Source organism: Sphingobium sp. CCH11-B1 (assembly GCF_001556865.1).
Taxonomy (GTDB): Bacteria; Pseudomonadota; Alphaproteobacteria; order Sphingomonadales; family Sphingomonadaceae; genus Sphingobium.
This window is the reverse complement of sequence record NZ_LSJY01000133.1, coordinates 1-54747: the sequence shown is the minus strand read 5'-3', so window position 1 is coordinate 54747 and position 54747 is coordinate 1. Positions and strand designations below refer to the sequence as shown.

The 54747-nt window shown below is 63.2% G+C and carries 60 protein-coding genes (1 of these 60 only partly in view); 38 read left to right on the top strand and 22 right to left on the bottom strand.

The annotated features are described in order from the left end of the window. A protein-coding gene (locus AX724_RS13865; RefSeq protein WP_066767436.1) for a 3-hydroxyacyl-CoA dehydrogenase NAD-binding domain-containing protein crosses the window boundary here: on the bottom strand, positions 1-1624 show its 5' portion. It extends 545 nt beyond the left edge of the window; the window shows 1624 of its 2169 coding nt (coding positions 1-1624); its start codon is at positions 1622-1624; the stop codon falls past the left edge of the window. 33 nt (positions 1625-1657) lie between these two features. Continuing rightward, positions 1658-2860 carry an acetyl-CoA C-acetyltransferase gene (locus AX724_RS13860; protein ID WP_062731390.1) on the bottom strand — a complete coding sequence of 401 codons (1203 nt, stop codon included), beginning with the start codon at positions 2858-2860 and terminating at the stop codon, positions 1658-1660. A 152-nt stretch (positions 2861-3012) separates the two neighbouring features. On the opposite strand from AX724_RS13860, the gene AX724_RS13855 reads away from it, so the two are divergent. Beyond that, on the top strand, positions 3013-4683 hold the full coding sequence (locus AX724_RS13855; RefSeq protein WP_066767434.1) for a class I adenylate-forming enzyme family protein: 1671 nt from the start codon (positions 3013-3015) through the stop codon (positions 4681-4683). 41 nt (positions 4684-4724) lie between these two features. Then, positions 4725-5507, top strand: coding sequence for an SDR family NAD(P)-dependent oxidoreductase (locus AX724_RS13850; RefSeq protein WP_062731392.1), 783 nt, complete (start codon positions 4725-4727; stop codon positions 5505-5507). 7 nt (positions 5508-5514) lie between these two features. On the opposite strand, the gene AX724_RS13845 is transcribed toward AX724_RS13850, so the two are convergent. After that, the gene (locus tag AX724_RS13845; RefSeq protein ID WP_228227160.1) at positions 5515-6225 is read right to left on the bottom strand and encodes a GntR family transcriptional regulator; all 711 of its coding nucleotides are present in this window, start codon (positions 6223-6225) and stop codon (positions 5515-5517) included. Positions 6226-6353: 128 nt separating this feature from the next. On the opposite strand from AX724_RS13845, the gene AX724_RS13840 reads away from it, so the two are divergent. From AX724_RS13840 to AX724_RS13790, 11 genes are all read left to right on the top strand, one after another. Continuing rightward, on the top strand, positions 6354-7205 hold the full coding sequence (locus AX724_RS13840) for a fumarylacetoacetate hydrolase family protein (RefSeq protein ID WP_009823750.1): 852 nt from the start codon (positions 6354-6356) through the stop codon (positions 7203-7205). 52 nt (positions 7206-7257) lie between these two features. After that, positions 7258-8214: a VOC family protein gene (locus tag AX724_RS13835; RefSeq protein ID WP_062731394.1), complete on the top strand. Its 957-nt coding sequence runs from the start codon at positions 7258-7260 to the stop codon at positions 8212-8214. Positions 8215-8219: 5 nt separating this feature from the next. Further along, positions 8220-8960, top strand: coding sequence for an alpha/beta fold hydrolase (locus tag AX724_RS13830; RefSeq protein ID WP_009823752.1), 741 nt, complete (start codon positions 8220-8222; stop codon positions 8958-8960). Then, on the top strand, positions 8957-9733 hold the full coding sequence (locus tag AX724_RS13825) for an SDR family oxidoreductase (RefSeq protein ID WP_062731395.1): 777 nt from the start codon (positions 8957-8959) through the stop codon (positions 9731-9733). The genes AX724_RS13830 and AX724_RS13825 overlap by 4 nt, the downstream gene beginning before the upstream one ends. A 1-nt stretch (position 9734) precedes the next feature. Continuing rightward, entirely contained in the window at positions 9735-10289 is a 555-nt protein-coding gene (locus AX724_RS13820) for an NADPH-dependent FMN reductase (RefSeq protein ID WP_066767433.1), read from the top strand. Between the two features lie 62 nt (positions 10290-10351). Next, the gene (locus AX724_RS13815) at positions 10352-11515 is read left to right on the top strand and encodes an acyl-CoA dehydrogenase family protein (RefSeq protein WP_066767431.1); all 1164 of its coding nucleotides are present in this window, start codon (positions 10352-10354) and stop codon (positions 11513-11515) included. Between the two features lie 9 nt (positions 11516-11524). Further along, complete coding sequence (locus tag AX724_RS13810; protein WP_062731397.1) at positions 11525-11983, top strand: hypothetical protein; 459 nt, start codon at positions 11525-11527, stop codon at positions 11981-11983. Beyond that, the gene (locus tag AX724_RS13805; RefSeq protein WP_062731398.1) at positions 11980-12369 is read left to right on the top strand and encodes a MaoC family dehydratase; all 390 of its coding nucleotides are present in this window, start codon (positions 11980-11982) and stop codon (positions 12367-12369) included. Before AX724_RS13810 ends, AX724_RS13805 begins: the two co-directional genes overlap by 4 nt. Before the next feature lie 20 nt (positions 12370-12389). Beyond that, positions 12390-12944 (top strand): VOC family protein, encoded by a 555-nt coding sequence (locus AX724_RS13800; protein ID WP_228227159.1) that lies wholly within the window; start codon positions 12390-12392, stop codon positions 12942-12944. Positions 12945-12958: 14 nt separating this feature from the next. Further along, positions 12959-13798, top strand: a complete 840-nt coding sequence (locus tag AX724_RS13795; protein ID WP_231736690.1) for an alpha/beta fold hydrolase — start codon at positions 12959-12961, stop codon at positions 13796-13798. Beyond that, complete coding sequence (locus AX724_RS13790; RefSeq protein ID WP_062731400.1) at positions 13795-14550, top strand: SDR family NAD(P)-dependent oxidoreductase; 756 nt, start codon at positions 13795-13797, stop codon at positions 14548-14550. Before AX724_RS13795 ends, AX724_RS13790 begins: the two co-directional genes overlap by 4 nt. A 15-nt stretch (positions 14551-14565) precedes the next feature. Here the strand turns inward: AX724_RS13790 and AX724_RS13785 are convergent, their stop codons facing one another. Continuing rightward, positions 14566-15624 (bottom strand): hypothetical protein, encoded by a 1059-nt coding sequence (locus tag AX724_RS13785; RefSeq protein WP_231736689.1) that lies wholly within the window; start codon positions 15622-15624, stop codon positions 14566-14568. An 85-nt stretch (positions 15625-15709) separates the two neighbouring features. Continuing rightward, the gene (locus tag AX724_RS13780; RefSeq protein WP_009823762.1) at positions 15710-16234 is read right to left on the bottom strand and encodes an ester cyclase; all 525 of its coding nucleotides are present in this window, start codon (positions 16232-16234) and stop codon (positions 15710-15712) included. A gap of 161 nt (positions 16235-16395) precedes the next feature. Between AX724_RS13780 and AX724_RS13775 the strand changes: the two genes are divergently transcribed. From AX724_RS13775 to AX724_RS13755, 5 genes are all read left to right on the top strand, one after another. After that, on the top strand, positions 16396-16851 hold the full coding sequence (locus AX724_RS13775; protein WP_066767427.1) for a nuclear transport factor 2 family protein: 456 nt from the start codon (positions 16396-16398) through the stop codon (positions 16849-16851). Between the two features lie 39 nt (positions 16852-16890). Continuing rightward, the gene (locus tag AX724_RS13770; RefSeq protein WP_066767424.1) at positions 16891-19263 is read left to right on the top strand and encodes a membrane-bound PQQ-dependent dehydrogenase, glucose/quinate/shikimate family; all 2373 of its coding nucleotides are present in this window, start codon (positions 16891-16893) and stop codon (positions 19261-19263) included. A 162-nt stretch (positions 19264-19425) separates the two neighbouring features. Continuing rightward, positions 19426-19848 (top strand): nuclear transport factor 2 family protein, encoded by a 423-nt coding sequence (locus AX724_RS13765; protein WP_231736688.1) that lies wholly within the window; start codon positions 19426-19428, stop codon positions 19846-19848. Beyond that, positions 19841-20842: an NADP-dependent oxidoreductase gene (locus AX724_RS13760; protein ID WP_009823766.1), complete on the top strand. Its 1002-nt coding sequence runs from the start codon at positions 19841-19843 to the stop codon at positions 20840-20842. The genes AX724_RS13765 and AX724_RS13760 overlap by 8 nt, the downstream gene beginning before the upstream one ends. Before the next feature lie 22 nt (positions 20843-20864). Beyond that, a complete protein-coding gene (locus AX724_RS13755) occupies positions 20865-21590 on the top strand; it encodes an SDR family oxidoreductase (protein ID WP_017180903.1) in 726 nt (241 codons plus the stop codon). 30 nt (positions 21591-21620) lie between these two features. Here the strand turns inward: AX724_RS13755 and AX724_RS13750 are convergent, their stop codons facing one another. Next, a complete protein-coding gene (locus AX724_RS13750) occupies positions 21621-22769 on the bottom strand; it encodes an NADH:flavin oxidoreductase (RefSeq protein ID WP_082733537.1) in 1149 nt (382 codons plus the stop codon). Positions 22770-22882: 113 nt separating this feature from the next. Then, positions 22883-23089, bottom strand: a complete 207-nt coding sequence (locus AX724_RS13745; protein WP_009823769.1) for a ferredoxin — start codon at positions 23087-23089, stop codon at positions 22883-22885. Between the two features lie 99 nt (positions 23090-23188). Here AX724_RS13745 and AX724_RS13740 point away from each other — a divergent pair, with 99 nt between their 5' ends. From AX724_RS13740 to AX724_RS13700, 9 genes are all read left to right on the top strand, one after another. Continuing rightward, on the top strand, positions 23189-24574 hold the full coding sequence (locus AX724_RS13740) for an aromatic ring-hydroxylating dioxygenase subunit alpha (RefSeq protein WP_066767423.1): 1386 nt from the start codon (positions 23189-23191) through the stop codon (positions 24572-24574). 28 nt (positions 24575-24602) lie between these two features. Further along, positions 24603-25178, top strand: a complete 576-nt coding sequence (locus AX724_RS13735; RefSeq protein ID WP_066767422.1) for an aromatic-ring-hydroxylating dioxygenase subunit beta — start codon at positions 24603-24605, stop codon at positions 25176-25178. A gap of 14 nt (positions 25179-25192) precedes the next feature. Beyond that, on the top strand, positions 25193-26347 hold the full coding sequence (locus tag AX724_RS13730) for an NAD(P)/FAD-dependent oxidoreductase (RefSeq protein WP_066767421.1): 1155 nt from the start codon (positions 25193-25195) through the stop codon (positions 26345-26347). Further along, positions 26344-27156, top strand: a complete 813-nt coding sequence (locus AX724_RS13725) for an SDR family NAD(P)-dependent oxidoreductase (RefSeq protein WP_009823773.1) — start codon at positions 26344-26346, stop codon at positions 27154-27156. The genes AX724_RS13730 and AX724_RS13725 overlap by 4 nt, the downstream gene beginning before the upstream one ends. Further along, positions 27153-27785, top strand: a complete 633-nt coding sequence (locus AX724_RS13720; RefSeq protein ID WP_009823774.1) for a TetR/AcrR family transcriptional regulator — start codon at positions 27153-27155, stop codon at positions 27783-27785. Before AX724_RS13725 ends, AX724_RS13720 begins: the two co-directional genes overlap by 4 nt. Before the next feature lie 4 nt (positions 27786-27789). Beyond that, positions 27790-29016 (top strand): acyl-CoA dehydrogenase family protein, encoded by a 1227-nt coding sequence (locus tag AX724_RS13715; RefSeq protein WP_228227156.1) that lies wholly within the window; start codon positions 27790-27792, stop codon positions 29014-29016. An 88-nt stretch (positions 29017-29104) separates the two neighbouring features. Further along, positions 29105-30025, top strand: coding sequence for a quinone oxidoreductase family protein (locus AX724_RS13710; protein WP_066767420.1), 921 nt, complete (start codon positions 29105-29107; stop codon positions 30023-30025). 4 nt (positions 30026-30029) lie between these two features. Continuing rightward, positions 30030-30614: a gamma carbonic anhydrase family protein gene (locus AX724_RS13705; protein ID WP_066767418.1), complete on the top strand. Its 585-nt coding sequence runs from the start codon at positions 30030-30032 to the stop codon at positions 30612-30614. 10 nt (positions 30615-30624) lie between these two features. Then, complete coding sequence (locus AX724_RS13700) at positions 30625-31224, top strand: malonic semialdehyde reductase (protein WP_062731409.1); 600 nt, start codon at positions 30625-30627, stop codon at positions 31222-31224. A 43-nt stretch (positions 31225-31267) separates the two neighbouring features. Here the strand turns inward: AX724_RS13700 and AX724_RS13695 are convergent, their stop codons facing one another. From AX724_RS13695 to AX724_RS13685, 3 genes are all read right to left on the bottom strand, one after another. Beyond that, entirely contained in the window at positions 31268-32491 is a 1224-nt protein-coding gene (locus AX724_RS13695; RefSeq protein ID WP_062731410.1) for a cytochrome P450, read from the bottom strand. Between the two features lie 80 nt (positions 32492-32571). Further along, positions 32572-33735, bottom strand: a complete 1164-nt coding sequence (locus AX724_RS13690) for an acyl-CoA dehydrogenase family protein (protein WP_066767416.1) — start codon at positions 33733-33735, stop codon at positions 32572-32574. A 2-nt stretch (positions 33736-33737) separates the two neighbouring features. Beyond that, on the bottom strand, positions 33738-34457 hold the full coding sequence (locus AX724_RS13685; RefSeq protein WP_231736687.1) for a GntR family transcriptional regulator: 720 nt from the start codon (positions 34455-34457) through the stop codon (positions 33738-33740). Positions 34458-34563: 106 nt separating this feature from the next. Here AX724_RS13685 and AX724_RS13680 point away from each other — a divergent pair, with 106 nt between their 5' ends. Next, entirely contained in the window at positions 34564-35010 is a 447-nt protein-coding gene (locus tag AX724_RS13680) for a hypothetical protein (RefSeq protein ID WP_231736686.1), read from the top strand. 53 nt (positions 35011-35063) lie between these two features. Here AX724_RS13680 and AX724_RS13675 read toward each other — a convergent pair whose 3' ends face one another. Genes AX724_RS13675 through AX724_RS13665 form a run of 3 tightly spaced genes read right to left on the bottom strand, consistent with a single transcriptional unit; the run spans position 35064 to position 37412 of the window. Next, positions 35064-35771 carry a TetR/AcrR family transcriptional regulator gene (locus tag AX724_RS13675; RefSeq protein ID WP_066767412.1) on the bottom strand — a complete coding sequence of 236 codons (708 nt, stop codon included), beginning with the start codon at positions 35769-35771 and terminating at the stop codon, positions 35064-35066. 7 nt (positions 35772-35778) lie between these two features. Continuing rightward, positions 35779-36144, bottom strand: coding sequence for a hypothetical protein (locus AX724_RS13670; RefSeq protein ID WP_009823784.1), 366 nt, complete (start codon positions 36142-36144; stop codon positions 35779-35781). Between the two features lie 17 nt (positions 36145-36161). Next, the gene (locus tag AX724_RS13665; protein WP_231736685.1) at positions 36162-37412 is read right to left on the bottom strand and encodes an acyl-CoA dehydrogenase family protein; all 1251 of its coding nucleotides are present in this window, start codon (positions 37410-37412) and stop codon (positions 36162-36164) included. A gap of 222 nt (positions 37413-37634) precedes the next feature. Between AX724_RS13665 and AX724_RS13660 the strand changes: the two genes are divergently transcribed. From AX724_RS13660 to AX724_RS13640, 5 genes are all read left to right on the top strand, one after another. Then, entirely contained in the window at positions 37635-38471 is an 837-nt protein-coding gene (locus tag AX724_RS13660; protein WP_062731414.1) for an SDR family NAD(P)-dependent oxidoreductase, read from the top strand. A 23-nt stretch (positions 38472-38494) separates the two neighbouring features. Then, entirely contained in the window at positions 38495-40072 is a 1578-nt protein-coding gene (locus AX724_RS13655; RefSeq protein WP_062731415.1) for a phytoene desaturase family protein, read from the top strand. Between the two features lie 3 nt (positions 40073-40075). Beyond that, on the top strand, positions 40076-41170 hold the full coding sequence (locus AX724_RS13650) for a phosphotransferase (RefSeq protein WP_062731416.1): 1095 nt from the start codon (positions 40076-40078) through the stop codon (positions 41168-41170). Positions 41171-41185: 15 nt separating this feature from the next. After that, on the top strand, positions 41186-42328 hold the full coding sequence (locus AX724_RS13645) for an epoxide hydrolase family protein (protein WP_066767406.1): 1143 nt from the start codon (positions 41186-41188) through the stop codon (positions 42326-42328). Positions 42329-42468: 140 nt separating this feature from the next. Continuing rightward, the gene (locus AX724_RS13640; RefSeq protein WP_066767404.1) at positions 42469-43617 is read left to right on the top strand and encodes a phosphotransferase; all 1149 of its coding nucleotides are present in this window, start codon (positions 42469-42471) and stop codon (positions 43615-43617) included. A gap of 69 nt (positions 43618-43686) precedes the next feature. Here AX724_RS13640 and AX724_RS13635 read toward each other — a convergent pair whose 3' ends face one another. Then, complete coding sequence (locus tag AX724_RS13635; protein ID WP_066767402.1) at positions 43687-44901, bottom strand: aromatic ring-hydroxylating oxygenase subunit alpha; 1215 nt, start codon at positions 44899-44901, stop codon at positions 43687-43689. 127 nt (positions 44902-45028) lie between these two features. Here AX724_RS13635 and AX724_RS13630 point away from each other — a divergent pair, with 127 nt between their 5' ends. Beyond that, positions 45029-46135, top strand: coding sequence for an ecdysteroid 22-kinase family protein (locus AX724_RS13630; protein WP_231736684.1), 1107 nt, complete (start codon positions 45029-45031; stop codon positions 46133-46135). 13 nt (positions 46136-46148) lie between these two features. On the opposite strand, the gene AX724_RS13625 is transcribed toward AX724_RS13630, so the two are convergent. From AX724_RS13625 to AX724_RS13615, 3 genes are read right to left on the bottom strand one after another with little or no spacing between them, the layout of a single operon-like run. Beyond that, positions 46149-46976: an SDR family NAD(P)-dependent oxidoreductase gene (locus AX724_RS13625; RefSeq protein WP_066767399.1), complete on the bottom strand. Its 828-nt coding sequence runs from the start codon at positions 46974-46976 to the stop codon at positions 46149-46151. A 58-nt stretch (positions 46977-47034) separates the two neighbouring features. After that, the gene (locus AX724_RS13620) at positions 47035-47415 is read right to left on the bottom strand and encodes a VOC family protein (RefSeq protein ID WP_062731422.1); all 381 of its coding nucleotides are present in this window, start codon (positions 47413-47415) and stop codon (positions 47035-47037) included. A gap of 16 nt (positions 47416-47431) precedes the next feature. Continuing rightward, positions 47432-48244 carry an SDR family NAD(P)-dependent oxidoreductase gene (locus AX724_RS13615; RefSeq protein ID WP_228227152.1) on the bottom strand — a complete coding sequence of 271 codons (813 nt, stop codon included), beginning with the start codon at positions 48242-48244 and terminating at the stop codon, positions 47432-47434. Between the two features lie 159 nt (positions 48245-48403). On the opposite strand from AX724_RS13615, the gene AX724_RS13610 reads away from it, so the two are divergent. Next, positions 48404-49036 (top strand): glutathione S-transferase family protein, encoded by a 633-nt coding sequence (locus tag AX724_RS13610; RefSeq protein WP_066767397.1) that lies wholly within the window; start codon positions 48404-48406, stop codon positions 49034-49036. A gap of 4 nt (positions 49037-49040) precedes the next feature. Here the strand turns inward: AX724_RS13610 and AX724_RS13605 are convergent, their stop codons facing one another. The 4 genes from AX724_RS13605 to AX724_RS13590 all read right to left on the bottom strand — a co-directional run bounded on the left by AX724_RS13605 (position 49041) and on the right by AX724_RS13590 (position 52543). Further along, positions 49041-49823: a hypothetical protein gene (locus tag AX724_RS13605; RefSeq protein ID WP_062731424.1), complete on the bottom strand. Its 783-nt coding sequence runs from the start codon at positions 49821-49823 to the stop codon at positions 49041-49043. A 34-nt stretch (positions 49824-49857) separates the two neighbouring features. Beyond that, positions 49858-50700 carry a dehydrogenase/reductase SDR family member 1 gene (locus AX724_RS13600; protein ID WP_066767396.1) on the bottom strand — a complete coding sequence of 281 codons (843 nt, stop codon included), beginning with the start codon at positions 50698-50700 and terminating at the stop codon, positions 49858-49860. 80 nt (positions 50701-50780) lie between these two features. Continuing rightward, entirely contained in the window at positions 50781-52154 is a 1374-nt protein-coding gene (locus AX724_RS13595) for a phosphotransferase (RefSeq protein WP_066767395.1), read from the bottom strand. Next, positions 52151-52543: a nuclear transport factor 2 family protein gene (locus AX724_RS13590; RefSeq protein ID WP_066767447.1), complete on the bottom strand. Its 393-nt coding sequence runs from the start codon at positions 52541-52543 to the stop codon at positions 52151-52153. The genes AX724_RS13595 and AX724_RS13590 overlap by 4 nt, the downstream gene beginning before the upstream one ends. Before the next feature lie 147 nt (positions 52544-52690). Between AX724_RS13590 and AX724_RS13585 the strand changes: the two genes are divergently transcribed. From AX724_RS13585 to AX724_RS13575, 3 genes are read left to right on the top strand one after another with little or no spacing between them, the layout of a single operon-like run. Continuing rightward, complete coding sequence (locus tag AX724_RS13585; RefSeq protein WP_066767394.1) at positions 52691-53392, top strand: hypothetical protein; 702 nt, start codon at positions 52691-52693, stop codon at positions 53390-53392. After that, complete coding sequence (locus AX724_RS13580; RefSeq protein WP_066767393.1) at positions 53392-53973, top strand: cytochrome c oxidase subunit 3; 582 nt, start codon at positions 53392-53394, stop codon at positions 53971-53973. The genes AX724_RS13585 and AX724_RS13580 overlap by 1 nt, the downstream gene beginning before the upstream one ends. 12 nt (positions 53974-53985) lie before the next feature. After that, complete coding sequence (locus AX724_RS13575; protein WP_066767390.1) at positions 53986-54243, top strand: cytochrome C oxidase subunit IV family protein; 258 nt, start codon at positions 53986-53988, stop codon at positions 54241-54243. 5 nt (positions 54244-54248) lie between these two features. On the opposite strand, the gene AX724_RS13570 is transcribed toward AX724_RS13575, so the two are convergent. Next, positions 54249-54686 (bottom strand): nuclear transport factor 2 family protein, encoded by a 438-nt coding sequence (locus AX724_RS13570; protein ID WP_066767442.1) that lies wholly within the window; start codon positions 54684-54686, stop codon positions 54249-54251. Positions 54687-54747 lie beyond the last annotated feature (61 nt).

Sequence of the window (54747 nt, the reverse complement as noted above, 5' to 3'; positions counted from 1 at the left end):
CGTCCAGCAGCGCCAGCGGCCCGACCGGCATGCCGACGGCCTTGGCCGCGTTTTCGATCACCGCGGGGGGAACGCCCTCCGCCAGCATCGCCGCGCCTTCGTGGATCAGCATCTGGAACACGCGGCTGGTGTAGAAGCCACGGCTGTCGTTGACGACGATCGGCGTCTTGCGCAACTGCGCGATGAAGTCGAGGCCCTTGGCCAGCGTCTCCTTGCTGGTCTGCTTGCCCATGATGACCTCGACCAGCCCCATGCGGTCGACCGGCGAGAAGAAGTGCAGGCCGATGAACTGATCCGGGCTCCGCGACGCCTGGGCGAGCTGCGAGATCGGCAGGGTCGAGGTGTTGGACGCGAAAATGGCCTGTGCCGGCAGCACCGCTTCGGCCTTCTTCGTGGTTTCGGCCTTGATCGCCGTATCCTCGAACACCGCTTCGACCACCATGTCGCAGCCATCGAGCAGCGCGAAGTCGTCGGTCGGGGTGATGCGGGCGAGCACGGCGTCCGCCTTGTCCTGCGTCAGCTTGCCCTTTTCGACCAGCTTGCCCAGCACCTTGGCCGAATAGTCCTTGCCCTTCTGCGCGGTCGCGGTGTCGCGGTCGATGAGAACGACGTCGATACCCGCATTGGCGGACACGAACGCAATGCCCGCGCCCATCATGCCCGCGCCCAGCACACCCACTTTCTTCGCTTCAAACTTCGGGAAGCCTTCGGGACGACGCGCGCCCTTTTCGGCCGCCTGCTTCGAAATGAAGGTGGTGCGGATGATGTTGCGCGCGACCGGATCGGTCAGCAGCTTGGCGAAATATTTCCCCTCCACCGCCAGCGCCTTGTCAAAGGGCAACTGCAAGCCGTGGAACACCGAGTTTAGAATCGCGGCCGGCGCGGGTTGATTATAACCCACCTTGGCGAGACCGCCCGTATACATCATGTAGGCGGCCGAATCCTCAGGAACGGTTAGGCCCTTCTTCTGCGGCGGCGTCCAACCCTTGACGTCCCAGGGCTTGACCGGGTCAGGCACGGTCGCAAGCCACGCCTTGGCCGCGTCGATCAGCTTGTCCGCCGGGACGACCTCGTCCACGATCTTGAGCTTGAGCGCTTCCTGCGGCCCCACCGAGCGGCCCGACAGCAGCAGGTCTAGCGCGATCTTCATTCCCGCGATGATGCCCAACCGCACCGTGCCGCCCGATCCGGGCAGCAGACCGACATTGACTTCGGGCAAACCGACCTGCGCCTTGGCATCATCCACCAGGATGCGCCGGTGGCAAGCCAGCGCCAACTCGAAACCGCCGCCCAGCGCCAGGCCGTTAATCGCCGCCACCCAGGGCTTGCCGGATTGTTCGATGGCGCGGTGCATGTCGGTGGCGCGCTTCGAAAAAGCATAGGCTTCCTGCGGCGTCAGCGTGCCGAACCCATTCACCAACTGCTTGAGGTCCGCACCGGCCATGAACGTCTTCTTGGCCGACGTCAGGATGACGCCCTTGATGCTTTCGTCCGCGACAATCTGCTTCGTCGCCGCTTCCATGTCGGCGATGAAAGCATCGTTGACGACGTTCATCGAGCCTTCGGCATCGAGGGTCAGGATCGCGAAGCCGTCCTCGGCTTTTTCCAGTCGCATAGTCTTCATGGGATGTCCCGCTCTATAGTTCGGTAGGCGCGTTCAAACGCGCTCGATGATGGCAGCCGTGCCCAGGCCGTTGGCCGCGCACAAGGTGATGAGGCCGGTTTCCGCGTTGCGCCGCTCCAGTTCGTCCAGCACGGTGCCCAGGATCATCGCGCCGGTCGCGCCAAGCGGATGACCCATCGCGATCGCCCCGCCATTGACGTTGATCTTGTCGTCGGGAACGTTCAGCTCCCGCTGGAAGCGCATCACCACGCTGGCGAAGGCTTCGTTCAGTTCCCAGAGATCAATGTCCTTCTCGGTCATGCCGGCCGCCTTGAGCGCCTTGCGCGACACCGCCGCCGGCGCCGTCAGCATGATCGTCGGCTCAGACCCGATATTGGCATAGGACCGGATGCGACCGCGCGGCTTGAGGCCGGCCTTTTCCCCAAATTCCTTCGACCCGACAAGAACCAGGCCGGCGCCATCGACGATACCGGAGCTATTGCCGCCATGATGGACATAGTTCAGCTCTTCGATTTCTGGATATTTGGCCTTCGCGACCGCTTCGAACCCGGCCTTGCCGAACCCTTCGAAGGCGGGCTTGAGCTTGGCGAGGCTTTCCAGCGTGGTGCCGGGTCGCATATGCTCATCATGATCTAGCACCACGTCGCCCAGCACATCCTTGATCGGCACGATCGCCTTTTTGAAATAGCCGTTTTCCCAGGCATGGGCGGCCTTGCGCTGGCTCTCGACGGCGAAATTGTCGACATCCTCGCGCGTGTAGCCGTCCAGGGTAGCGATCAGGTCGGCGCCGATGCCCTGCGGGGCGTAATAATTGCTGAAGGCGACCGACGGATCGGACGTCCAGGCGCCCGAGTCATAACCCATTACCGTGCGGCTCATCGACTCGACGCCACCGCCGATGCCGGCCTGGATCATGCCCGAATGGACCTGCGCCGCGATCAGGCTGACAGCGTCCAGCCCGGTGGCGCAGAAGCGATGGATCTGCTGGCCCGCGACCGTCTGGGCATAGCCGGCCTGCAACACCGCCGCGCGCGCCAGCACGCCGCCCTGTTCACCGACGGGCTGGGCCATGCCGATGATCACATCGTCGAGCAGTCCAGTGTCGAGATCATTGCGGCTCTGGAGCGCCTTCAAAAGCTGCGTCGCCATTTCGACAGAGGTGATCTCGTGCAGCGCGCCATCGGGGCGGCCCTTCCCGCGCGGCGTCCGGACATGATCGTAGACATAGGCTTCCATCGTGAATTCCCGCACAGTGATACAAAATCTCTGCCCTTGCTCTTGGACCAGGAAGGCAAAGCTGCACCTATCCAACGAAAGGCGCAGGCAGACGCGATGGCTGCAATCTGATCATCATCGATAGCTGACCGGCATTTTAGGAGCGGACATCCGTGGTCACACAAGGCGAAGATTGCGCCCCATTCCGTATTTCTGCAACCACTCTGGGCGATCTGCTTCTCAAAGGGTGGGACAAGGCATCCGACAAGGAAGCATTGGTATTCCCGGGAGAACGCAAGACATATGACGATGTCGTACAGAGCGTCCTGAAGCGCGCGCGCGGCCTGAAGGCGCTGGGCATCGCGCGCGGCGACCATGTCGGCATCCTGTTGCCGTCCAGCATCGAATTTGTCGAGACCCTGTTCGCCAATGCGATGTGCGGCGCTGTCTCCGTGCTGATGAACGCACGGTACAAGGCGCCTGAAATGGCCTATGTCGCGCAAAATGCCGATCTGGCGGCGATCATCACCAATGATATGATCAGTGAGCATATCGATTTCGGTCAACGGCTGGTTGAGGCTTTCCCCGACCTGCCCGATGCCGCGGACTCCTCCTCACTCACGCTTGCGGGCGCGCCTCTGCTCGAGCGGATCGTGATGCTGGGTGGCCGTTCGGTCCCCGGTTTCGTAGATCAGGCAACCTTCGATGCGGCGGTGCAGGAAGTGGAGGAAGTAGAGGTACATGCATCCCGTCTGACCGTCAGGGTCCGCGACACCGCGATGATCCTGTATACGTCAGGGACATCGGCCAACCCCAAAGGGTGCCTGCTCAGCCATGAGGCCGTCACTCGGGAGGCATCGAATCTCGCTCGCTATCGCTGGTCCTTCCAGCCCGACGAGCGCGCCTGGTCGCCGCTGCCTTTATTCCATATCGCTGCGATGCTCTGCATGCTGGGCGCGATCGACGTGGGCGGCACCTTCATCGGCCAGCCGCATTTCGATGCCGGGGAGAGTCTGCGGCAGATCGAGGATGAACGGGTGACGATGATGTTCCTGCCCTTCGTCACTTTCCATCAGGCCATGATCACCCATCCCGACTGGGCCAAGACCGACATGTCGTCGGTGCGCCTGCAAAATAGCTGCTTCGCCTTCATGCCTGATCGCGTAGGCCAGGCCTATCGGGAGAAAGCCCCAAACATGCTCCAAGTGGGCACCATGGGCATGACCGAGGCGACCGGCATCGTCACCACCGGCGGCTATGCGATGGAACCGGAAATGGGCTTCAAGAAACTTGGTTTCCCCCTTGCGGGCATAGAGATGAAGATCGTCGATCCCGAAACCGGCGCGGAAAAGGGCGTGGACGAACGCGGCGAAATCCTCATTCGCGGCTACAATCTGTTCGACGGCTATTACAAGGACCCGCAGAAGACCGCAGAGGCGCTCGATGCCGATGGCTGGTATCATAGCGCCGATATCGGCTCGATCGACGAACATGGCCACGTCATGTTCCACGGCCGGTTCAAGGATATGCTGAAAGTGGGTGGGGAAAATGTCGCCGCGGCCGAGGTCGAGGCGGTGCTGGCCACCCATCCGGCGGTTCGTCTCGCGCAGGTCGTCGGGCTGCCGGACGAGCGGCTGGCGGAAATCCCCGCCGCCTACATCGAACGCGAAGGCGATGTGGAGGTCGAGGCGGAGGAACTCATCGCCTATACCCGGCAGCGCCTCGCTTCCTTCAAGGTTCCGCGGCATATCCGTTTCATCGACGAATGGCCGATGTCGGCATCGAAAATCCAGAAGTTCAAGCTGCGCGGCGCGTTGATGGACGAACTGGGCCTGAAGGACTGAAACACGGCGCATCGACGCCATGAAAGTGTAGGGAGAGTGACATGCGGGTGATCATCACGGGTGCTGCAAGCGGCATCGGCAGAGCCTGCGCCGAACTGCTGGCGGCCGGGTCGATGATTCCGGGTGAACACCGGATGCTGCTCGCGGATCGGGATGCCGCCAATCTGCAGGTGGTGGCCGATGCGGTCGGCCCCGCCGCCGCGACCTGCGTGGTCGATCTGGCCGAACCGGATTGCGGCGACCGGATTGTCGCGGCGGCGCTCGCGCATATGGATGGGATCGACGCCGTCATCAGCAATGCCGGCATCATCATGGGCGGTGCATTGGCCGAACTGCCGATCGGCGATTTCGATCGCATCTTCGCCATCAACACCCGCTCGTCCTGGCTGCTCGGCAAGGCCGCCCATCCGCACCTGAAGGAGAGCAAGGGCGCCTTCGTCGCGACCGCGTCCATGTCGGCCACCCAGCCTACGCCCGCGCTTGGCTTTTATTCCTCCAGCAAGGCCGCCTTGTTGATGATGATACGCCAGCTCAGCATCGAATGGGGGCCGGACGGTATCCGATGCAATACGGTGTCGCCCGGCCCCACCTACACGCCGATGACCGCTGCGGGATATGAAGATCCGTCGCGGCGCGACCAGCGGGAAGCCAATATTCCCCTGCGCAAACTTGGCGTGGCCGAGGATGTCGCGCAGGCGATCCTGTTTCTGATCGGCCCTCATGCAAGCCACATCAGCGGTGTCGACCTGCTGGTCGATGGCGGTATGAGCAACATGCTGATGCCCGCCAGCGGCGGTGGCACCGGTCAGAACCGGCAGAGCTGATATGGGATCAGAGGGCCCGATCCGCGCCAGCCGCCCATTCGATATCGGTCCCGCCCCGCGCATTCTGCGGGTCGATCAGCAGCCGCGCCGTCGCCATCAAATGGTCCGTCAGCAGCGCCTCGGCGCGGTCGGCGTCCCGCGCGAGCGCCGCGTCGACGATCTGCGCATGTTCATGAACCAGATCCCGATCGCCATGGGCCAAAGGCACGGTGAGATAGCGATAGCGTTCCGACTGGGCATAGAGCCAGTCGCGCATCTTGAGCAACCATGGACTGTCGCACGCGGCGACCAGGGCGTGATGGAAGGCCGCATGGGCGTCGGCATAATCCTCGTTCAGACGGGCCGCCTCTCGCGGGTCGCGGGTCGGGGTCTTGCCCAACTTATGGGCCGCGCTGACGATAGAGGCTTCCCAGTCCAGGCCTCCCTTCTCGATCGCGCGGCGGAGGCATTGCCCCTCAATATCGCTGCGGACCCTGACCAGATCGGTCAAATCGCCGATCGATATCGGCGTCACCCGAAATCCCCGCGCATCGTCCTGCGTCACGAAGCCCTCGGACGTAAGCCGCGACAGGGCTTCGCGCACCGCCCCGAGACTGAAGCCCTGCGTTTCCGTAATATCCTTGATGTTGATTTTCGCGCCCGGCACCAGCCGACAGGTCAGGAGATCGTCGCGCAATTGCCGGTAGGCGCGTTCGGTCAGGCTCAGCTTTTTGGTCATCGCAACAACTATATCAGCTTCGCCACCCATGGCAATTGGACAAGATGTATTTTATAGCTTGAAATATATTTAATTCAATCCCATGCCTTCGGTTCAGTGGGTGGGACAGATTCTCAGGAGGTTTGCATATGCGGTTGGCCAAGGTAACGAAGAACGGCGCGGTCGGTCTGGCAGTGGACACGGGCGCGGGCGTCAAGGCGCTGTTCGGCGACGCTGCCCTCTATGATCTGGATGTGTTGATCGCCAGCGGCGGCAGCGCCCTGACGGATGCCGGCGCGAAAGTCAGCGCAGAGGGCGAGGAAGTGCAGGTTGAAGACCTCACTTTCCTGCCGCCCCTCGTCAAGGCGCCCAAGATCCTCTGCCTAGGTCTCAACTACAAGGATCACGCGGCTGAAGGCGGATTCACCGTGCCCGAATTCCCGACGATATTCGGCCGTTTCAATTCGAGCCTCATCGGCCATGGCGCACCGATCATCAAACCGCCCTGTTCCGATCAACTCGATTATGAGGCGGAAATGGTCGCGGTCGTCGGCAAGGGCGGCAAGGATATCAGCAAGGACGACGCGCTCTCGCATATCGTCGCCTATTCGGTGTTCAACGACGGTTCGATCCGCGACTATCAGCTCAAGACGCCGCAGTGGACGGTCGGCAAGAATTTCGACGATACCGGCGCCTTCGGTCCCTGGCTGGTAACCGCCGACGAACTGCCTGCGGGCGGTGCCGGCCTCAAGATCGAAACCCGCCTCAACGGCCAGGTGGTGCAGAGCGCGAACACCTCCGACATGGTGTTCGATGTCGTCGACACGGTCGCCCTCCTCTCCACCTGCTTCACGCTGGAAGCGGGCGACGTCCTGGTCATGGGAACCCCGTCGGGCATCGGCCTGGCCCGCAAGCCTCCGCTGTTCATGAAGGATGGCGATGTGTGCGAAGTGGAAATCGAGAAGATCGGCCTGTTGGTGAACCCCATCAAGGCAGCATGATCGAAAGGCCGGGCGCCGTTCTGTCGGTGCCTGGCCAGCCAAGGAGGGAAGGATGAACCAAAACAGCCCGTCGGGACGCCGCGCCAATAGTTTGGGCGTCCATTCCATCGATCATTTCGCGGTCGAAGTGCCCGATCTGGAAGCCGCGCGGAAATTCTACACGCTCTTCGGGCTCGACGTCCGCGAGCGGGATGACACGCTGGAATTATATGCGGTCGGCAATCCGCATCGCTGGGCCGTGCTGAGCCAGGGCGGCGACGCCAAGCGGCTGCGCTATCTGAGCTTCGGCATCTATCCGGACGAAGCGGATGCCTTTGCCGCCCATCTCGACGGCTGCGGCGTCACCCGGATCAAGGCGCCCGAAGGCGCGGAAGCCGACGGCATCTGGTTCGCAGGCTTCGATGGCCTGCCGATCAACGTTCGTGTCGCAGACAAGGCAACGCCATCGGAAAAGAGCCATTTCACCTTCGTCAGCGCGGCGCCGGGCCAATCCGGCGCGATCCCTAACAGCAAAGCGCCCAAGGTTCATCCGCGCCGCCTTTCGCATTTCGCGATCTTCGCGACCGACGTGAATGCCGCGATCGACTTCTATGAGAAGACGCTCGGCCTGCGCCTGTCCGACAAGAGCGAGCCGGCCGTCGCCTTCCTGCACGGCCCCCATGGCAGCGATCATCACCTGCTGGCCCTCGTCCTGTCCGATCGGCGAGGCATGCATCACAATAGCTGGGACGTCGGGTCGGTGATGGAAGTGGGCCTGGGCGGCGCGACCATGGCCCGGGCGGGCTATGGCCCCAACTGGGGCGTGGGCCAGCATGTGCTGGGCGCCAATTATTTCTATTATGTGCGTGATCCCTGGGGCAGTTTCAGCGAATATTCAGCCGATATCGACTTCATTCCGCATGATGTCGACTGGCCGGCCGCCAACCATGCGCCAGAGGACAGCATGTTCCTGTGGGGACCCGATCCATTCCCCGAATTCATCCAGAACACTGAACCGGCGGAGGCCTGATCGTCATGACCACATTCCTACTTCTTCACGGCGGCGGCATGGGCGGCTGGACATGGAAATATGTCCGCGAAATTCTGGAGGCCGGGGGCCACAAGGTCTACACGCCGACCTTCACCGGCTTTGGCGAGCGCGAGCATCTGATCGGCCGCGATGTGGGCAATGCGACTCATGTGCGCGACATCGTCAATGTCTTCAAATATGAGGATCTGCGCGACGTCGTGCTGGTCGCGCACAGCTATGCGGGCACGGTCGCGCCCGGCGTGATCGCGGAGGTGGGCGACCGCATCGCATCCATCATCTATCTCGACGCCATCGTGCCCCGGTCGGGGGAACGGATCGGATCCCTCATGGGCTATGTCCCGGAAGACCAGCTCGCCGCGCTGGATGCGATGCTCGAAGCAGGCGAAGGCCCGGTAGGGTCGGGCGTGCATGAAATGCAGCGGGCGGCGGCCAAGGAGCATCCCCATCTCATGGACCCGGCGCGGGAGAAATGGCTGCTAGACAATTTGTCGGACCAGCCGATGAAGGCGACCGCCTGCGTCATCCCCGTAGGTGCCGAGGCTATCGACCGGCCCGTCGACTATATCGCGGCGGCCGTCACGGTGATGACGGCGATGCACGACCGGGCGCGCGAGCTGGGCTGGACCATCCATGACCATCCGGGCGATCACGCCCTGCTGGTGGGCGATCCAGAGGGAACGACCGACCTCATTCTGAAGATTTCCGGCGCGGGAGCTCCGGCATGAATGCCGCCGAGCTGTTCTCGCTACAGGACCGCGTCGCCGTTGTTACCGGCGGGTCGACCGGCATCGGCCGTCATATCGCGACCGGCCTGGCTGCGGCGGACGCCACAGTCTATATCTGTGCCCGCACGCAGGCCAAGGTGACCGCGGCCGCGGCGGAGATTTCCGCTACCACTGGCGGCCGCTGTACCGGCCTGGTCGCAGATCTTTCGACACTTGCTGGGATCGAGGCTCTGGTCGCGGCGGTGTCCACCCAAGAACAGGCCGTGCATGTCCTGGTGAACAACGCCGGGACCATGGCCGACGCGCCCATCGACGATTATGGCGAGGACGAATGGGATCCGGTCATCGACCTGAACCTGAAGGCCCCTTTCTTCACGCTTCGGAAATTTCTGCCCCTGCTCCGCGCGGGCGGCACGGCGGAGCGTCCCGCATCGATCATCAACATCGGGTCTGTCGGCGCGCTCAAGGTTGGCCCCAAGGAAAATTATGCCTATCAGGCGTCGAAGAGCGCCATCCACTGGATGGCGAAAGGCCTCGCCAAGCGGCTGGGCCGCGACAACATCACCGTCAACGTCATCGCACCCGGATTCTTCGAATCCGAGATGACCGTCATCACCTCCAGCGAGATGCGCACGATGGTGGAATCGATGGTGCCCCGCGGCCGCGTCGGTACGCCGGAAGATCTGGCGGGCGCAGCCATCTATCTCGCCTCGCGGGCGGGCGCCTATGTCACCGGATCGGTGATCCCTGTCGAGGGAGGATTGTCGATCTGATATGACCCAACTTCATTTCGTCGCCATTGGCGGCACAATGCGCGCCTATTCCTCCACCGAGCGAGCGCTTCGCAAGGCGCTTGCCATCGCAGAGGAACGCGGCGCACGCACGACGCTGCTTGCCGGCGCGGACATCGACTTCCCGTCTTACGCGCCCGAAAATCCGGATCGTCCAGATGCGGCAAAACGCTATGTCGACATCCTGCGGTCGGCGGATGCCGTCATCATCGGCTCACCGGGTTACCACGGAGCGATCTCCGGCTTTGTGAAAAATGCGCTCGATTATGTCGAGGATATGAGCCGGGACGAGCGTTGCTATTTCGATGGTCTTCCCGTGGGCTGCGTGGCAACAGCGGCCGGCTGGCAGGCCGCGGTCGCCACGCTCCAGCAACTGCGGGTCATTACCCACGCGCTGCGGGGCTGGCCGACACCGCTGGGCATCGCCATCAACACCATCGGCGGCGAAGGCGATCCAATCGAAAACGCACCTATTCCCGGCCAGTTGGCTATGATGGTGGACCAGTTGTTCAGTTTCTGCCGACGGCCTGCCCTATAGTTGGATAGGTTCGCAATGCATCCGCAGGGCGCTTAGTCGCAGTGCCACTAACGGGAATGACGATGGATTTTTCACTCACCGAGGAACAGCAGGCGTTCAGGGACATTGTCCGCCGCTGGGTCGATGCCCAAGCCCCCAAGGACTGGATGCGCGCGCTGGAAGCCGACGAAGAAAATTATCCCTACGCGCTTTGGGACAAGATCGCCGAGCAGGGATTTTTCGGGATCGGCATTCCAGAGGAATATGACGGCCTGGGCGGCGACGTCATGATGCAGATGATCTTCGCTCGCGAATTCGCACGGACGGCCGGCGGCCTGCTGTGGGTTTGGGGCCTCACCTCCTTCGGCGGGGCGAAGACGATCGGCGCGGTCGGCACGGAGGAGCAGAAGAATCGCTGGCTGCGCCCCATGGCGCAGGGCAAGCTGCGCGTCTCGCTGTCGATGACCGAACCCGACGGCGGCACCGACGTTCTGGGCGCGATGAAGACCCATGCCGAAAAGGTCGACGGCGGCTGGACGCTGAACGGCGCCAAGATGTGGACCACGGGGGCAAAGGCGGCCGACAGGCTGCTCGTCCTCGCCCGCACCGATAAAAATGCCGAGAAGAAGCATCATGGCCTCACCATGTTCTTCGTCGACGCCAAATCGCCCGGCATCACCGCCTCGCTCCTGCCCAAGCTGGGCATGCGCGCCATGGGATCGTGCGAGGTTCATTATGAGGATGTCTTCGTTCCCGACGAGGACGTACTGGGTGAGCCTGGACAGGCTTGGTATGCGATGTTGCCCACACTCAATAATGAGCGGATCATGGTGGGCGCGCAATGTCTGGGCGCGATCGACGGGGTGCTGGAAGACGCGCTGGAATATATGCTGCAACGCAAGGCGTTCGGCGGCATTATCGGCCGCTTCCAGATTTTGCAGCATTATGTCGCAGATATCGCGACATGGCAGAAGCTGACCGAGCTGTTGCTTTACAACGTCGCCTGGATGCAGAGCAACGGCATGCCGTGCGGAACCGAGGCCAATATGCTCAAGATGGTCGCCACGGAGAATGCCGTGAAGGCCGCGGACCTTGGCATCCAGATATTGGGCGGCATGGGCTATTCGGCGGAAACCGACATGCAGCGTTACTGGCGCGACCATCGCATCCTGCGGATGACGCCGATCAGCAACGAAATGGTGCGCAACACAATTGCCGAGAGCCTCGGCCTGCCGCGTTCTTTCTAAGGACAGACCATGAGCGATCTTGACGATCTCCCCCCTGCTCCCGACGCCGCCGGCACATCGCTCGATGGCGACAAGGTCTTCACCATCACGGCGGAAGAGAATGCCGCCCTGTGCCGGTCGACCGGCGTCGAACCAGCCACCGACGGTAGCGCTCATCCCATCTACTATTATATCGCCACCCAGGTCGCCATGGGCAAGACGGTGGCAGGCGTCTGCGAAGCGTGTGAATTCGATGTCGAGGATGGCCCGATGATGGGCAGCAGCGGCGTACGGTTCGATGCGCCGCTGAAGGTGGGCGAAAGCTACAAGGTAACAGGGGAGATACTCAGCCTGGTCCGCAAACGCAGCCGCAAGCTGGGCGTCATGGACGTGCTGACCTATCGCCTCCGCCTGCACCTGCTTGATGGAACGCAGGTGCTGGAAACCGATAATGTGTGGGTATTGCCCCGCAAGGAGTTCGCCGCATGAGCCATGCCGTCGGAGACACGCTGCCGCCCTTCACGATCGAGAGCGTTAGCCCGCAAGCCATGAAGCAGTGGGCGGGGTTCCTCGCCGATCCCAATCCCATCCATCTCGATGTCGAGGTGGTGAAGGCCAAGGGTCTGGGTGACCGGGTCATCAACCAGGGTCCGATCAACGTCGCCTATATGATGAACATGCTGATGCGCGCCTTCCCGGGCGGGCGGATCAAATCGATGGATTCGCGCTTTCTGGACAATGTCTATGGCGGCGACCGAGCGGTGGTGACGGGCAGGATCGCGGCGATCGAAGGCGATACGGTGACCTGCGAATTCTCGCTGGATGTCGATGGCCGCGGCACGGTCAATTCGGGCACGGCGACGGTGGAAATTTAAAAGATCAGAGGAGAATATCAATGCCTAGCGGACCTTTTGCCCATGTGTGCATGGTCGTGCGCGATCTGGACAAGGCTATCGAGGATTGGACCAAGATCCTGCGCGTGCTCGATCCTGCGTCGCTGGAAGAGCGCCTCGTCAAATATGATGAATTTTCCAGCGGCGACGACGCCGGTATGAAGTGGGCGACCTTCGTCAACAATGGCGGCACGGAAATCCAGTTCATTCAACCGGCCCCTGGCACCCCGATGGGCGATCGCCTCGAGAAAGTGGGCGAGCATGTCCACCACCTCTGCTACGCGACCGACGACGTGCCGGGCGCGATGGAAAAGCTGAAGGCGGAAGGGCTGCACCTGCCCGGCGGCGGCCAAACCTTCAACGATCCGGACATGACCTGGCAGAAATGGAGCTGGGTCGGCCACAAGAGCACGCACGGCGCGCTGATCGAGGTCGCTTCGCCCTATGAGAGCCGTAACGACGGCAAGTGGCACCATGCACCCGGCAAATTCGCCTATAAGGGTCCCGGCGAGCATCCGTCATTCGCGGAAATCGTTCCGCCGGTCGCCGCTGAGTAATGCAGGCGCCCGGCATGACTGTTCCCACGCGGATAAGCGTGCCGGGTGACGGGCTGGAGATGGTTGCGGACGCCTATGGCGACCCTGCCGCGCCGCCCGTCTGCTTCTTCCATGGCGGCGGCCAGAGCCGCCGATCCTGGGCCGGGTCTGCCAGGCGGGTGGCGCAGGCGGGCTATTACGGGCTGACCTTCGATCTGCGCGGCCACGGCGACAGCGGATGGGCCGCCGACGGCGACTATCTGCTGGAAGCCTATGGTCGCGATGTCGAGTCCATCATCCAGGCCTTCGACAGGCCGATCGCGCTGGTGGGGGCCTCGCGCGGTGGCCAATCCGCGCTGGTCGGTGGGTCGCGCCGTGCCGATCTGGTGCGCCTTATCATGCTCGCCGACGTCGCGCCCTATATGGTCGACGACGGCGTGGATGACATTCGTGGCTTCTTTCGCGCCAGCGACTCCGGTTTTGCATCGCTGGAGGAAGCGGCCGACGTCCTCCACACCCATCTTGGCCAGCCCCGCCTGCCTGACGTGTCAGGTCTCGCCAAATCGATGCGCGAAGCGGATGGACGCCTGTTCTGGCACTGGGATCCCCGCACGACGGCGCCGGAATTTCTGCATCCCCCTTCGGAAGGGGAAGCGCTCATCATCGCAGCGCGCCGCGCGCAATCGCCCCTCGTCCTCGTGAAAGCTGAACTGAGCGAGATTGTCTCGGACGAAAGCGTCCGGCAATTTCGTTCGCTCGCCCCGCAACTGGAGGTCGAGATCGCCCACGGCGTCGGCCATATGTTCACCGGCGACCGCAACGACGCCTTTGCCGATCGCCTGCTCCACCACCTCGCACTTCATCTGCCGCTATGACGAAAGGCGCGGCCTTCGTCGTCGGCGGAACCGGCGGCCTTGGCAGCGCGATCTGCAGACGCCTGTCGACCGAATGGGATCAACTCGCCATCGGCTATCGGTCCAGCCGTGAAAAGGCGTCGGCGGTCGCAGCGTCCCTGCCAAACGGTTCTTGCGAGACGCTGTCCGTCCCCTGCGATCTTTCCGATCGCGCTTCGATAGAGACCGGCATCCGCGATACGGTCGAGCAATTCGGCGCCATCGGCACGATGATCTTCGCCAGCGGGGTCGATATAGCCCAGCCCTTCGTCAGCCAGATCTGCGAGGAGCAATGGCGTGAAGTCATCGAGATCGAACTGGTCGGCTTCACCCGTATCGTGTCCGCCACCCTGCCATATTTCCGCGCCCAGGGCTTCGGCAATTTCGTCACCGTCGTTTCGGTCGCGAATTACTGCTTCCCCCCCGGCGACGCCCTGTCCTCCGTGCCCAAGGCCGGAATGGAGGCGTTGGGCCGCGCCATCGCCAAGGAGGAAGGCCGTTATGGCATCAGGGCGAACATGGTCGCTCCGGGAATCATCGACGCCGGGCTTGGCGCCGAGTTCCTCACGTCGCTTTATTCGCCGGAAATCTGGGAAACGCAGCGCAAACGCATTGCCCTGCAACGCTTCGGCAGCGGGGAGGATATTGCCGAGGCCGTGGCCTTCCTGGCTTCGGCCAAGGCGCAATATATGACCGGCCAGACCCTGATCGTCGATGGCGGCTTCAGCCTCTGAAATCGGCGGCTGCGCTCAACCCTGCCGCCGCTGCGCCGCAACGCCATCACCCCAATTGTGAATGCGCTCCCAGAAGCGGACGCGGGTCGGCGCGAAATTATGCATGTGCGCCATGCGGGGACATATGAAGAGCTGGATGTCTTCCGCGCTCTTATAGGCCCGGGGTTCGCCCAAGGGATCGGGGACGACATCGCGCTCGCCCATCGCGATCAGCACGGGGACGCATACAACCGCCGCTTCGAGCGCCACCGCGCCCGGCGCGACCATATATACGCCGCAGGGCGGCGTGGTCGCCGAACGCCATTCGGGCAGCGGATCGACCAGCCCTGCCGACGCCATCATGTCGAGCGTGACGATGTCCGCAGGCTCGTCATCATGATGGAAGGACCATTGGAAAGGATGCTCGCCTGCCCTTGCCGCCGCCTGGAGCGCTTCGGCGTCGCCCAGCGTCACGCCCGGCGCCTGCGCCAGCGCCGCCGCATTCAGCACATGCGGCGCATCGAGCGACGAACGGCGCGAAATCCAGGGCCACGCGGCGGGCGGCTGTCCCGGCCGGGTCGGCACGACAGTATGGACGCCGCTATAGCCCAGCACGCCGATGCCATGGAATGTCTCGTGATTGCCCTGCGCGACGACCGTGAAGCATCCGCCCATCGACTGGCCGATGCCAAGGCATGTGGCGTCGACGATCGGGTCCAGTCCATCGACGAGCGTGCCCGCTTCCAGCCGGGCCATGACCTGGCGCACCATCGCGTCATTGGCCGCCGCCACATTATCGAGATTGAGGGCATTGCCTTCCGGGATAGTGGACTCGCCAAATCCCAGATGATCGCAGGCGATGAAAATCCACCCGCGATCGCAATGGAAACCCGCTTCCCCGCCGCCCGACCCATCCGGCATGTCGAAGCTGTAATAGCGCCGGCAATAGCCACCGCCGGGAAAAGCGAAGCAGACGGTCATGGGATTGGCCAGTGCCGTCATATCCGGAAGATGAACCGTGATCGCCACATGGGCGGTCATGCCGAGGGCTGCCGCCTCGCTGACATCGATCTTCAGTTCGACCGAGCGCTTCATGCCCTTGCGCATCCTTCCATTCCAAACACCGACGCCCTCCTTCGCCGAACCGGCGCGCCCTCGCCGCGCCGGTTCGGCCTGTCGGTCACTTATAGGGGTCGACGGGCTGGGGAACGTTGATGACTTCCAGATCCTTCAGCATCGTCAGCACGTCGGAGATCGAATAGATGTGATCGATCTTGTCGCCCCGGAAACGCAGCCAAGAGAACCACAGGACGTTAAGGTCGTTCCCGGTGGGCTGGACGCCCATATAGGGGCCGCCGGTATGCTTGCCATGATGATGGCACAGCACGCAGATCTCGTCCTCGCCGCGTCCCCACGCCTTCAGCGTGCGATAGATGCTGGGCGGGAAGGTCTTGTAGAGGCCCTGCGGCGAGGTCTTCCACACATGATAGGTGCCAAGGTCGGGCCGGTTCGGGTTGTCGTAGGTCATTGTATCGGTATTGAAGAATGCGTCCATTCCGTCCCAATCGCCGCGATTGATGACTTCATGCAGGTCCATCCAGTGATTGACCATGAACGCCTGCCGCTCGGTCAGCCCGGCTGTGATGTCTGCCCGCTTCTCCTTGGACAGGACGAAATCGGCTTCCGTGAACGGGGCGAGGCCCATAATAGTCTCCTTGATCAAAAAACGGTCCGCGGGATCGATCCCGAGGGCTGTGGTTTCTTCCCCCTAGCCACCGCGCTCGGCACCTACCTAATGGAAGGCGGCGAACCTCCTCCCCTGTGCCAGCAGAGATTCTATAGAATGAGTGAGACGGAGGAGAGGCCATGACACTGACCCTGCAGGAGATGTCGGACCGGTTCGAAGTTCAGGACCTGATCGTAGGCTATTGCTACGCAGTGGATACGCGCGACTGGGACGCGCTGGACCGCTATTTTACCGACGATGCTGTGATCGACTATTCCGAAATGGTGGGCGTCGTCGGAAGCCTTGCGGACATCAAGGCATTTCTCTCGGCAAGCCTGACGCCAATTCTCGCCTTTCAACATGCCGTGTCCACCACCCAATATCAAATCGCCGGCGACCGGGCGCAGACCAAAACCGCCTGCTACAATCCGATGACGGTCAGCAATGGCGAAACGACCGATACTTTGGTCTTCGGCCTTTGGTATCATCACGACTTCGTCCGCACCGCGCAGGGCTGGAAGATCAGCCGCCTCTACGAACAGAAATGCTATCGGATGAATGTGCCGGACTGGCTGGCGGCCCAATTGCCCGCCTGAATTCCTGCCACGCCTTTCCGGATTCCGAGGGGGAGCTCGATGCGCCGCTTTCTGAACATGCTGTTCGTTCTGCTTCTGCTTCTCGCAGGTCTGTCGCTGCTCTGGCTGGGCGGGCAGCTCGCGCTGCTCCGCGGGTCGATCTGGTATTGCGTGTCCGGCCTCGTCATGACGGTCACCGCGTTTCTCGGCTGGCGCCGTTCGCCGCTCTCGATCACCCTCTATTGGGCCTTTCTCATCGCCAATCTGGGTTGGTCGCTCTGGGAAGTCGGACTGGACGGCTGGGCGCTGGCGCCTCGGTTGGCCATGCCCGTCGCCATGGGCTTCTACATGCTCACCCCCTTTTATCGGCAGCATGTCGGTCTTGGCCGCCCCCTGCCCGGCGGCCGCGTCCTGTGGCCGGCTCTTCCGCTGCTCCTCATGGGAGGGATCGGCGGCGCTTTCTGGGCGGATCGTTCGTCCCCAGCGGCCAGCGCGCGCTGGGGAGCGGGACCGGCAAGCCCGGCCGAGGGCGACTGGGTCGCCTATGGCAACGACCGGGGCGGGTCGCGCTACTCGCCATTGGCCCAGATCACGCCCGCGAATGTCGGCAATCTCGAAAGGGCATGGACCTACCACACCGGCAAGCTGACAGATGGCAAGCAGGGCACTGCCTTTCAGGTCAACCCCCTGAAGGTGGGCAATCGCCTTTTCCTGTGCGCGGGCAATAATGATGTGATCGCGCTCGATCCCGAAACGGGCCGGCAATTATGGCGGCACCAGCCCAAGGCCGATCTCGCCGGCGTCTATGGCCTCGTCTGCCGCGGCGTCACCTATTATCGCGTCCCACAAGCCCAGGGCGATTGCGCCGAACGCATCTACACCGCGACGCTCGACGCCCGGCTGATCGCACTCGATGCCGCCACCGGTAGGCTATGCCCCGGCTTCGGGCAGGGCGGACAGGTCGATCTGAAAACGGGACTGGGCACGGTCGACAAGGGCTATTATTTCGTCACCTCGCCCCCCGCCCTCGTTCGCGGCCGCCTCGTTCTGGGCGGCTGGGTGATGGACGGTCAGAAAATCAGGGAGCCTTCAGGCGTGATCCGGGCGTTCGATGCCGTCACGGGCGATTTTTCCTGGGCCTTCGACATCGGCCGCCCCGACGATCACGGCCCGCCGCCGCCCGGCGGCGTCTTTACGCCGGGCACACCCAATAGCTGGGCGCCGATGAGTTCGGACGACAGGCTGGGCCTCGTCTATGTGCCGACAGGAAACGCGACGCCGGACTATTTCGGCGGACATCGCACCGCGAATGACGATCGCTATTCCAGCGCCGTGCTGGCGCTCGACGCGGAAAGCGGGGCGGTGCGCTGGTCCTTCCAGACGACCCATCATGACCTTTGGGACTATGACGTGCCTGCCCAGCCCACGCTGGTCGACCTGCCCGGCGGCGTGCGCGGCCTGCTCCAGCCGACCAAGCGCGGAGAAATTTTCTTCCTCGACCGGGCGACTGGCAGGCCCATTCTGCCGGTGGAGGAACGCCCCGTCCCGCAGGGCGCCGTTCCCGGCGAACGCCTTTCGAAAACCCAGCCCTATTCGGTTGGCATGCCCAATTTTGGCGGTCCGCGCCCGACGGAAAAGGGGATGTGGGGCCTGACGCCGATCGACCAGGCGATGTGCCGCATCCGCTTCCGCCAGGCCCGCTTCGATGGGGACATGACCCCGCTGTCGACCGAGCATCCAACCCTCACCTGGCCCGGCTATCTGGGCGGCATCGACTGGGGCGGCGTATCGGTAGATCTCCGGCGCGGCCTGATGATCGTCAACAACAATCAGGTCGGCAATTATAACCGCCTGATCCCTCGCGCCGTTGCGGACCGGCAGGGCATCAGGCCGATGACCGCCGCCCATATGAGCGATGTCGGCGGCCCCGTCGCCCAGCAGGGCGTGCCCTATGCCGCCCATATCGCGCCGTTCCTTTCCCCGCTCGCCATTCCGTGCCAGCAGCCCCCCTATGGCCGCATCAACGCGGTCGACCTGAAAACAGGGAAGCTGGTGTGGAGCCGGCTGTTCGGCACCTCGCGCGACAGCGGCCCTCTGGCCCTGCCGACCTTCGTGCCGATCCCCATGGGCGTGCCCAATATCGGCGGATCGGTCGCGACCGCGAGCGGCCTAACCTTTATCGGCGCGACGCAGGAACATATGTTCCGCGCCTATGAAACCACCACCGGGCGGCTGCTGTGGAAGGCGCGCTTGCCGGCGGGCGGCAACGCCTCCCCCACCACCTATTGGTCGAATGCCAGCGGCCGACAGTTCGTGGTCATCGCAGCGGGCGGACATGGCGCCATGCTGTCAGGTGCGAGCGATGCGTTGATCGCCTATGCCCTGCCTAAGCCTAAGCCTAAGCCTAAGCCTAAGCCTAAGCCTAAGCAATAGCGGGGAGCGAGAAACGGGTGCCTCAACACTAGCCAAGTAAACGCGACGAGTCGCGGGAAGATGCCGCCCAATCCTATCCTTTGGCGGGCAAGATTGGCCAAAGGGGCTTTATGTTTCTTCGGGAAACAAGGGGAGGAAAACATGTCTGCACATGGCGGTCTGGTGAGACGCTTGCCCGTCGGCGCCGACGATGAACGCGCGATCAAACATGTGCTGCTGCGTTACGCCACCGGCATAGACACGCGGGACTGGCCGCTTTTCCGGACCTGCTTCGCCCAGGATTGCGAGACCGATTACGGCAGCTTCGGACATTGGCGCGGGCCGCGCGAAATCGCCGAATATATGGCCGATGCGCACCGCCACATGGGGCCGACGCTGCACCGCATCACCAATATCGTGATAGAGAAGCGCGACGACCAAGTGCACGCGCGCAGCTATGTCGACGCAATCCTGCCGGAGGCGGCCCAAGGCGGCGTCACCCATCGCGCGTCCGGCTATTATGACGATTGCCTGGTCCGCACATCGGACGGCTGGAAGATTTCCCGTCGGAAATTCACCATGGTCAAGGCGGGGCTGGATGACTGAATTCAACCGTCAGGTCCTGTTGACGTCGCGTCCGGCGGGAATCGCGCAGGCGGAAAATTTCGCGATCGGGCATGCGCCGATCCAACAGCCCGCGCCGGGCCAGATCCTGGTGCGGAATCATTATCTCTCGATCGAACCCGCCATGCGCGGCTGGATCGCCGATGCAGGCAATTACGCCGCGCCCGTCGCCATCGGTTCGGTCATGCGCAGCCTTGCCTCGGGCGAGGTCGTGGCCTCCGCACATCCCGACTATACTGTCGGTGAGCATGTATCCGGCTGGTTCGGCTGGCAGGACTATGCCTGCGTCGCAGCCGATCAGGTCGTGCAGCGCACCACCGCGGCCGAGATGCGGGCGTCGCTCGGCATTCTGGGCATCAACGGCATGACGGCCTATCTCGCGCTCACACTCGTCGGCCAGCCCCGCGCGGGCGAGACCATCGCGGTATCGACGGCGGCCGGCGCCGTCGGTTCGGCCGTCGGCCAGATCGCCCGCATCCTGGGTTGCCGCACGATCGGAATCGCGGGCGGGCCGACCAAGGTGCGGCGCTGCGTGGAGGAATATGGCTATGACCACGCCGTCGATTATCATGCCGGGAATGTGGAGGCAGCGATCGCCGAGCACGCGCCGGAGGGCATCGACATCTATTTCGACAATGTCGCAGGGGCGATCAGCGATTCGGTTCTGCCGCATCTGGCCCAACGCGCGCGCGTCATAGTGTGCGGAACGGCATCGATCGACCGCTGGGATCCATGGCCGATGGGGCCGCGCGTCGAACGGCATCTGCTGGTCAAGCGCGCCCGCATGGAGGGCTTCGTCATCTTCGACCATCTCGATCGCTATGCCGAAGCGACGGCCCAATTGCGGACATGGATCTCGCAGGGCCGCCTCACATGGCGCGAGGACATATTGGAGGGGATCGAGGCCTGCCCGGACGCGCTGGCCGGTCTTTATCGCGGCGAAAATGACGGCAAGCGGCTCGTCCGTCTCGTCTGATCTGGGAAGAGGACACCACGTCATGGAGAATCTGGAAGGGCAAATCGCCATCGTCACCGGCGCATCGTCGGGCATCGGCGCGGCCAGCGCCCGTGCGCTTGCTGAAGCGGGCGCAACCCTGGTGCTGGTCGCACGCCGCGCCGATCGCCTCACCGCACTGGCCGATGAACTGGGCCGTGGCAGCACGGCCTACGCAGCCGATATGGCGGATCCGGACGCGCCGCAAAGGTTGCACGATTTCGTCTTGGGTCGATTCAGCCGGGCCGACATATTGGTCAACAATGCCGGTATGCTGCATGCCGCGCCGATCGACGCATTCGACCTCGACCAACTCCGCCCCATGATCGCGATCAACTATGAGGCAGTGGTGCGCGCCAGCACCCTTTTCGCGCGGACAATGAAGGCGGCCGGCAAAGGCCAGATCATCAATATATCCAGCATCGGGGCGAACATCACCGCACCCGGCGTGGGCGTTTATGGCGGCCTCAAGCGCGCGCTGGAGGCCTTTACCGACTGTCTTCGCGTCGAGCTTGCCGGATCGGGCGTCAAGGTAGGGATCGTCGCGCCGGGCACGACCAGCACCGAGATTTTCGAGGATATGAAGGCCAGGGGGCAGCCGTCCTGGGACAGCTTCATCCCGCCGATGCAACCCCGCGACATTGCCGAAGCCGTCGCCGTCATCGCGCAGCAGTCCGAACGCACCAATATCGCGCGCATCCAGGTCTATGCCGCAGCGGACAGCCATTGACGCCCCGGCCCATGCCGGAGCGTCCTTCCGTCAGTCAAGCGTGGCGTAGGCGTCCAGCCGGAACGGATTGACCGCGCCGCCATCGCGCATCTTCGCCACCCATTGCGCGTCCATCAGGAGGGCGCGGCCGACCGCGATCAGGTCGAATTCACCCCGCGCCATCCTGTCGGCCACCAGCGCCAGATTGTTGGTCATGACGGTCGGCTGCGCGAAGGAGGATTGCAGATCCTTGCTGAGGCCCACGCCGCCGACCGCTATGGTCGGCTTGCCAGTCAGCTTCCTGATCCAACCCGCCAGCCCCATGTCGGAACCCTCGAAGGCCGGCGCCGTGAAAATGCGGGTGCTGGCGTCGAATATATCCACCCCCGCCTCAACGAGCGGAGCAAGCATCGCTTCCAGTTCCGCCGGCGTCTCCGCATTGCGCGCGTCATAATCCTGCAGCTTCCACTGGGAGAAGCGGAAGATGACCGGAAAGTCGGGCGCGGTCACGGCCCGGATCGCCCGTATCAGTTCGACCGCGAAGCGCGCCCGCTCAGCGATCCCGCCGCCCCAGCGGTCGTCCCGCACATTGGTATGGCGCCACAGGAAACTGTCGATCAGATAGCCATGCGCGCCATGCAGGGCCACGCCATCGAAGCCCACCGCCTTCGCATTGGCTGCGCTGCGGGCGAAGGCGGCGATCAGGTCGCCGATCTCGCTTTCGGTCAGCGGGGTGGTGGGCGTGCGCACCTGTTCCAGATAGTCGGGAGAGACCATCGCCCTGTCGGTCGGCCCCCAAATGCCCGAGGGGCGCGCCGAGGGCGCATCGGGATGATAGCCCGTGCCCGGCACGCGTATGACGCCCTGATGCCACAACTGAGGGATGATGAGGCCGCCCGCCGCATGCACGCCGTCCACGATGGTGCGCCAGCGCGCGAGCGCTTCGTCGCCATGCAGGACGGGCGAAGCACCACCCCCCATGGTTTCACGTCCCACGGCGGCGGGATGGTCCACGCCCACCCCTTCGGTAATGATCAGGCCTACATCGGCTTCGGCCCGTCGTCGATAATAGCCCGCCACGCCGTCCGAGGGGATGCCGCCCGGCGAGAAATTGCGCGTCATCGGCGCCATCACGAACCGGTTGCGCAGGTGCAGCGAGCCCATCGTGAACGGTGTGTATAAAATTTCGGCCTGCCCCATCAAAGCGATCCTCTCCTCTGCTTGTCAAAAGACCGTGCATCAGCGGATGGGCGCCGAAAACCTATCCTGTGACAGGACATCCGCGCCCAGTACCCGCGCATGCTCGGGTCGACTCAGGCGGCTTCGACAGCAAGGGCGGACTGCGGACAGGCCTCGGCGCCTTCCCGGGCCTGCTCCTCCAGTCCTTCGGGAACGATTTCGTCGTCAACATATACGATGCCATTGGCGTCAAGCTTGTACACTTCGGGGCAAATTTCGGCGCACACGCCATAGCCGCAGCATGCCGCCTTATCGATCACCACTTTCAGTTTCTGGCTCATCCTGCCTCTCCTTCTTCTTGATCGCACATTACATCTTGAACAGATTTAGTTCAATATGTATAACACGACTCAATCAAGGAAATTCTTCAGGAGAGCAAGATGCTGCACAATGCCGGGCTGACGCTGAGCGACGGAACGACGCTTGACGATCTCATCAACCGCGACATGAACGAGGTGTCGCTGCGCGTGATGAATGACAAGGAGCTGTATGAGCTGGAGATGGAGCGCGTGTTCGCCCGCACTTGGCTGCTCCTTGGCCATGAATCGGAAATTCCCAAGGCCGGCGACTATGTCATGCGCGACATGGCCGAAGACAATGTGATCGTCTCGCGCGACCGCAGCGGCGAAATCCACGTCATGCTGAACGTCTGCCCCCATCGCGGCATGAAGGTGTGCACGGCCGAAGCGGGCAATGCCCACGCTCATCGCTGCATTTACCATGGCTGGGCCTTCCGCGCGGACGGCAGCTTCATCGGCGCCCCGATCGAAAAGGAGCAGATGCACGGCAACAAGCGCTCCAAGGATGAACTGGGGCTCAAAAAGGCCCGGGTCCATCTCTATGGTGGCCTGATCTTCGCCACCTGGAACAAGGATCTGTCGTTCGAGGATTATCTGGGCGACGCCAAATTCTATCTCGATCAGCTTTTCTGCCGTACGGACAATGGCCTTGAGATGCTTGGCCCGCCACAGCGTTTCGTGCTGCCGTGCAACTGGAAGATTCCCGGCGAACAGTCCGGATCGGACGGCTTCCATACCCTGACCCTGCATCGTTCGCTGATGGAAGGCGGCATCATGGGAGGCACGGCCGAGTCGATCTATGACACCGCGCCGGGCATGTATGGCGTCGACCTTTCGGTGCCGCAGGGCCATACGCTGCGTTGCCTGGAGGCGGCCCAGACCTTCAAGATGTTCGCCGACGTCAGCTTCGAAGGCAAGTCGACCGAAGAGCGGCTCCACCTGCTGCCGCCGCCGGGCATCACCAAGGAGTTAATCCCACAGCTTTTCAAGAATCTGTCGGAGGACCAGGTCAAGCAGTTGGCCAACATCCCGCCCCAGGTCGGCGGCATGTTCCCCAACATCCTGATCGCTTTCATCTTCGCCCCCCGCACGGATGGCGGCGCCTCGGGCGCTCTGTCGCTGCACACCTATGTGCCCAAGGGGCCGGACAAGGTGGAGTTCGTGAACTTCATCTTCGCGGAAAAGGATGCGCCGGAAGATGTGAAGCGCGACATGCTCCAGAACGCCATCTGGTCGACCGGCACATCGGGCACGATCGAGCAGGATGACGCCGATACCTGGCCGCAGATCATGCGCAACTCGCGTGGTCATATGAGCAAGACCGTCACGCTCAAATATCAGGCGCTGCACGGCTATGAGCGTCCCGAAGGCTGGGTCGGCGGCGGCGATCTCTATCCTGGCTTCACCAAGGACGACACGCAATGGGCCTGGTGGATGGCCTATTATAATCTGATGGCCGAAGCCTGAGCCGTCGCGACGAGAGAGGACAGATATCATGGTGAACTACGCGACCGCCGCCATCGACAAGACCAGCGTGCTGCGCGGTCTTGTTTCCATCAAGCGGGTGCCGCTCGGGTCGGAAGTCTATAACCGCCTGCTCGAAACCCTCTATGACGAAGCCGCCGCGCTCGACGAACGCCGGTTCGACGACTGGGTGGCCTATCTGGAACAGGATCTGAGCTACACCGCTCCTCTTCGGCTCACCCGCAACGGCCCGAACAAGGACCGCGACGTGGTGCGCACGATGAAGCATTTCGACGAGAATTACGGCTCCATCCTGATGCGGACCGGTCGCCTGGCGAAGAGCGCCTGGGCCGAAGATCCACCATCGCGCACGCGCCGCTTCGTCACCAATGTCCGCGTCGCCGAGAGCGAAACGGCTGGCGAGTACGAGGTGGTGAGCTACCTCTATGTCGAGCGCAGCCGCCTGGACAATCCGGATAACGAGACGATCAGCGCCGAACGCCGCGACATCTGGCGGCTGGTCGACGGTGCTTACAAGCTGGCCAGCCGTGAAATCATCGTCGACCAGTCGACGCTGGGCATGTCCAACTTCGCCATCTTCCTCTGACCGGAGCGGCTTAGGTGACGGGAACCCCGCACAGCGGCCTTGCCGGCTATGGCGTTCTGCGTGAGCTTCGTAAGCTCGCGCCGGACGCCCGGCTGACGCTGGTCACGCAGGATGACGGGCATTTCTACTCCAAGCCCGCTTTGTCGACCGCACTCGCCAAGGGCAAGGTTGCCGATACGCTTATCACCACGCTGGCGGAAAAGATGGTCGCGCAGTTGAAGCTCGACCTTCGGGCCGGCCGTATCGTCGAAGCGATCGACCGGCAGGACAAGGCCGTCCTGACGACCGGCGGCCCGATCTTCTACGATCGGCTGGTGCTGGCGCTGGGCGCCGATCCGGTTCGCCCGCCGATCGATGGGGACGCCGCGCACCGCGCGCTTGCGGTCAACAATCTCGACAATTATCGCGAATTTCGCGAAAGATTGCCGGACGGCGCGCGCTTGCTGGTGATGGGCGGTGGCCTCGTCGGCACCGAATTTGCCAACGACCTTTCCGCGAGCGGCTATCAGCCGGTGGTCGTCGACATGCTCGGCCATCCTCTCGCCCAACTCGTGCCGCCGGGGGTGGGCCAGATGATCCGCGACGCCCTGTCCGAAAAGGGCGTTGAATGGCATCTGGGCCGCAAGGTTCTGGCCATCCACAAGGGCGGAAAGGGGATCAGAGCCGAACTGGACGACGGCCTGGTGATTGAGGCTGCGGCTGTTCTGTCCGCCGTCGGGTTGCGCCCGCATATCGCGCTTGCGCAGGAGGCCGGGCTGGAGGTCGCGCGCGGCATCAAGGTCGATCAGACCGGCCGCACCAGCGATCCCGCCATCTATGCCATCGGCGATTGCGCCGAATATCCGCAGGGACTGGCGGCCTATGTCACCCCGATCATGGCGGCGGCCCGCGCCATCGCGCCCAGTGCGTTGGGCACGCCGACGGACATCCGCTTCCCGCCGCTGTCGGTCCAGGTCAAGACCACCGCCTATCCTGTCGTCCTGCTGCCCGCTCCTGTCGGCGTGGACGGGCAATGGCAGGAAGTCGCCAATGACGAGCGCGGGCTGAAATATCATTATAAAGACGCGGACGGAACGATCCGCGGCTATGTTTTCACGAAAGACTATTGCCAGGACCGCATGGACATGGACCGTGCCCTGAGCGAGCAGATGACAGGAGTGGCAGCGTGACGGGATTGGTGAAGGACAAGGTCGCAATCGTCACGGGCGGCGCGAAGGGGCTGGGTTACGGGATTTCCCGCTGCCTTGCACAGGCGGGCGCGCATCTCCTGATCACCGGCCGGGATGGCGCCGCCGCTGAAACGGTCGCCGCGGACATCACGCAAAGCTTCGGCGTCCGCTCCGTCGGCATGTCCGCCGACATGGGCGTCAAGACCGAAGTAGAGGCGATGATCGAGCGCGCCGTCAGCGAATTTGGCGGGCTGGACATATTGGTCAACAACGCGTCGCAGCTTTCGCCCAACGTCCTCCTCGAACAGAAGACGGACGAGATGCTCCAGCGGACGCTGGAGATCGGTACCTGGGGCAGCTGGTGGGCCATGCGCGCCGCCTTCCCGCATATGAAAGCGCGCGGCGGCGGTTCAATCATCAACTTCTATTCGATCGACGCTCAGACCGGCGCCTGGCTCCACGCCGACTATAATATGAACAAGGGTGCGATCCTGGGGCTTACCCGGACCGCCGCGGTCGAATGGGGACGCTTCAACATCCGCACCAACGCCATCGCGCCGACCGGCATGGGGCAGGTGTTTGCAGACCTCGCGGAAAACGTCCCCGGCTTTCTTGAGATGGCGACAGCCAGCAACCCGCTCAAACGCGCGGGCGATCCCGAAAAGGACATCGGCCCGGTCGTCCTGTTCCTGGCGTCCGAGATGTCGCGCTTCGTCAATGGCGAGCTGATCAATGTGGATGGCGGTCAGCATCTACCGGGCTATGTCAGCGTTCCGCACAACCTCGCCGAGATGGAAGCCCAGACATGAAATTGATGCCGCACACCGACTGGAGTGAAATCGTCGCGACGGATCAGTCCGGCAGCGTCCAGAAGATCATGGACGGCACGTTGCGCGCGATCAACTCCATCGGCGCGCGGCGCCTGTCGATGAGCGACATCAGCGAAAGCAGCGGCGTTTCGCGCGGCACGCTCTACCGTTATTTCGCGTCCAAGGAAGAAGTGCTGGCGGCCTTTAGCGAATATGTTTGCAGCAGCTTTGAAAAAGGCATTGTGGAATCGGGCGAAGGCATCGCCGAACCGATCGAGCGCTTTCGCGCGGTGATGCGCTTTTACGGCCGCTTTACGATCGAGCGTTCGCCCGAAGGCATTTTCGAGGTCGAACCTGCCTTCCATCTCAATTTCCTGCGCAGTCATTTCGGCCGCCACAAGGCCGCCGTCCAGCGTGCGCTAGCGCCCGTCTTCGACCATTTCGACAGCCTGATCGGCCAGCGGATCAACCGGGACGCCTTCTGCGACACCATGGTCCGCCTGCAACTGAGCACGCTCATCATTCCCGCCACCCCGGATTGGCTGGCCATCTGGAACAGCGCCCCCGATCGATTGTGCGACTGGGCATTGCAGATCGCCGGACACCATAGCGAACATGAGAAAGGATGAACTGATGGCTACTGCCCCCAAGGTGGATAATGAGATCCAGTGCGGTTTTGCCGAAAAGGCTGTCGCTGACGCGATGGTGGAAAAGGCGCGCAGCTTGCGCGCTTTCCTGCAGGGCGAAGCGCCCGAGGGCGAAAAGCGGCGCAGCCCCACGCCCACTGTCGACAAAATGCTGAAGGAAGAAGGCTTCCTGCGCATGCTGCTGCCGCAACGGCTGGGCGGCATGGGCCTTTCCCCGACAGATTTCTGCCGGGTGCAGATGGAAATCGCCAAGGGCGATCCGGCGATCAGCTGGGTGATCCAGATCATCAACGGCACAAGCTGGATCACCAGCCTTGCGCCCGACGGCGTGCAGGACGCTGTGTTCGGCGACGGTCCCCAGCCGGTCTGTGGCGCCTACAACCCGCCCGGCAAGGCCCGCAAGGTTGACGGCGGCTGGATCATCAACGGCTCATGGCCTTATATGTCCGGGTCGCGGCAGTCGAACTGGGCGCAACAGGGCGTCGTGCTGGAGGGGTATGACGGCCCGGTCGTTCCGGGCATCAGCATGTGCTATCTGCCGATGGACAGCATGACCATCCAGGACACATGGTTCGTTTCCGGCATGCAGGGCACCGGCTCCGACACGGCGGTCGCCAAGGATGTATTCATTCCCGAAGCCCAGATGGTGCTGATGGATGAACGCGCCGGCCAGATCGACCGGACCAAGCGCCATTTCGGCGCGCCCTCCGATCTGCTGCCCGCCGTCCCGGTCGTCCGCACCACGGGCATTGCTCAGTTGATCGGCGCGGTCGAGGCCATGTTGGAGATCGTCACCGCCGAGGCTCCCAAAAAGCCGGTGCTGACGACGATTATCGGCCCGCGCACCAAGTCAGGCGCCTATATGCGCGATCTGGGCGAGGCGGCGGCGATGATCGACACCGCAAAGCTGATCCTGTTCGACCTGACTGCCAAGCTGGATCGCGTCGGTCTGGGCGAAGAATTCACCCTGGCGGAAAAGGCGAAGCAGCGCGCAGGCGGCGCGCAGATGATCGAACTGGTTCATGGCGCCAGCGAGTCGCTGATGTTCCAGGCCGGTTCTTCGGGCTTCGCACTGGACAAGCCGATCAACCGCTACTGGCGGGACATTTCGATGGCGCTGCGGCACATCCAGAATATCCCGACCATCGGCTATGAAATCTATGGCCGGAACCTGACCGGCGCCGATCCGATCTCTCCGCCGGGCGCCTATTGAGGTCGAAAAAAGGGTCGCCCCTTTCCCAGTGGGCGACCCTCTCTTTTCCGCCGCTAGGCCGCATCCATCACTACCATAGGGGAATGCCATGCGGGCCGCCCTGATCGACAGCGATGGCGGCTTCGCGCTGGCCGATCATCCCGAACCGACCGCGCAGCCCGGCCATCGCGTCATCGACGTCGCGGCCGCCGGAATCGGACCCACGGACCTCATGCGCGCGAAGGGCTTTTTCGGTCCCGTCGATGCGCCCTATGTGCCCGGCGGCGAGGGTGTCGGGCATCTGGATGATGGAAGCCGCGTCTACTTCGGCCATAGCAGGCCGCCCTTCGGCGCGATCGCGGAACGCACGCTTGTGGCCGAGGAGGAAATCTGGCCTGCTCCCGACGGCCTTTCCGACGACCAGCTGATCGCCCTCGCCATCTCCGGCACCGGCGCGCTGATCCCTCTGGAAGAGGCGCGGATCGCGAAGGGCGAGTCCGTCCTCATTCTCGGCGCGACCGGCCCTGTCGGGCAGATCGGCGCGCAGGTCGCCCGGCTGCTGGGCGCGGGCCGCGTCGTGGCGGCGGCGCGCGGCCGCGAACGGCTGGAGGCCATGCAGGCCGCCGGTCATGCCGATGCGATCGCCCTGTTGGGCGAGGGCGATGACGAGGCGGCGCTGAAAGCGGTCTCGGAAGGCGGCTATGACGTCGTGCTCGACATCATCTATGGTCCACCCGCGCAAGCGGCAATGCGCGCCACGCGGCCCGGCGCGCGCATGACGAGCATCGGTGTGCAGGCCGGACCAACGGTCACGCTGTCCCTGCGCGATCTCGTCTTCCGCAGCCATATCGGCGTCGGCACCGGACAACGGCCGGCCAGCGAGCGCCGCGCCGCCTATGACCGGCTGATCGCCATGGCGATGACACAGGGCCTGACCGTCGACACGCGCCGCTATGCCTTTGCCGATGCCGCCGACGCCTGGGCGGCGCAGGCCGGCAGTCCCTATGGCAAGATCGTCATCACCCGCTGATCCCATGAGGACTCCCGCCTATATCGATCCCACCGCCCGCCTGTTCGGTGATGTGCGGCTGGGCGACGATTGCAGCCTCTGGCCCTATGCCGTCGTCCGTTCCGAACGGGTCTATGTTTCGATCGGGCGCTGCGCCAGCGTGCAGGACCATGCGATGGTCCATATCGGCTGGGATGATCCCACGATCATCGGCGACTATTGCACCATCGGCCATCGCGCGGTGGTCCATGGCTGCATCATCGAACCTGCCTGCCTGATCGGCATCGGCGCGACCATCATGGAACGCTGCGTCATAGGGCGCGGCTCGATCGTCGCCGGACACAGTTTCCTGCAGCCAGACAGCGTGATTCCACCCCATTCGCTTGTCATGGGCACGCCCGGCCGTGTTGTCCGCCGCATCGACAAGCTGCGCGCGAACATCGTCGATGCGTTGCTCTATCGGGACAATGGGCGCGCTTATGCCACAGGGGCGCATCGCATCTGGGAGCATGCCGACATGGCGAAGCTGGGTGACGAAGCCGATGCTATTCTTGCACGCGAAGCTGCAGGCTGGGATGACCGGGGCATCGGCGAAGCCACCACAGGATAAGAGAGCGATCATGCCGGACACGCCCGATATTGCCAGAGACGCCATGCTGGACCTGCTGTTCCGCGACGCTCGCACCCATAATCAATGGAGCGCCCGGCCGCTTTCGGACGAGACCGTCCGACGCCTGTACGATCTCGCCAAATGGGGGCCTACGACGGCAAACAGCAATCCGGGCCGCTTCGTCTTCGTCCGCTCGGAGGCCGCGAAGGCGCGCCTCAAACCCCATCTGAGCGCGGGCAATGTGGACAAGGTGATGCAGGCGCCCTGCACCGTGATCATTGCAGGCGATACCCGGTTCTACGAATTTTACGACAAACTTTTCCCCTCCCACGACATGCGCAGCACGTTCGAGGGCAAGGACGCGCTGATCGCGGACACAGTGGCGCGTTCTTCGACACTGCAAGGCGCCTATCTCATCATGGCGGCGCGGGCGCTAGGCCTGGATTGCGGCCCGATGTCCGGCTTCGATCAGGCTGGCACCGATGCGGAATTTTTCCCGGACGGCCGGTGGAAGAGCAATTTCCTGTGCAATATCGGCTATGGCGACCCGACCGGGCTCTTTCCCCGCAACCCCCGGCTCGATTTCGAAGAGGCCTGTCTCGACCTCTGATGTCGGGCGAGGCGTCCGCCACAAGGCGAACGCCTCCCGCCATTCAGCTTGCGGGCGTCCACACCAGCGGCAGAGCGACCGGCTGGATCATCCCGAGATGGCATTCCACCTGATGGCCGGGCGCGATGCGGAAGTCGGGAATGCGGGCGAGAAACTCCTCCATTGCGATCCGCAGCTCGCGCCGCGCCAGATGCATGCCGACGCAGGTATGGATGCCGAAGCCGAAACCGACATGCCGTGGCCGCCGGTCGAGCCGAACCTCGGCAGGCGCGTCGAACTCGGCCGGATCACGGCCGGCGAGCGTGGTCGACATCGCCACCTTGTCGCCGGGCATGAAGCGGATGCCGGCCACTTCGGTTTCCTTCTTGCAGGTTCTGAAGGTGGTCACCGCGCCATAAGCCCGCATCAGCTCATCTATGGCGTGCGGGATTTCCGACGGATTGGCGCGCAGAAAGGTCTGATCCTGCGGATGGCTGCCCAGATGCCGGAAATGCAGGCCCATATTGGTCGAAACCGTGTCCAGACCGCCAATGAACAGATTGAACATGAAGCCCAGCAGTTCGTCGTCGGTCAGCGCCCGGCCATTGATCTGTCCCTTTACGCCGAAACTGATGAGGTCTTCGCGTGGATTGGCCCGCCTGTCCTCGATCTCTCCGCCCAGATAGGCAAGCACGCTACGCGTCGCCTCCGCGATCTTGGACAGGTCATGATTGTGGAGCAGGTTCATTTCCCATTCCATGAACTCGCTCATCCGATCGTGCGGCAGGCCCATCAGTTCCATGAACACCTTGATGGGGAATTCAAAGGCAAAATCGCCCATGAATTCGCACTGGCCGCGCGGGGCGAAGGCATCGATATATTCCACCGCATAGAGCCGGATCTTGTCTTCCAGCGCCGCCATCGCCTTGGGTGTGAAGGCCGGGTTGACCATCTGGCGAAAAGGCCCGTGGGCAGGCGGGTCGAGTTCCGCTGGCGAGTTGATCCAGTTCCCCCCCACCAGCTTGGAGAAAGGCGAAAAGTCGGTCGAGGAGAAATGATCGGTGTCGAGATATATCTCGCGCAGATGCGCCATGCGGCGCGGCACCCAGGCGGGCGTGCCCCCCGGATAGGCGTGGGTGGCGTAGATGATGTCAGGCCCCTCATGCACCTGCATCGCCAGATCATCGAACGGATCCTCTGTCGTCGTCATGCCGAAGATGAAGGGGAAATCCTGGCTCACCAGTTCGAGCGGCACATGATCGGGGATCGGTTGCTCGGGAAACATCATCGCACTTGCTCTCCTTGTCGTCTTTGCCGGAAATTTCGGGCGGACATTGAGCCACCGCCCACGCGCCAGACACCTGTCCTTCAGAAGGATCGCGGCAGCCCCAGGCTTTCCGCGATGCCATTGCGCACCATTTCGTTGGTGATGGGACCGATGCGCCACAGGCGGCTGTCGCGCCAGTAACGCTGCATGTCGGTTTCCGCCGAATAGCCCATGCCACCCAATATCTGGATGCCCATGTCCGCCGCGGCATTGGCGTTTTCGGAAGCCATGAGCTTGAGCATATTGGCCTCGACGCCGACATTCTCGCCCCGGCTCTGCTTGTGCGCGCAATAATGCAGCATCAGTTCGGTCGTCTTCTGCATGGTCGCGATGTCGGCGACATAATGTTGCAGGCTCTGGAAGCGGCCGATGATCCCGCCAAAGGCCTTGCGCTGTTTCATATAGTCGAGCGCGTCTTCCAGCACGCCATCGATGACGCCCAGGCAGAAGGCGCCTACCATGATGCGCTCGTTGTTGAGCGTGGGCAGCAGCATGTACCAGGCCTTGTCGGGTTCACCCAGAACATGCTCGTCCGCGACGAGCGCATTCTCGAAATGAACGGAGCAGCTGCCCATCGACCGCATACCCAGCTTGGCCAGTGGCGTGATCGTCACGCCCGGCGTCTTCGTCGGCACCCAGAAGAGGGTCAGGCCCTGATGCTTCTTCTCGACGCCCCTGTCGCTTCGCGCGATCACCAGCAGATAATCGGCGACATGGGCAGAGGAGGACCAGATCTTCTCGCCATTGAGCCTCCACCCGCCATCGACCCGGTCAGCCGTGGTGGCCATCGCGCCGAGGAGGTCCGTGCCGCCGCCCGGCTCGGTGAAGGCGATCGCAGCCTTCAGCTGGCCCGTCGCGATCAGCGGGAGATATTTCGCTTTTTGTTCGGCCGACCCGTAAAGCCCGATGGATTTGGACCCTGCAAAGCTGGTGATGCCCCATATCCATGCCAGTCCGCCCAGCGACCGGGCCAGTTCCCGCGCCAGCAGCATCTGCATGACGACGTCGCCGCCCTGCCCGTCATAATCCTCCGCTATGCCGACGCCGTGGAAACCCGCTTCGGTGAACTTGTCCCACAGCGCAAAGGGATAATGATGCTCGTCCTTTTCCAGCGCGCGCGCCCAGTCCTTGGGCACTTCGCTGTTCACCCAGCGGCGCACAATGTCGCGGAAAGAGCGATATTCTTCGGGCAGTTCGAAATCCATTGTCAATCCTTTTGGAGTTGGTCCAGATCGCCGCCCGCCATGGCCTCGGCATCGCACAGGGCGATCAGGCGCGCCGCCATCCGGTCGAGGCAGGCCAGCACGCCATCCTGATCGCCCGCCAGAAAGGCCTGCAGTATCGCCTCATGCTCGCGGAGGCCGCTTTCGCGGAGGGTCGTGATGCCATGCAGAAAAATGAAGCGGGCGATCAGCCCGCGCCGGTCCAGCGTCGACCGCAACAATTCACGGCTCTCCGAGGCCTTGATGAAGATCGTGTGGAAATCGAGCCCGGCCACGATCGCGGCCATATATTCGCCGCTCGCCAATGCCGCGCTATAGCGCGCGATCGCTCGTTTCAGCGTCCGGATCTCCGCAGCGCCGATGCGGGGCATGCCCCAGGCATAACCCAGCCGCCACAGTTCGGCCTGCACGCGGATCAGGTCACGGGTCACGTCAGGGTCGATCGGCGTTGCCCGCTTCAACCGGTGGGTTTCGACTTCGACCAGCCCTTCGGACGCCAGTGTGCCCAGCGCTTCCCTGACCGGCGTCGCGCTGACATTCAGGTCCTGCGCCAGCGCCGTTTCCCGCAGCAGCGCGCCGGGCGGAATGACACCCGCCACGATCCTCGATCGCAACACCGCCGCCACGGCCTGGCGCCGCGTCGCCGGGGATTGCAAAATCTCGGGCGAGTCAAGCCGTTCAAGAGCGGATGTCCAATAGACCATGGATGTATCCTGCGATTCCATATTCTATAGAATGCAGCACGGTGAAACGGTCCGTTCCTCTCCAAGGATAGGGTGTCGGGACAGCGAACCGCTATAGGGTCGCTGCATGAAATGCCCGAAATGCAAAACGCCGCAGAACGGTTATGGCGGGTGGTGCCGCGCTTGCGGCCATGCTGGCGGCAATGTTCGCCGGGCGATGCTGTGGACGTTGATACCCACATCGATCATCGCGGCCCTGTTGCTCGCCCGAATCGGCTATGCCGAAGTCACGCGGCAGGGCAGCAGCCGTAACAGCTACAGTAACGCCATCGAAACCCAGAATGCGAGCGGCCGCAGCGCTGCCTTTGCCAAGCTCATGCATGATGCAGGGCAGACATGCTCGCGCACGTCCAAATCCCTGTTCAGGGGAGATATCGGCACTAACGCGGCCTGGGCGCTACGCTGCGAGGATAGCGGCGACTGGCTGGTTCTGATCGCGTCCAACGGCGCGACCCGCATCGCGAGCTGTGGTCCGCTGAACAAGGCCGGGACGCCCTGCTGGACCCAGCTCTAGCGCCTCGGCTTTTTCTGAGTTGACGCTCTCCGATTGCAGTCCGGGTAGGCCGGTCAGCCGAACCCCTCCCCGCTCCGCCACCAGCCAAAGCCGCGCGCGGCCCGCATCATCATATCCCATCCCTGCGTGCTGGCCGCTGCAATGGCGGCGGGGTCTGCTCCCAGACCGGCGAACGTGCGCTCGATCATCTCGTCGATATAGGCGCGTGGCTCGACCGACCGGAGCATCAGGCGCCGCCGCGCCTCGATCGTCATGCCGACGATCAGATCCACTGCCACGTCGATCGACCGGAACTGCATCTGCCCGCCATCCCGCGCGGCCTTCAGCGCATCGCGCACCAGCAGGTCGAACATGCTCGCCCGCGCGAAATAATCGACATAGTCGACGCGGCAGGTAAAGCCGCCCCAGCGCGGATCATGCCAAGCCCGCGCCATCGCCATCACCGCGCCGCCGACCGCCCGGACCAGCGGGTCCGTCACATCGTCGAACAGCCTGCGGAAATCGGCAATCAGGTCCGCGGTCATCCGCTCGCCCAGTTCATTCACCGCAGCGTCGAGGGACTCGAAATATTTGTAGAAGCTGCCGCGCGATACGCCCGCCGCGCAAATCACGTCATCGATCACCAGACTACCGCTGCCCTGCCCCGGCTGATACAGGTCGAGCACGGCGTCCAGCAGCCGCTCGCGCATCCGGGTGCGCCTGATCGCAGCCGCCGCCGTGCGCGGATCGACATCAGCGGGAGCAGGCGCGGCGTCGGACATCGCTTCCCTATTGCATCGGGTGGAAATAGCGCGCAAGCAGGCTGCCATCCTCGCCGAATATATAATGTTCGATGCTGTGCACGCAGACAGGATGCCCGTCATATTCACCTTCGTTGCGGACATAGATGACGGCTTCGTTGCCGCTCACCTTCACATCCTCGACGAACAGTTTCCATCCGACATATTGCGCGCACAGGGCCTCCAGCTTGTCCCATCCTTCCTGCACCGGACCGGTGGCCGGGTCCTGCACCTTGAATCCGCCCGGCGCGATTGCGCGGAAGGCCGCCATGAAATCGTCGATACGGCCCTCGCTGAACATCTCGGCCTGGGTCTTCAGGAATGTCGCGATTTCCTGTGCGGTCGGTTGTGTCATGATATGTCCTTCTCCTGTCATTTCGGTTCCGCCCAGATCGGGGCCGGCGTGATGTCGGGCAGCAGGGCGATATTGGATCGCAGGCCGGTAATTGCCCGGCCATATAGCTCGATGGAAAGCTGTCCGTTCAACGCATTGTGACGGGTGCCGACGCTCAGGTCGCGCCAGATCCGCTGCAAGGGGCTGGAAAGGGCGAAGGCGCCCGGCCCGGCGATATCCATCAACCGGTTGCCCGCCGCGCGCAACAATTCCATCGCATAGCCGCAATCGGCCTGGATCCGCGCCTTGTCGAAGCCGGTGAGTACGCGGTGCTGCGCGGTTTCGTCCAACATCCCGGCGGCACGGCGCACATGCAACCAAGCCGAATCGATCTCCATCGCCGCGCGGCCGGTCATGCCGACCAGAGCCTCCGAACCGCTCTGCCCGGCATAGGTCCAGCCCACTATCTGTCGCCTGGGCATCGCCTGAACCACGCCTTCGAGCAATGCCGTCGCCGCGCCCAGCATCGGCGCGAGCACGCCCAGCGGGAATAGCGGCTCCATCGGCCATCGGTCGCGCGGTTCCAACCCCTCCATCGCCAGGATCGCCTCGGCCGGTGGCGTACGCGATGACCAGAGGATCAGTTCCTCCGGCACGAGCAGATCCCGCGCGACGATCATGTTGCTGCCGGAACCGGCCATGCCGGCGACATGCCAATTGTCCTCGATCGAACAAGCAGGGTCGCGCAGATCCAGAAATACCAGAGCCGGTTCAACACCCCCATCCGTTTCGATCATGACGCCGTTCAGCGCCCAATCGGCGTGCAGGCACCCCGATCCATAACCCCAGCGCCCCGACACGCGATAGCCGCCCGACACCGCAACCGCTTTGCCCGAAGGCGCGGAGGCACTGCAAAACAGTTCCTCGCCGGTCTGGAACAGCCGCTCCGTCATGGCCGGCGGCAGCGCGAACGCCGTTCCGGTAATTCCTGACAGCAGACCATAGGCCCAAGCAGTGCCGACGCAGCCCTTGGCCAGTTCGGCAACTGTCTCGATATGGGTGGTCAGCCTGTGGCCTGGCCCACCGGCGCGTTCGGGCGCCGTGATTTGGAACAGGCCGGATGCGCGCAACGCCTCCATCACCGCCGGAACGATCCGCCGCTCGCGTTCGCACGCGGCGGCATGGTTCTCCAGCAAGGGCCGCAGCGACGCGGCGATGCCTACGGGGTCGGCCACGAAGGCCACGGGCCGCTTGTGCGCCGGAGGTTCTTCTACCGTTTCAGATCGCATCCGAATTATCGCTCCTCGCCGTTTCCAGATATAATGACATTATTGTCATTATATGGCAAGCACGTGCGGGCGGTCCTACCCGTCCCACCGTCTTGCGGACCGTTGCATTTTCGTTTCGACGCGACCTGCCTCCCGATAGGCTGTAAGCCGACGCTCCTCTTCTAGGGTCCGCGCAATCGCGACAGCGCCGATAAGGCCGGCTCCAAGAGAGGACTTGCACCGATGCGTAAAATCGACCTTCCGCCCTTCGACCGCGCGGCTTTCGCCGAGAAATATGGGCCTTGGGCCATCATCGCTGGCGCGTCCGAAGGGACCGGCGCCTGCTATGCGGAACAGCTGGCCGCCATGGGCATCCATCTGGTGCTGGTCTCGCGTCGGCAGGAAGCGCTCGATGCGCTGGGTCAGCGGCTGGCAACCGAGCATGGCATCGAATATCGTGCCATCACCGCCGACCTCACCGAACAGGGCGCCGGAAGCCGACTGCTAGAGGCGACCGCCGATCTGGACATCGGCCTCTACATATCCAATGCTGGTGCGGACGGCGCAGGCAACAGTTTCTTCGGCGAACCCGTCGATCGCTCGCTGCGGCTGCTGACCATGAATGCCGCCAATGTGCTGGAAGCGGTGCATGGCTTTGGCAATCGCTTCCTGAAGCGCGGCAAGGGTGGCGTCGTTATTATGTCGTCCGGCGCGGGCCTTGGCGGGCAGCCCTGGCTGGTCATGTATTCCGCGACCAAGGCGTTCGAGCTCAACTTCGTCGAATCGCTCTGGGCCGAGCTGGAAGGACAGAATGTCGATATCGTCGGTATCGCGGCCCCCATCATGGATACCCCGACCCTGCGCCGCGCGACCGAGGGGCTGGGAATGGATTATTCCATGGCCTATGATCCGGCCGATGTCTGCGCGCTCGCCCTTGCCAGCCTGGGCAAGGAACCGTTGGTGATCGTTCCCGATGGTCCGGACGAGGAGAAAATCCCGCAGATCCAGGCCGACCGCAAGACCCGCCTCGTCGCGCTGGCCGAATGGGGCAAGGCCTATACCGCCGCGGCGAACGGCTGACCGGGCAAAAAAGGGAAGAGGTAATGATGGATCAGGTCGACGTCGTCGTCATCGGCGCAGGACATAACGGCATGGCCGCCGCCGGATATCTGGCAAAGGCCGGCAAGAAGGTCGTCGTGGTGGAGCGTCTGGCCAAAGTCGGCGGCATGACCAGTTCGGGCTATATGATCCCCGAAGCCCCCGACCATCTGGTGACGCCCTGCGCCGTCGAACTGCTGTTCGCCCGTAAATCCGGCATTATCGAGGATTTCGACCTGCCCAAATATGGCCTGCGCACGGTCGATCCCGATCCGACCTACGCCTATCTCCATCCCGACGGCAGCTCGATCGCGCTCTTCTACGACTATCACCGCACGGCGGAGGATATTGCCCGCATCAACCGCAATGACGGCAAGGCCTATCTGGAGTTCATGAAGACACTGAACGTCATGATGGACATCGGCTTTCCGCTGATGATGGCGGAGCCGGGGCGGCCGGACGTCAAGAACCTGTCGAAGATGATCGGCAGCGCCGTCCGCAATGTCCGGTTGAAGGACGAGCTGATTGCCATGTCGAAGGCGACGGCGGACCAGATCGCCTGCGAACGGTTCGAGCATCCGGCGACGATCGCCCTGCTGCTGGGCATCGCGGCGGGGGCCGGCCCGGTCGATGACGACGGCAATGCCGCCGCCTACATGATCTTCGCCGTCACCCACAAATATGGCACCGGCAAGCCGATCGGCAGCCTGCAATCCTTCGCCGACGCGCTCGCGCGCAGCATCGAGGCGTCGGGCGCGAGGATCGAACTCAATGCGCCGGTGGCGGAGATCATCGTCGATGACGGCGCGGCAAAAGGGGTGCGGCTGGAGGACGGCCGGGTCATCCGCGCGAAGATGGTCATCGCAACCTGCGATCCCCGTACGGCCATGCGCCTCACGACGCCCGGTGGCGTGCCGCGAGCGCTGACCCAGCGGATCGAACATGCCCCGGCGAACCGCTCGAACGCGGCGCCCTTCCTTGCCAATATCGCCATGTCGGGGCCGCTCAGCCTGAAGAAGCATCAGGATCTGCGGCATGACGACGCCGATCTCAACAAGGCGGTGGGCCTGATCGGCACGCCGGAGGAAGTGCGCGAGTCCTTCGCCATGGCGCGGCGCGGCGATATTCCCGACCGGCACGCCATGTCGCTCAGCCCCTTGTCCAATTCCGATCCGACGCAGGCGCCTCCGGGCGGCTCGCTCGCCTATGTCTATCTGCCGGGGGTGGCCGTGGACGCGCGGGAGGGCTGGTCGCCCGCACTCAAGGACCGGACCATGACATCTGTCATCAGTCATTTGGGTGAATTTTATGAAGGTTTGGGCACGGAGGTCGGCCGCTTCGTCGAAACCGCGCGGGAACGCGAGACGCGGCTCAACGTGACCAATGGCTGCGTGACCCATATCGATTTCGGCGCGCTGCGTTCGGGCGTCCATCGGCCGGCCACCGGTTTCGGTGGTCCCAAGCCGCCCTTCCCCGGCTTCCTGATCGGCGGCGCGGGCGCGCACCCGGGCGGGGGCGTGTCCGGCATTGCCGGACGGATCGCCGCCAACCGGGCGCTGCGCGAACTCAAGAAGATCAGATAAGCGATGTCGAACATACCCAATCCGGTCGGCATCCCCGCGCATTTGGACCATGTGACGGCGCAGTGGCTGACGCAGATCATGCAACCGCGCTATCCCGGCATCGTGGTCGAGGGGATGGAGCAGGTTTTCCTCCGCAACAGCCACACCACCAAATATCAGGTGAAGCTGACCCTCAACGATGTCGGCAAGGCGGCGGGCATCCCCGACAATGTCTGCCTTAAGGCCAATTGGGCGCAGTTCGACAGCCAGGGCATTTGCCGCCTCGAAGCGCGCTTCTACGAGGATTTCCGCCGCCACGTCGCATTTCCTGCCCCGCGCTCCTATTTCGAGGCATGGGATCCACGTCCCGACAGCGGTCAGGGCCTGGTCGTGATGGAGGATCTCACCGTCGAGGGCGGCCATTTCGGCATCAGCACCGACCATATGGGCGTGGAGGAAGCGGCCCGCGCGGTCGCCAGCCTTGCCCGCATCCATGGCGCCTTCTGGGACAGCCCGGTCCTACACGCGGCCGACTGGCTTCCCGTCTCCATGGCGACGCCGGTGGACACGCAGCAACTGACCATGATGTACGGCTTTGCCGAGCAGAACCATTCCAAGCCGGACTATCAGGCCTTCCTGCCGGGCTGGATCAAGGGCGATCTCTCGCGCCTGCATGGCGTCTACAACGCGCTGATCGATTTCGCGCAGACCAAGGAACAGGGGCCGTGGTGCCTAGTCCATGGCGACAGCCACCAGGGCAACAGCTATGTCCGCCCCGATGGCGAGCGGGTGTGGCTCGACTGGCAACTGGTCCGCAAGGGTCGGCCGATCCGCGACTTCACCTATTTCGTGCTGGGGGCGCTCACGATCGAGGAGCGGCGCGCGCATGACCGGGAATTGCTGCGCCACTATCGGAACTGCCTGATCGAAACGGGGGCACTCGGCGTCCCGGACGACGACACGCTATGGGAATATTATCGCCGCTGGCCGCCCTATGCGATGCAGGCGTGGATCGCGAACATGGACGAATGGGGCCAGAAGGGCATGCACATCGTCGAGCGCATCTTCGTGGCGGGCGAGGATTTGGGCACGGTCGCCGCGCTCGGCGTGCAATTTTGACGTAAGGATGATCGGATGACCGACGCCGTCACGGCCTTCCGCGCCGATGTTCCCGAGGCGGCACTGGACGATCTGCGCCTCAGGTTGCGCCGTACGCGCTGGCCCGAGGCGGAGACGGTCAGCGACTGGAGTCAGGGCGTGCCGCTGGCGGCGCTGCGTGATCTGTGCGCCTATTGGGCAGACGGCTATGACTGGCGGCGGTGTGAAAGTACGCTCAACGCCCTGCCACAGTTCACGACCTCGATCGATGACCTTTCCATTCACTTCATCCATGTACGCAGCCCCCGGCCGGACGCGCTGCCGCTGATCCTGACCCATGGCTGGCCGGGATCGGTGCTGGAGTTTCTGAAGGTGCTCGGACCGCTAACCGATCCCGCCGCCCATGGCGCGCCGGACGCGCCAGCCTTCCATGTCGTCATCCCCTCGCTGCCAGGCTACGGCTTTTCGGACAAGCCGACGGCCGCAGGCTGGGGCGTCGAGAGGATCGCGCAAAGCTGGATCCAGCTCATGCGCCGCCTCGGTTATGACCGCTTCGCCGCGCAGGGCGGCGACTGGGGCGCGGCGATCACAACCGCCATCGCCATGGCCGCGCCGCCCGAATGTATCGGCGTCCATCTCAACATGCCGCTGGTATTCCCGGAGGAAAACGACTTTGCCGACCTGACACCGGCCGAGGCCAGAACGGTCGAACGGATGCAATATTATCAGGAGCATGATTCCGGCTACGCCAAGCTGCAGGGCACCCGACCGCAGACGATCGGCTATGGGCTGGCGGACTCGCCCGTGGCGCAAGCCGCCTGGATCTACGAGAAGTTCCAGGCGTGGACCGACAATCAGGGCGTGCCGGAGAATGCGCTGACACGGGACGAAATGCTGGACGTGATCAGCATCTACTGGCTCACCAACAGCGGCGCGTCGTCCGCGCGGCTCTATTGGGAAAGCGCCAATGCGTTTCAGGCGCGTCAATTGCACCTGCCGGTCGGCGTCAGCATCTTCGCGCAGGAGATTTTCCGTCCATCACGGCGCTGGGCCGAACGCAGCTACCTGCGTCTCATTCACTGGAATGAGCTGGATGTCGGCGGCCATTTCGCCGCCTTCGAGCAGCCGGCGCTGTTTGTCGCGGAATTGCGGGCCTGTTTTGGCGCGATGCGAAGATAGCGCCTGCCGCAATCTCCTACCACCCGGCAGGCTCGACTCGTCTTCCGTCGATCAAAATTGCCTCCGCATCGGGATCGTGCCGGATGACTGCACAGACGCAGAGCGGCGGCGCGGCTTAAAAGAGAGAGAGAGGATAATGCATGAGCGAGCCTGCCATCGCCCCCCCTGCCGTCATCGATCGGCATCTTGTCCCCCGTCCCTATCCCGCCCGCACCGCGTCCCTGCCCCACGGCCGCTTCACGCCGGACGCCGCATGGCTGGGATCATTGTTGGCCAACAAATATCCGGGCGTCGTCGCGCAATCGATGGAGGTCGTGCAGTTGTTCGACAGCCACACCACCAAGTTGCGCGTCGCGGTGGACTGGAATGATGCCGGGCGGGCCGGCGGCTTGCCGCGCAATCTGTGCATCAAATCGAACTGGTCGGGCATGTTCGACAATGTCGACATCCATGCGCTTGAAGCGCGCTTCTATCATTTCCTGACGGACAAACTCACAGCCAATACAGCCGCATGCTATTATGCCGACTGGGACGATGACGGCTCGGCGCGGGGCGTCATCGTGCTGGAAGACCTCATCGATCGAGGCGGCACGTTCGGCCACTCGACCCAGCATGCCGGCGTCGACAGGGTCGCGACCGCGCTGGCGGACCTGGCAAAGCTGCATGCGGGCCTGTGGGAAAGCCCGTTGATCACGCCCGAAGCGGCGCCCTGGCTGCCGACATCCATGGCGGTGCCGGTCGATTATGACCAGGTCCGCATCATGTGGCACTGGATCGAAGAGAATCTGAAAGACCCCAATTTCCGCGCCATCGCGCCCAGACATTATCTGGACGACGCGCGCAGGGTCGAGCGCGCCTATGACCGGCTGGTCGCCTTCGAGCGCGCCTTCGACGCGCCCTATTGCATCATCCTGGGCGACTGCCACCAGGGCAACACCTATATCCTGCCCAATGGCGAGCGCATGTGGGTCGACTGGCAACTGGGCCGGCGCGGGCGCCCATGGCGCGACCTCACCTATTTCACCGTCGGATCGCTGACGATCGAGGAGCGTCGCCAAAATCATCGCGACCTGATCGCCCATTACCGCGACTGCCTGATCCGGGAAGGCGCGACCAATGTCATCGATCTCGACACCATCTGGACGGAACAGGTGCCGCGCTGGGTGATGTACGGCATCCAGGCCTGGGTGGCGAACATGGACTATTGGGGCCAGAACGGCCTGCCGATGAACGAGCGGTTCTTCGCTGCGGGCGAGGACCTGGACAGCTGGAAATTGCTGGGCGAATGACGATCATGCCCCTGCCGCGCTCGAACCGCGGCAGGGGCATCGATTTAATGGCGGCGTTTCGGCGCGCGGTCAGCCGCTGCGCGGCGCCATGAAGGACGCGATGCGCGGCTGAACGCGCAAGTCCGTCGGTACATGGTCCGGCCCGATGCGCCGATCGATTTCTTCCTCGAACCAGTAAAGCGCGCGCTCCTGATAGCCGGCCCAGATCGAAGGGATCGTCCCGTTGCGCAGCGATTGCTGGATATTTTCGAACAGGCACAGATCCTCGGACAGAATATGTTCGGTCGCCGCGCGCATCCCCTGCCAGTAGAGCTTGTCCTCTTCGCTGTCGGTCGCCCATCCCATCTGGCGCACTTCCATGACAGACCGGTCGGACCCCATCGGCCAGAAGCATTGCAGGTTGAATCCCACCGGATCGAGCGAGAAAAATGTGTTGGGAAAGGTCGGCAGCGCAACCGTATTTTCGAGGAAAACCGGCGCGATGTCGTCCGGTTTGACCGGCGGGGTCTTGAACAGCGACTCCCCGCCCTTCTTCCGCGTTCCGAACCGCATATGACCGCCTTCATAAAGCGCGATCACGAAACTGCGCGAATCCAGATGCGGCGCTAATGTCGTGGGATGGACGGTGTTGACATGATAGATCTCAAGGAAATTATGATAGGCAATCTTCCAGTTGCACGCCATTTCGACGAAGAAATAATCCTTCACCACCATGCATTCCAGCGGATATCCTTCCGTCAGCGCCACGAATTCTCCCAGGAAATTCTGCAACGGCTCAGCGTCATCATCGAAATTGATGAAGATGAAGCCGCGATAGGTATCGCACTTCACTTCGATCAGACCGTTTTCCGCCTTGTCGAGACAAGCGAAATCATGCTGGCTGGGAACCGATTTGAGGGTGCCTTCAAGGTCGTAGCCCCAGGCGTGATAGGGGCAGATGAAGCGCATGGCGCGCCCCTGTGGCTCAAGCAGAAGCGGGGAACCGCGGTGCCGGCAGGCATTGTGAAAGGCCCGGATTCGACCGTCCTTGCCGTGGGAGAGAATGACCGAGCGGTCCAGATGCTGGAACAGGCGGTAGGAACCGGGTGCCGGCAGGTCGGATGCAATGCCGGCCAGCAGCCAGGTGCGATTCCAAAGCCTTTCTTTTTCCAGCGCTTCGAAACGCGGGTCGGTGTAGCGGCCGGCTGGAATCGGAGGAAGGGCCGGAAAATCGCTGGGATGCTCGGATCGCTTCAACTGCTCCTCCATCGTCCGGTTGAGCAATTCCAACGCAGCTTCACGCATAGCTCTCTCCTGTAAAAGCCCGCAGGCTCCGTTTCAATCAGACTGGCCACATCACGGTTCAAGGAACCTGCAATTGGATAGGGTCATCACTGTCATAGTCCCGGCAAGCTGATAGCCCTCTGCTCCGATGAGTATGCTTATGGCCTTGAAACATCCTACATCCACGGACGGAATCACCGTCGATTATATCAATCAGCTACTGGCCACGGCGGGCACGGGCGCAACCGTCACCGACATGCGCATCATCGACGCCAAAACCTATGGCGAGCAGATGGTGTCGACGGCGGGGCGCGTGGCAATCGAGGTCGATTATAGCGATGACACGGCCCCTGACCTGCCCAACCGCCTGGTGCTCAAGCTGACCCGGGCGGTCGATGAGATCATGGCCCCCTTCTACGCCAATGAAGTGGCCTTCTACCGGGGCATTCGGCCGGAACTCGCGATCGAGGCGCCGCGCTGTTTCGGTGGCGACTTCAATGCCTCCACCACGCATTTCGGGCTGTTGCTCGAAGATCTGGGCGTGCGGGGCGCGACCTTCCCCAATACCACCATGCGGACCGGGCCGGACGATGTGCGGGCCTTGCTGGATCAGCTGGCCCGGCTGCACGCGCGCTTCTGGGAATCACCCCGCTTCGGCGCGGATCTGGCCTGGGTCGAAACCCATGTCGAAGGCGCGGTCGCAACGATGATGAATGAACTCGCGCCCGCCTATATCGCGCATGAGGTCGAGACGGAAAATTTCAAACGGGAAATGGTGCAGCGGTTGCGCACGACGCCCGACAGGCTGCTTGCAGGGGTGCAGGGGGTGCAACGACATCAATCGACCCTGCCTCAGACGCTGCTGCATGGCGACACCCATCTCGGCAACAGCTACCGCCTGCCCGACGGAACGGCGGGCCTGCTCGACTGGCAGCTCATGGTGCGCGGCTACGCGATGCACGACGTCAACTATATCGTGACCACCGGCCTTTCCATTGCGGACCGGCGGGCGCATGAGCGCGATCTTCTGGGCTATTATCTGGATCGCCTGGGGCAGGAAGGCGTCGCACGCCCTCCTGCCCTCGACGATGCCTGGGCTGAATATCGGCGAACCCTGATATGGGGCGTCTATATCGGCTGGCTGACGACCCCCGTCGTCAATTATGGCTGGGAGATCAACGTCATGAACCATCTCCGGCTGACCACCGCCTATGAGGATCTCGAAACCGCAAAGCTTGTCGACGCGCTGTTTTGACGGCGCTGACCGACTATAACTGATTGCTCCCCGATGCGGTAAACAGTCGCTGAAAATCGACCATCGTGGGCTGATGCGCGGTAAAACCGCCGTCCACCGGGATCATTGCGCCGTTGATGAAGCGGGACTCGTCCGACGCCAGGAAGGCGACGACATGGGCGATGTCGCGCGGGCTGCCCAGCTCCGGGTTGAGATGATGGTCGAGCAATACATCCTTGACCGCTTGCGGCGTCGTTTCGACGGCCGTCTCGCTGAGGACGAAGCCGATGGCGATGACATTGGAGCGGATGCCCTGCTTGCCATATTGGGTCGCAAGGAAGCGGCTGAGGTTGATGAGCGCCGCCTTGGACGCGCCGTAGGCCGTGAGCGTCATTTCCCCCAGCAGGCCGAAACCGGACGCGGAATGGATGAGCGACCCGCCGCCCCCCGCGATCATAACCGGCAGCGCATGTTTGCACAGCAGCATCGGTCCCCGGGCATTGACGGCAAAGGCCTTGTCCCAGGCGCCGGTGTCGAGATGGACGACATCGCGATCGAGCCGGCGCTGCTCGGTCGTCTGATAGGCGGCATTATTGTGGAGTATGTCGATCCGCCCGTGCCGGCCCGCGATCCGCGCAACCGCAGCGGAAACGCTGTCCTCGTCGGTCAGGTCGAACGTCTCCGCTTCGGCACGGAGATTCTTGGCGCGCAACGAATCCGCCGCCGCCTCCACCCGATCCGCCAATATGTCGGAAAGGATCACGGTCGCCCCCCTCTCGGCCAGCACGGTCGCCACCTCCAGGCCGATGCCCTGCGCCGCGCCCGTCACGATCGCTACGCGACCAACCAAGGATCCCACCATTTCGCTTCCTTCTATCCACGTGACAAACGCTGAGCGCCAACCAGCGATACCTAACCGCCTAGGGCGGATCGAAACAATAGGCGCAGATCTTGTTGCCGTCGGGGTCCAGCAGATAGGCGCCATAGGCGTGGGGCACGGCGCCGCGGGGCCCCGGCGGCCCGGCATCCTCGCCGCCCGCAGCCAGACCAGCGCGATGAAAATCATCGACCGCGCGGCGATCCGGCGCCTTCAATCCCAAAGTCGCACCATTGCCGCATGTCGCCGGGCCCTGAAGCGGGCGCAGGATCAGCAATTCGGGCACCCGTCGCCCATAGCCGACGCCCTGATCCAGAAACGGACCGAGATTGACGATCCCCAGCGGCGCAAGCACCGCATCGAAGAAACGGGCGGACCTTTCCAAGTCGTTGCTGCCAAGGCAGATATGCGTGAAGATGCCCATCCCGCCCTCTATCTGCTCAGTGCGCCCGGCTCATGCCTTCCAGCATATCGGCGACATAGGGCGTATGATGAACGATCCCGCCATCCACGCCGATCACCTGCCCGGTGATGAAGGCCGCGCCATCCGACGCCAGGAACAGCACCGCACCGGCAATATCTTCCGGCACGCTCTCGCGCGGGAGCAGGACATGCCGCTGGATCATGGCGATCTGCTCAGGGGTCATCATCTCCCGGGCCAGCGGGGAGAGCACGAGGCCCGGCGCGACCGCGTTGACCCGGATGTTAAACCGGCCGAACTGCACCGCCGCATTGCGGGTCAGCGCGTTCACGGCTGCCTTGGACGCGGAATAGGACGGATTGTTGATGTCGCCGGTCAGCGCCACCCCGGTCGAGGTGTTGATGATGGAGCCGCCGCCGCCCGCAATCATGTGCGGCGCGACCGCCTTGATCATCAGCATCGTGCCCCGCGCATTGACATGAAAGGCGCGATCCCAGGTCGCGGCGTCGAGATCGAGAAGCGAGCCATCGACCGCCATCTGCTCCAGCCGCGTGTCGGCGGCATTGTTGTGGAGGATGTCGATGCGCTGATGCTGCCGCATCACATCTACGACCAGCGCCGTGATGCTGTCCTCCTGTGCGAGATCGAGGGCCATCCCATGTGCCTGCCCGCCCGAGGCCCGAATAGACTGGGCGACGGCTTGCGCCCGTTCAGCCGCAATATCCGCCAGGATCACCGTCGCGCCGGCCCTTGCCAGGGCCCGTGCGCAGGCCTCCCCGATATTGGCCCCCGATCCGGTGACGATAGCGACCCGTCCCGATAAATCCGTCATGGGCATCTTCTCTCCTGTCTGTCATGGGCGCGGCACCATCGGGCTTCCGCCGCAGCGGGACGCTGCCACGGCAGGTGCCCGGCGATACCTAGACAAAGATAGGTTTGGCGGAATTGATAAGCCGCGCATCTATGGCGCTCTTCAAGCGGAGAGCCTTTTATGAGCGTCACCATCTTTCAACTCGACCGGTCCCGCTCTGAACGTGCGGTCTGGTTGATGGAGGAAGTGGAGTGTCCCTATGACATTCGCTTCTTTGCGCGGCTGGAAATGCTCGCGGCGGAACCGGCCTACAAGGCTTTGCATCCGCTGGGTTCTTCGCCAGTGATCGAGGCCGACGGACAACGCATCGCCGAAAGCGGGGCGGTCATGGACTATCTCGCCACGACGCAGGGGAACGGTGCGCTCCGCGCCAATCCCGGCGACTCCGACTATGCTGACTATCTTTTCTGGTTCCATTTCACCGAATCCTCCCTGATGCCCGCGCTGGTGATGGAGATCATGGCAGAACGGGCAGGCATCGCGCAGGATCATCCCTCCCGCGTCGCAGGTCGGGCTCATTCGGCGCGCCTGCTGAAACTTGTCGACGACCGGCTGACGCATGCCCCCTATATGGCGGGCGACCGGTTCACGGCGGCCGACATCATGATGACCTTTCCATTCACCACCACGCGATTGTTCATGTCCGTCGACGTGGAAGGGCATAAGAACATCGCGGCCTATGTCGGGCGGATGACGGCGCGTCCGGCCTATTGCCGGATGCGCGCCATTGTCGACCATCCCCCGATCACCTGACGGATCAGCGCATCGCCAGCTTTTCCGCGCCGCCCGTGCGTACCCGATCTCCCATATGCGCACGGGCACGCTCCTCCTCCGCCAGGCCAACGGCGGTCGGATGCTGGACATCGTCCTTGGTAAGGCGGGGTGTCGCAGGATCCCATTGAGTGATGCGTATCCCATCAGGCTGGAGCAGGCCGTTGGTCGCCAGCAGGGTGTCGGCGCCTCGCCACGCTTCCAGGGCCGCCGCCGGATCGTTGATCCTGTAGATCGCGACATAGCGATGGTCGGGCGTCATCGGGATCATCTGGCCAAAGGTGCGAAAGGTCAGGAAAGCAGCCGATTTGACGCCGGGTCGAACGGCCGCTTCACGAAAATAGTTTTCCGCATAAAATCGTCTGAAGTGGTCGTCGCTGTCCGCAGGCGGGTTCAGTTCCTCCAGGATGACGCCGCCGGAATGCCCGACGTCCGGATCATTGTCCTGAAAGAGCAGCGGATAATAATGAAAGTCATAGAGCAGGCTGTCATCGATGGCGTCCGATACCTGCATCCGCGACGTCAGCGCATTGTCCAGATGCTCGCGACTGAAGCGCACCGGATCGAATACGTCGTAGAGGGCGAGATATTGCCAGTCGAAGCCTTCGGGCGGACAGGGTTGCTCCCCGGCAAGCCGGAAACGCTGTGCCGTGACCGATCCCCGGAAACGCAGCGCATCGCGAATATGGATGTTGCTGTACCAATCCTCCATATCGGCCTCCCGGCCCGGAACGGCTTTGGTCAGCACGACCAGCACGGCATCGATCATCGCTTTTGCCTTTCCTCTCCTGATTTCTGTTCTCTCAGTCCTGCCGGACGGGCGGCGCGAAAGGCGTCGGCGCCCCCATCGTCGCCCGATAGGACAGGGGCTGCTTCCCGTCCGTATCCCTGATGCCGTACCGCTCCCCCAGTTCCGCGCCGATCAGCGCCTGGCCCGAAAGGGCGGCAAGGTCCGGGTCCTGCGCCAAGCGATCGAGGACAAGGCCTGAAAATTCCGGCGTTTCCCAATGGGGCATGGCGGCGCGCAGGTCTTCGGGGATCATGTCGGGCGACATGGCCTTCACCGCGTCGGTCAGGATGAAGCCCGGCCAGAGAGACACGACGGATACACCATGCGGCGCAAGATCGACCGCCATGTCGGCGGTCATCTTGTCCGTTCCCGCCTTGGCCGCGCCATAAGCCGGCCCGTGGAAATAGGATACCGCGCCATAGAAGGAAATGCTGGCGATCAGACCCCTGCCCGCCGCCACCATCAACGGCGCCGCATGATAGGCCGCGACATAGCTGGAGCGCAGGCCGATGGTGATCATGTCCGCGAGCCTCAGCGGCTTTTCCCAGAAGCCGCCCGGCGCGACCAGATCGAGCCCGTAAACGGCGGTGGCATTGTTGACGAGCAGGTCTAGCCTGCCATCCGTCCGCTCGGCCAGTTGCGCGAACGCTCTTTCGACCGCATCATCATCCCGGTGATCGCATAACAGCGAGATGCCCTTGCCGCCCGACTGTTCGATTTCTTCCACGACCGCGGCAAGCTGCACCTGATCGCGTCCCGTGATCGCCACCACATGACCGCGTGAAGCCAGGCCCCGCGCCATGCCGCGCCCCAGCCCGCGCGTCGCACCTGTCACCAGCACTATCTTTTCGCTCATGTCCTGCTCCTTTCCTCAGTATTGACGTCGCCATGAGGGACAGGGACTGACCTGTCCAATGGCAAAGGCGCGACCGCCCTTCAGTCGGAGCGCGTCGCCGGCAGGACGACATGGCGCGCCGCCTCGCCCAGCGCGGTTGGTCCGAACAGTTGCAGCCGCCGCCCCTCGATGGTCGCGAGCAGAGCGATAAGCGCGGCGTCTTCGTCCGGTCCCGCCTCGAGTATATACGCTTCCAGCGCCTCGGCGGCATCGGCCCAGCGGTCGAAGCGGCGGCCGAGAAGCGCGGACACATCGGCGATGTTGCGCGCCACGATGTCCGCCCCATGATCGTCGGCGCGCTGTACCCATTCGATCAGTTCGGCGACCTGCGCCTTGTGCGTCTCCGCCGCCTCCCCCGTCACCGGCAACGCCCCGAGCGTATCGACCAGCTTGGCCAGAAGCGGCGCATTGTCGCCCGTGCGCTGTTCCAGCGGCGGCAGTTCGGGCAGCGCATCGCCGGTCAGATGCGACAGCGCCAGCAAGATGGAGCGGCGCAGCGCAAGATCGAACATGAGATAGACCGAATGCGGATCGCCGGGGCATGGCTCGCCGACCGTCCCGGTGAACTGCATCGTGCCGAGCAGCGAGAATTGCAGGACATGGAACACCACCGCGTCATGATCGACCGGCTCGCCCGTCGCTTCCTCATAATAGCGGACCAGTTCCGGCAGCGGCGCACCCAGCGGCTCATAGCTGTTGCGCATCCCCATGGTGGCGATGTCGACCAGCGGATCGCCGATCATCGAAAATTCGAAATCGTAGAGCTTGGTCATCGCTCCCTGATCGACCAGATATTGGCCCGAATCGAACTGGATGAAGCTGGCGCGATCGCGGTGCCGCGGTACATTGCGGCGCAGCCAGCCGATGACAAATTCCAGCAACGGCTCGGGTCGGCTCTTCGTCCGCCGATAATGCGCCATATAGGCGTCGAGGCCGACCAGCGCGATCGCCTCCGCGCCCTCGGGCCGATGCACGCCGACGGCCATGAAGGGTTCGACCGGTAACCGATGCATCGCGGCGACTGCCTCCATATAGACGCGGCCGATGGCGCTTTTCGTCGCGGCATCGAACGCCGAGAAATCGCGCGTCCCTTCGATCGCCTCCATCACGATGCAGGGCGGATCGGAGAGGTAGCCGCAAATATCCGGCACCGGCAGCCCCTGACCGTGCAGCACGGCGATAACGTCCGCCTCGCGCTTGAGGTCGGGGAAGATCGATACGTCGCCGCCCCGGTCGCCGCGCAGGTGCAGGCGGCGGACCGTCCCTTCCCTTTCTATGTCGACGAACCAGGACGGGCGCCAGCGGACGAGGCGTTCCAGCCCGACGACCTTGCCGCCGGTCAGTTGCTCGACAAAGGCGGTGATCCGGCCGATTGCGGCATCATCATAATTGTTGAGCGGCGCGGCATTCGTCACTGCGCGCCCTCCCCCGCCGAAAAGGCCTCGGCCACGGCGCGGGTATCCATATATTCCTTGCCGGATACGATCTGCCCATCCCGGATGATCAGCAGATTATGATAGTCGTTGCGATAGACCCGATCCGGAAAGACCATCTCGCCCCGGACTTCCACCGCCACCCGATCCCCTTCGGCGGTGATTGCGATTACTTCGGCCGTGCGCTTCTCCGCGCTCAGCAATCCGCCCTTCACGCTGGCGATGAAGTCGGCCCGGCTCATGTCGCCATGGCCCAATATCCACCACTGGCAGTCGGGATGCTGAAGGGCCTCGATCGTGTCGACATCGCCCTCCTCCACCGCCCGCATATAGCGGCGGGCCACCGCCTTGTTCGCCTCGATATCGCTCATCACCCTCTCCGATGCTTCCAGGCCCATGGCCGTGAATTGCCCTTGTGCAGGTGGGATCGCTGTCAGGAACCCTATCTATGGGCGGGTGGCCTTGGCACGATCGCTCCACAATCTTCGCTCGCACAAGAAAGTGGCGGGGGAGAGCGCATGACGACCAAGAGCATGACGATGAAGCTATGCACCTATATGGGCGCAATAGCCGGGACAATGATGTTCGTCGGCATATGGCCGGTCGCGCACATGTTCCCGCCGCTGGACCCGTCCATGCCCGCCGCAGAGGTCGCAGCCTATTATCGCAGCCACCAAATCGGCATATTGGCGGGCGCCATTCTGATCGCCTCTTCTTCCGTACTGTTCTTCCCATTCCTTGCCGCGATCGCGACCTTCATGAAGAAGATCGAAGGGCCGGTTTCGCCCCTGACCTGGGCCTTTGTGATGGTCGTGGCCTTCGGCTTCGTCACCTTGTTCTTCGCCGGATTGATCTTCACGGCGGCCGCCTATCGGCTCGACCGGCCGGACGCTGTCGTCAGCACGCTGAGCGATATCGCCTTCCTGCTGTTCGTCATGCCGGCGGTGCCCGCTTTCGTGCAGAATCTTCTGACCGGCTTCGTCATTCTGGGCGATCGCCGCGCGCAACCGATCCTGCCGCGCTGGCTGGGCTATATGAACCTGTGGACCGGTGTGCTGCTGCTGCCCGGACTGGCAATCGGCCTGTTCAAGACCGGCCCCTTCGCCTGGAATGGCGCCCTGGCCTTCTGGCTGCCTGCGGTCGTGTTCGGCATCTGGTTCAACCTGATGATTGTCGCCATGCTCGGCGCGATCAAGCGCGACGCGCTGGGCGGCGAATAATGGCGACGCCGCAAGCCGCCGCTTCGCCTCCGCGCGGCCATGTGCCGGGCGAGGAAGGCGTATGGGTGTTCATTGGCGGCGATCTCATCGTCTTTGCCGTCTTCTTCGTCACCTATGCACTCGCCCGGCAGCAGGAACTGGCGCTGTTCGAAAGTTCGCAGGCGCTGCTCGACCGGCGCCTGGGCCTGCTCAACACGCTGCTGCTGCTGACCAGCAGCTTCTTCGTCGCGCAGGCCGTTGCGGCGGTCCGCCGGGGCGACGACAGGGCGCGCCGGTTGCTGCTGGGGGCGATCCTGCTCGGCAACGGCTTCGTGGTCGTCAAGGCGTTCGAATATTCTGCCAAGATCGCGCAGGGCTTCACGCTCAACAGCAACAGTTTTTCGATTTATTATTATATGTTTACCGGCATCCATCTGGTGCATGTACTGATCGGGCTGGGCGTGCTGTGCTTCACTCTGTCACGCTTCGACCGATCCGGCCGGATGCAGGGGGGCGTTGCCCTGATCGAGGGGAGCGGCGCCTTCTGGCATCTGGTGGACCTGCTCTGGATCATCCTCTTCGCCCTCCTCTACCTACTCTAGGAAAACTGTTTCATGGCCATGATCTGGCGTAGCCGCATCACATGGGTCTGGGCGATGCTGATCGCCGCGACCTTTCTCTCATTCGAGACGATGGCGTTGGGCAATGCCTTCCTGCTTCGTTCCGTAATCCTCGTCATCGCCTTTGCGAAAGTTCTGCTCGTCGGCCGCGAGTTCATGGAGTTGCGGCACGCGCCGCGCTGGCTGCTCTGGGGATTCCAGAGCTGGGCGACCCTGACCTGCCTGGTCCTGATCGCCCTGTTCCGCACCTGACGCGATCAGGCCGGCACCTCCGTCCCGCCTGCCGCGGCCTCGTCTATGCCCATCTTGCGCGTGAGGTCGGCCATATCGAGATATTCGCGCCAACGCGAAATCAGCCCGTCATCGTCGAACTCGTAGATCGCGACCATCTGATGCGGACAGGGCCGTCCCATGATGATCGCGGTGTCGGACCGCTCCTGCATCACCATCCGGTCGTTGGAGAGGATGTTCACCTCATTGCATTTATTGTTGGTGGCAAAGGCCATCTGCCGCTCGATCTCGGCGCGCAATGCCGTCTTGCCCTTCACCACGGGACCGCCGGGAACCCAGAGTTGCCATTCGGCGTCCTCCGCCATCATCGACAGGATCTTCTCGACATCGGGCCTGCTGGCATCGCTGCCGTCGCCCCAGGCATCGCAAAATTCCCGTACCTTCCGTTCCAGTTCCACGCTCATCATCCTCTCCTATGATGATTGTCCAGCAGCAAGTGATGGTTCACTGCGGCTGAAGGTTGTG

Bases quoted from the DNA above. Each gene is read 5' to 3' on its own strand.
- AX724_RS13860 (WP_062731390.1), bottom strand. From the start codon at position 2,860: ATGGAAGCCTATGTCTACGATCATGTCCGGACGCCGCGCGGGAAGGGC.
- AX724_RS13850 (WP_062731392.1), top strand. From the start codon at position 4,725: ATGCGGGTGATCATCACGGGTGCTGCAAGCGGCATCGGCAGAGCCTGC.
- AX724_RS13845 (WP_228227160.1), bottom strand. From the start codon at position 6,225: ATGACCAAAAAGCTGAGCCTGACCGAACGCGCCTACCGGCAATTGCGC.
- AX724_RS13840 (WP_009823750.1), top strand. From the start codon at position 6,354: ATGCGGTTGGCCAAGGTAACGAAGAACGGCGCGGTCGGTCTGGCAGTG.
- AX724_RS13835 (WP_062731394.1), top strand. From the start codon at position 7,258: ATGAACCAAAACAGCCCGTCGGGACGCCGCGCCAATAGTTTGGGCGTC.
- AX724_RS13830 (WP_009823752.1), top strand. From the start codon at position 8,220: ATGACCACATTCCTACTTCTTCACGGCGGCGGCATGGGCGGCTGGACA.
- AX724_RS13825 (WP_062731395.1), top strand. From the start codon at position 8,957: ATGAATGCCGCCGAGCTGTTCTCGCTACAGGACCGCGTCGCCGTTGTT.
- AX724_RS13820 (WP_066767433.1), top strand. From the start codon at position 9,735: ATGACCCAACTTCATTTCGTCGCCATTGGCGGCACAATGCGCGCCTAT.
- AX724_RS13815 (WP_066767431.1), top strand. From the start codon at position 10,352: ATGGATTTTTCACTCACCGAGGAACAGCAGGCGTTCAGGGACATTGTC.
- AX724_RS13810 (WP_062731397.1), top strand. From the start codon at position 11,525: ATGAGCGATCTTGACGATCTCCCCCCTGCTCCCGACGCCGCCGGCACA.
- AX724_RS13805 (WP_062731398.1), top strand. From the start codon at position 11,980: ATGAGCCATGCCGTCGGAGACACGCTGCCGCCCTTCACGATCGAGAGC.
- AX724_RS13800 (WP_228227159.1), top strand. From the start codon at position 12,390: ATGCCTAGCGGACCTTTTGCCCATGTGTGCATGGTCGTGCGCGATCTG.
- AX724_RS13795 (WP_231736690.1), top strand. From the start codon at position 12,959: ATGACTGTTCCCACGCGGATAAGCGTGCCGGGTGACGGGCTGGAGATG.
- AX724_RS13790 (WP_062731400.1), top strand. From the start codon at position 13,795: ATGACGAAAGGCGCGGCCTTCGTCGTCGGCGGAACCGGCGGCCTTGGC.
- AX724_RS13785 (WP_231736689.1), bottom strand. From the start codon at position 15,624: ATGAAGCGCTCGGTCGAACTGAAGATCGATGTCAGCGAGGCGGCAGCC.
- AX724_RS13780 (WP_009823762.1), bottom strand. From the start codon at position 16,234: ATGGGCCTCGCCCCGTTCACGGAAGCCGATTTCGTCCTGTCCAAGGAG.
- AX724_RS13775 (WP_066767427.1), top strand. From the start codon at position 16,396: ATGACACTGACCCTGCAGGAGATGTCGGACCGGTTCGAAGTTCAGGAC.
- AX724_RS13770 (WP_066767424.1), top strand. From the start codon at position 16,891: ATGCGCCGCTTTCTGAACATGCTGTTCGTTCTGCTTCTGCTTCTCGCA.
- AX724_RS13760 (WP_009823766.1), top strand. From the start codon at position 19,841: ATGACTGAATTCAACCGTCAGGTCCTGTTGACGTCGCGTCCGGCGGGA.
- AX724_RS13755 (WP_017180903.1), top strand. From the start codon at position 20,865: ATGGAGAATCTGGAAGGGCAAATCGCCATCGTCACCGGCGCATCGTCG.
- AX724_RS13750 (WP_082733537.1), bottom strand. From the start codon at position 22,769: ATGGGGCAGGCCGAAATTTTATACACACCGTTCACGATGGGCTCGCTG.
- AX724_RS13745 (WP_009823769.1), bottom strand. From the start codon at position 23,089: ATGAGCCAGAAACTGAAAGTGGTGATCGATAAGGCGGCATGCTGCGGC.
- AX724_RS13740 (WP_066767423.1), top strand. From the start codon at position 23,189: ATGCTGCACAATGCCGGGCTGACGCTGAGCGACGGAACGACGCTTGAC.
- AX724_RS13735 (WP_066767422.1), top strand. From the start codon at position 24,603: ATGGTGAACTACGCGACCGCCGCCATCGACAAGACCAGCGTGCTGCGC.
- AX724_RS13720 (WP_009823774.1), top strand. From the start codon at position 27,153: ATGAAATTGATGCCGCACACCGACTGGAGTGAAATCGTCGCGACGGAT.
- AX724_RS13715 (WP_228227156.1), top strand. From the start codon at position 27,790: ATGGCTACTGCCCCCAAGGTGGATAATGAGATCCAGTGCGGTTTTGCC.
- AX724_RS13710 (WP_066767420.1), top strand. From the start codon at position 29,105: ATGCGGGCCGCCCTGATCGACAGCGATGGCGGCTTCGCGCTGGCCGAT.
- AX724_RS13705 (WP_066767418.1), top strand. From the start codon at position 30,030: ATGAGGACTCCCGCCTATATCGATCCCACCGCCCGCCTGTTCGGTGAT.
- AX724_RS13700 (WP_062731409.1), top strand. From the start codon at position 30,625: ATGCCGGACACGCCCGATATTGCCAGAGACGCCATGCTGGACCTGCTG.
- AX724_RS13695 (WP_062731410.1), bottom strand. From the start codon at position 32,491: ATGATGTTTCCCGAGCAACCGATCCCCGATCATGTGCCGCTCGAACTG.
- AX724_RS13690 (WP_066767416.1), bottom strand. From the start codon at position 33,735: ATGGATTTCGAACTGCCCGAAGAATATCGCTCTTTCCGCGACATTGTG.
- AX724_RS13685 (WP_231736687.1), bottom strand. From the start codon at position 34,457: ATGGTCTATTGGACATCCGCTCTTGAACGGCTTGACTCGCCCGAGATT.
- AX724_RS13680 (WP_231736686.1), top strand. From the start codon at position 34,564: ATGAAATGCCCGAAATGCAAAACGCCGCAGAACGGTTATGGCGGGTGG.
- AX724_RS13675 (WP_066767412.1), bottom strand. From the start codon at position 35,771: ATGTCCGACGCCGCGCCTGCTCCCGCTGATGTCGATCCGCGCACGGCG.
- AX724_RS13670 (WP_009823784.1), bottom strand. From the start codon at position 36,144: ATGACACAACCGACCGCACAGGAAATCGCGACATTCCTGAAGACCCAG.
- AX724_RS13665 (WP_231736685.1), bottom strand. From the start codon at position 37,412: ATGCGATCTGAAACGGTAGAAGAACCTCCGGCGCACAAGCGGCCCGTG.
- AX724_RS13660 (WP_062731414.1), top strand. From the start codon at position 37,635: ATGCGTAAAATCGACCTTCCGCCCTTCGACCGCGCGGCTTTCGCCGAG.
- AX724_RS13655 (WP_062731415.1), top strand. From the start codon at position 38,495: ATGATGGATCAGGTCGACGTCGTCGTCATCGGCGCAGGACATAACGGC.
- AX724_RS13650 (WP_062731416.1), top strand. From the start codon at position 40,076: ATGTCGAACATACCCAATCCGGTCGGCATCCCCGCGCATTTGGACCAT.
- AX724_RS13645 (WP_066767406.1), top strand. From the start codon at position 41,186: ATGACCGACGCCGTCACGGCCTTCCGCGCCGATGTTCCCGAGGCGGCA.
- AX724_RS13640 (WP_066767404.1), top strand. From the start codon at position 42,469: ATGAGCGAGCCTGCCATCGCCCCCCCTGCCGTCATCGATCGGCATCTT.
- AX724_RS13635 (WP_066767402.1), bottom strand. From the start codon at position 44,901: ATGCGTGAAGCTGCGTTGGAATTGCTCAACCGGACGATGGAGGAGCAG.
- AX724_RS13630 (WP_231736684.1), top strand. From the start codon at position 45,029: ATGAGTATGCTTATGGCCTTGAAACATCCTACATCCACGGACGGAATC.
- AX724_RS13625 (WP_066767399.1), bottom strand. From the start codon at position 46,976: ATGGTGGGATCCTTGGTTGGTCGCGTAGCGATCGTGACGGGCGCGGCG.
- AX724_RS13620 (WP_062731422.1), bottom strand. From the start codon at position 47,415: ATGGGCATCTTCACGCATATCTGCCTTGGCAGCAACGACTTGGAAAGG.
- AX724_RS13615 (WP_228227152.1), bottom strand. From the start codon at position 48,244: ATGACGGATTTATCGGGACGGGTCGCTATCGTCACCGGATCGGGGGCC.
- AX724_RS13610 (WP_066767397.1), top strand. From the start codon at position 48,404: ATGAGCGTCACCATCTTTCAACTCGACCGGTCCCGCTCTGAACGTGCG.
- AX724_RS13605 (WP_062731424.1), bottom strand. From the start codon at position 49,823: ATGATCGATGCCGTGCTGGTCGTGCTGACCAAAGCCGTTCCGGGCCGG.
- AX724_RS13600 (WP_066767396.1), bottom strand. From the start codon at position 50,700: ATGAGCGAAAAGATAGTGCTGGTGACAGGTGCGACGCGCGGGCTGGGG.
- AX724_RS13590 (WP_066767447.1), bottom strand. From the start codon at position 52,543: ATGAGCGATATCGAGGCGAACAAGGCGGTGGCCCGCCGCTATATGCGG.
- AX724_RS13585 (WP_066767394.1), top strand. From the start codon at position 52,691: ATGACGACCAAGAGCATGACGATGAAGCTATGCACCTATATGGGCGCA.
- AX724_RS13580 (WP_066767393.1), top strand. From the start codon at position 53,392: ATGGCGACGCCGCAAGCCGCCGCTTCGCCTCCGCGCGGCCATGTGCCG.
- AX724_RS13575 (WP_066767390.1), top strand. From the start codon at position 53,986: ATGGCCATGATCTGGCGTAGCCGCATCACATGGGTCTGGGCGATGCTG.
- AX724_RS13570 (WP_066767442.1), bottom strand. From the start codon at position 54,686: ATGAGCGTGGAACTGGAACGGAAGGTACGGGAATTTTGCGATGCCTGG.